44 protein-coding genes (2 of these 44 only partly in view) are annotated in these 57,671 nt (G+C 48.5%); 13 read left to right on the top strand and 31 right to left on the bottom strand.

The window, feature by feature from the left end:
- The 4 genes from amt to ACZ5PW_RS08705 form a co-directional block, all read right to left on the bottom strand.
- Positions 1 to 2,727, bottom strand: the 5' portion of a protein-coding gene (gene amt, locus ACZ5PW_RS08720; protein WP_464559943.1) for an ammonium transporter. Its footprint begins 645 nt before the window's first position; the window shows 2,727 of its 3,372 coding nt (coding positions 1-2,727); its start codon is at positions 2,725 to 2,727; its stop codon lies beyond the left edge, outside the window.
- A gap of 443 nt (positions 2,728 to 3,170) precedes the next feature.
- Positions 3,171 to 4,292, bottom strand: a complete 1,122-nt coding sequence (locus tag ACZ5PW_RS08715; protein WP_464559941.1) for an AI-2E family transporter — start codon at positions 4,290 to 4,292, stop codon at positions 3,171 to 3,173.
- A gap of 37 nt (positions 4,293 to 4,329) precedes the next feature.
- Entirely contained in the window at positions 4,330 to 5,421 is a 1,092-nt protein-coding gene (locus tag ACZ5PW_RS08710) for an FUSC family protein (RefSeq protein WP_464559939.1), read from the bottom strand.
- Positions 5,408 to 6,517, bottom strand: a complete 1,110-nt coding sequence (locus tag ACZ5PW_RS08705; RefSeq protein WP_464559937.1) for an aromatic acid exporter family protein — start codon at positions 6,515 to 6,517, stop codon at positions 5,408 to 5,410. Before ACZ5PW_RS08705 ends, ACZ5PW_RS08710 begins: the two co-directional genes overlap by 14 nt.
- Before the next feature lie 181 nt (positions 6,518 to 6,698).
- On the opposite strand from ACZ5PW_RS08705, the gene ACZ5PW_RS08700 reads away from it, so the two are divergent.
- The gene (locus ACZ5PW_RS08700) at positions 6,699 to 8,249 is read left to right on the top strand and encodes a methyl-accepting chemotaxis protein (RefSeq protein WP_464559935.1); all 1,551 of its coding nucleotides are present in this window, start codon (positions 6,699 to 6,701) and stop codon (positions 8,247 to 8,249) included.
- Between the two features lie 277 nt (positions 8,250 to 8,526).
- Here ACZ5PW_RS08700 and ACZ5PW_RS08695 read toward each other — a convergent pair whose 3' ends face one another.
- The 4 genes from ACZ5PW_RS08695 to ACZ5PW_RS08680 form a co-directional block, all read right to left on the bottom strand.
- A complete protein-coding gene (locus ACZ5PW_RS08695) occupies positions 8,527 to 9,048 on the bottom strand; it encodes a type 1 glutamine amidotransferase domain-containing protein (RefSeq protein ID WP_464559933.1) in 522 nt (173 codons plus the stop codon).
- Positions 9,049 to 9,236: 188 nt separating this feature from the next.
- Positions 9,237 to 10,001 (bottom strand): amino acid ABC transporter ATP-binding protein, encoded by a 765-nt coding sequence (locus tag ACZ5PW_RS08690; protein WP_464559931.1) that lies wholly within the window; start codon positions 9,999 to 10,001, stop codon positions 9,237 to 9,239.
- Positions 10,002 to 11,036 carry an amino acid ABC transporter permease gene (locus ACZ5PW_RS08685; RefSeq protein WP_464559929.1) on the bottom strand — a complete coding sequence of 345 codons (1,035 nt, stop codon included), beginning with the start codon at positions 11,034 to 11,036 and terminating at the stop codon, positions 10,002 to 10,004. It abuts the gene before it with no gap.
- Positions 11,037 to 11,039: 3 nt separating this feature from the next.
- Entirely contained in the window at positions 11,040 to 11,831 is a 792-nt protein-coding gene (locus ACZ5PW_RS08680) for an amino acid ABC transporter substrate-binding protein (protein WP_464559927.1), read from the bottom strand.
- Positions 11,832 to 12,176: 345 nt separating this feature from the next.
- Between ACZ5PW_RS08680 and ACZ5PW_RS08675 the strand changes: the two genes are divergently transcribed.
- Both ACZ5PW_RS08675 and ACZ5PW_RS08670 read left to right on the top strand, forming a co-directional pair.
- Positions 12,177 to 12,599 (top strand): Hsp20/alpha crystallin family protein, encoded by a 423-nt coding sequence (locus ACZ5PW_RS08675; RefSeq protein WP_464559925.1) that lies wholly within the window; start codon positions 12,177 to 12,179, stop codon positions 12,597 to 12,599.
- A 19-nt stretch (positions 12,600 to 12,618) separates the two neighbouring features.
- Positions 12,619 to 15,111 (top strand): Lon protease family protein, encoded by a 2,493-nt coding sequence (locus tag ACZ5PW_RS08670; protein WP_464559923.1) that lies wholly within the window; start codon positions 12,619 to 12,621, stop codon positions 15,109 to 15,111.
- Between the two features lie 245 nt (positions 15,112 to 15,356).
- Here ACZ5PW_RS08670 and ACZ5PW_RS08665 read toward each other — a convergent pair whose 3' ends face one another.
- From ACZ5PW_RS08665 to ACZ5PW_RS08655, 3 genes are all read right to left on the bottom strand, one after another.
- A complete protein-coding gene (locus tag ACZ5PW_RS08665; RefSeq protein ID WP_464559921.1) occupies positions 15,357 to 17,522 on the bottom strand; it encodes a methyl-accepting chemotaxis protein in 2,166 nt (721 codons plus the stop codon).
- Between the two features lie 323 nt (positions 17,523 to 17,845).
- Positions 17,846 to 18,952, bottom strand: a complete 1,107-nt coding sequence (locus ACZ5PW_RS08660) for an acyltransferase family protein (protein ID WP_464559919.1) — start codon at positions 18,950 to 18,952, stop codon at positions 17,846 to 17,848.
- Between the two features lie 168 nt (positions 18,953 to 19,120).
- Positions 19,121 to 21,286: a methyl-accepting chemotaxis protein gene (locus ACZ5PW_RS08655; protein WP_464559917.1), complete on the bottom strand. Its 2,166-nt coding sequence runs from the start codon at positions 21,284 to 21,286 to the stop codon at positions 19,121 to 19,123.
- A gap of 225 nt (positions 21,287 to 21,511) precedes the next feature.
- Between ACZ5PW_RS08655 and ACZ5PW_RS08650 the strand changes: the two genes are divergently transcribed.
- The gene (locus ACZ5PW_RS08650; RefSeq protein WP_464559915.1) at positions 21,512 to 22,231 is read left to right on the top strand and encodes a phosphorylase family protein; all 720 of its coding nucleotides are present in this window, start codon (positions 21,512 to 21,514) and stop codon (positions 22,229 to 22,231) included.
- Between the two features lie 92 nt (positions 22,232 to 22,323).
- Here the strand turns inward: ACZ5PW_RS08650 and hpnH are convergent, their stop codons facing one another.
- The 5 genes from hpnH to ACZ5PW_RS08625 form a co-directional block, all read right to left on the bottom strand.
- On the bottom strand, positions 22,324 to 23,337 hold the full coding sequence (gene hpnH / locus ACZ5PW_RS08645) for an adenosyl-hopene transferase HpnH (protein ID WP_464559913.1): 1,014 nt from the start codon (positions 23,335 to 23,337) through the stop codon (positions 22,324 to 22,326).
- Between the two features lie 35 nt (positions 23,338 to 23,372).
- The gene (locus ACZ5PW_RS08640) at positions 23,373 to 24,086 is read right to left on the bottom strand and encodes a tetratricopeptide repeat protein (protein ID WP_464559911.1); all 714 of its coding nucleotides are present in this window, start codon (positions 24,084 to 24,086) and stop codon (positions 23,373 to 23,375) included.
- Entirely contained in the window at positions 24,086 to 24,868 is a 783-nt protein-coding gene (locus tag ACZ5PW_RS08635) for a PhnD/SsuA/transferrin family substrate-binding protein (protein ID WP_464559909.1), read from the bottom strand. The genes ACZ5PW_RS08640 and ACZ5PW_RS08635 overlap by 1 nt, the downstream gene beginning before the upstream one ends.
- Before the next feature lie 3 nt (positions 24,869 to 24,871).
- Positions 24,872 to 27,562 (bottom strand): MMPL family transporter, encoded by a 2,691-nt coding sequence (locus ACZ5PW_RS08630; protein WP_464559907.1) that lies wholly within the window; start codon positions 27,560 to 27,562, stop codon positions 24,872 to 24,874.
- Positions 27,563 to 27,757: 195 nt separating this feature from the next.
- Positions 27,758 to 29,140, bottom strand: coding sequence for an aspartate aminotransferase family protein (locus ACZ5PW_RS08625; RefSeq protein ID WP_464559905.1), 1,383 nt, complete (start codon positions 29,138 to 29,140; stop codon positions 27,758 to 27,760).
- Between the two features lie 208 nt (positions 29,141 to 29,348).
- Here ACZ5PW_RS08625 and ispH point away from each other — a divergent pair, with 208 nt between their 5' ends.
- Positions 29,349 to 30,197, top strand: coding sequence for a 4-hydroxy-3-methylbut-2-enyl diphosphate reductase (gene ispH, locus ACZ5PW_RS08620; protein ID WP_464559903.1), 849 nt, complete (start codon positions 29,349 to 29,351; stop codon positions 30,195 to 30,197).
- 301 nt (positions 30,198 to 30,498) lie between these two features.
- Here ispH and ACZ5PW_RS08615 read toward each other — a convergent pair whose 3' ends face one another.
- From ACZ5PW_RS08615 to ACZ5PW_RS08605, 3 genes are read right to left on the bottom strand one after another with little or no spacing between them, the layout of a single operon-like run.
- A complete protein-coding gene (locus ACZ5PW_RS08615; protein ID WP_464559901.1) occupies positions 30,499 to 33,582 on the bottom strand; it encodes an efflux RND transporter permease subunit in 3,084 nt (1,027 codons plus the stop codon).
- Complete coding sequence (locus tag ACZ5PW_RS08610; protein WP_464559899.1) at positions 33,579 to 34,658, bottom strand: efflux RND transporter periplasmic adaptor subunit; 1,080 nt, start codon at positions 34,656 to 34,658, stop codon at positions 33,579 to 33,581. The genes ACZ5PW_RS08615 and ACZ5PW_RS08610 overlap by 4 nt, the downstream gene beginning before the upstream one ends.
- A 4-nt stretch (positions 34,659 to 34,662) precedes the next feature.
- Positions 34,663 to 35,337, bottom strand: a complete 675-nt coding sequence (locus tag ACZ5PW_RS08605; protein ID WP_464559897.1) for a CerR family C-terminal domain-containing protein — start codon at positions 35,335 to 35,337, stop codon at positions 34,663 to 34,665.
- A gap of 423 nt (positions 35,338 to 35,760) precedes the next feature.
- Between ACZ5PW_RS08605 and ACZ5PW_RS08600 the strand changes: the two genes are divergently transcribed.
- Positions 35,761 to 36,294, top strand: coding sequence for a cysteine hydrolase family protein (locus ACZ5PW_RS08600; RefSeq protein ID WP_464559895.1), 534 nt, complete (start codon positions 35,761 to 35,763; stop codon positions 36,292 to 36,294).
- A 138-nt stretch (positions 36,295 to 36,432) separates the two neighbouring features.
- Here the strand turns inward: ACZ5PW_RS08600 and ACZ5PW_RS08595 are convergent, their stop codons facing one another.
- Both ACZ5PW_RS08595 and ACZ5PW_RS08590 read right to left on the bottom strand, forming a co-directional pair.
- Positions 36,433 to 38,598: a RelA/SpoT family protein gene (locus ACZ5PW_RS08595; RefSeq protein WP_464559893.1), complete on the bottom strand. Its 2,166-nt coding sequence runs from the start codon at positions 38,596 to 38,598 to the stop codon at positions 36,433 to 36,435.
- A gap of 3 nt (positions 38,599 to 38,601) precedes the next feature.
- A complete protein-coding gene (locus ACZ5PW_RS08590; RefSeq protein WP_464559891.1) occupies positions 38,602 to 40,266 on the bottom strand; it encodes a peptide-binding protein in 1,665 nt (554 codons plus the stop codon).
- A gap of 237 nt (positions 40,267 to 40,503) precedes the next feature.
- Between ACZ5PW_RS08590 and ACZ5PW_RS08585 the strand changes: the two genes are divergently transcribed.
- The 5 genes from ACZ5PW_RS08585 to ACZ5PW_RS08565 all read left to right on the top strand — a co-directional run bounded on the left by ACZ5PW_RS08585 (position 40,504) and on the right by ACZ5PW_RS08565 (position 46,521).
- Positions 40,504 to 43,713 (top strand): DEAD/DEAH box helicase, encoded by a 3,210-nt coding sequence (locus ACZ5PW_RS08585; RefSeq protein ID WP_464559889.1) that lies wholly within the window; start codon positions 40,504 to 40,506, stop codon positions 43,711 to 43,713.
- Positions 43,714 to 43,805: 92 nt separating this feature from the next.
- Complete coding sequence (locus tag ACZ5PW_RS08580) at positions 43,806 to 44,465, top strand: PilZ domain-containing protein (RefSeq protein ID WP_464559887.1); 660 nt, start codon at positions 43,806 to 43,808, stop codon at positions 44,463 to 44,465.
- A gap of 378 nt (positions 44,466 to 44,843) precedes the next feature.
- Positions 44,844 to 45,158, top strand: a complete 315-nt coding sequence (locus tag ACZ5PW_RS08575; RefSeq protein ID WP_464559885.1) for a hypothetical protein — start codon at positions 44,844 to 44,846, stop codon at positions 45,156 to 45,158.
- Positions 45,159 to 45,291: 133 nt separating this feature from the next.
- Positions 45,292 to 45,948 carry a PilZ domain-containing protein gene (locus ACZ5PW_RS08570; RefSeq protein WP_464559883.1) on the top strand — a complete coding sequence of 219 codons (657 nt, stop codon included), beginning with the start codon at positions 45,292 to 45,294 and terminating at the stop codon, positions 45,946 to 45,948.
- Between the two features lie 198 nt (positions 45,949 to 46,146).
- Complete coding sequence (locus ACZ5PW_RS08565) at positions 46,147 to 46,521, top strand: hypothetical protein (RefSeq protein WP_464559881.1); 375 nt, start codon at positions 46,147 to 46,149, stop codon at positions 46,519 to 46,521.
- Between the two features lie 145 nt (positions 46,522 to 46,666).
- Here ACZ5PW_RS08565 and ACZ5PW_RS08560 read toward each other — a convergent pair whose 3' ends face one another.
- From ACZ5PW_RS08560 to ACZ5PW_RS08525, 8 genes are all read right to left on the bottom strand, one after another.
- The gene (locus tag ACZ5PW_RS08560; protein ID WP_464559879.1) at positions 46,667 to 47,230 is read right to left on the bottom strand and encodes a single-stranded DNA-binding protein; all 564 of its coding nucleotides are present in this window, start codon (positions 47,228 to 47,230) and stop codon (positions 46,667 to 46,669) included.
- Between the two features lie 13 nt (positions 47,231 to 47,243).
- Positions 47,244 to 47,597 (bottom strand): hypothetical protein, encoded by a 354-nt coding sequence (locus ACZ5PW_RS08555; RefSeq protein ID WP_464559877.1) that lies wholly within the window; start codon positions 47,595 to 47,597, stop codon positions 47,244 to 47,246.
- Positions 47,598 to 47,642: 45 nt separating this feature from the next.
- The gene (locus tag ACZ5PW_RS08550) at positions 47,643 to 48,293 is read right to left on the bottom strand and encodes a biotin attachment protein (protein ID WP_464559875.1); all 651 of its coding nucleotides are present in this window, start codon (positions 48,291 to 48,293) and stop codon (positions 47,643 to 47,645) included.
- A gap of 243 nt (positions 48,294 to 48,536) precedes the next feature.
- Positions 48,537 to 50,789 (bottom strand): carboxyl transferase domain-containing protein, encoded by a 2,253-nt coding sequence (locus ACZ5PW_RS08545; protein ID WP_464559873.1) that lies wholly within the window; start codon positions 50,787 to 50,789, stop codon positions 48,537 to 48,539.
- Position 50,790: 1 nt separating this feature from the next.
- Positions 50,791 to 52,209, bottom strand: coding sequence for an ATP-binding protein (locus ACZ5PW_RS08540; protein WP_464559871.1), 1,419 nt, complete (start codon positions 52,207 to 52,209; stop codon positions 50,791 to 50,793).
- A 20-nt stretch (positions 52,210 to 52,229) separates the two neighbouring features.
- Positions 52,230 to 52,601 carry a PilZ domain-containing protein gene (locus tag ACZ5PW_RS08535; RefSeq protein ID WP_464559869.1) on the bottom strand — a complete coding sequence of 124 codons (372 nt, stop codon included), beginning with the start codon at positions 52,599 to 52,601 and terminating at the stop codon, positions 52,230 to 52,232.
- A 47-nt stretch (positions 52,602 to 52,648) separates the two neighbouring features.
- The gene (locus ACZ5PW_RS08530; protein ID WP_464559867.1) at positions 52,649 to 53,398 is read right to left on the bottom strand and encodes an OmpA/MotB family protein; all 750 of its coding nucleotides are present in this window, start codon (positions 53,396 to 53,398) and stop codon (positions 52,649 to 52,651) included.
- Positions 53,399 to 53,401: 3 nt separating this feature from the next.
- A complete protein-coding gene (locus ACZ5PW_RS08525; protein WP_464559865.1) occupies positions 53,402 to 54,154 on the bottom strand; it encodes a motility protein A in 753 nt (250 codons plus the stop codon).
- 106 nt (positions 54,155 to 54,260) lie between these two features.
- On the opposite strand from ACZ5PW_RS08525, the gene ACZ5PW_RS08520 reads away from it, so the two are divergent.
- The gene (locus ACZ5PW_RS08520; protein WP_464559863.1) at positions 54,261 to 55,088 is read left to right on the top strand and encodes a purine-nucleoside phosphorylase; all 828 of its coding nucleotides are present in this window, start codon (positions 54,261 to 54,263) and stop codon (positions 55,086 to 55,088) included.
- Between the two features lie 170 nt (positions 55,089 to 55,258).
- The gene (locus tag ACZ5PW_RS08515; protein WP_464559861.1) at positions 55,259 to 55,930 is read left to right on the top strand and encodes a hypothetical protein; all 672 of its coding nucleotides are present in this window, start codon (positions 55,259 to 55,261) and stop codon (positions 55,928 to 55,930) included.
- A gap of 22 nt (positions 55,931 to 55,952) precedes the next feature.
- On the opposite strand, the gene ACZ5PW_RS08510 is transcribed toward ACZ5PW_RS08515, so the two are convergent.
- Together ACZ5PW_RS08510 and ACZ5PW_RS08505 are read right to left on the bottom strand one after the other, a co-directional pair.
- The gene (locus ACZ5PW_RS08510) at positions 55,953 to 56,222 is read right to left on the bottom strand and encodes a helix-turn-helix domain-containing protein (protein ID WP_464559859.1); all 270 of its coding nucleotides are present in this window, start codon (positions 56,220 to 56,222) and stop codon (positions 55,953 to 55,955) included.
- Positions 56,223 to 56,361: 139 nt separating this feature from the next.
- On the bottom strand, positions 56,362 to 57,671 hold the 3' portion of the coding sequence (locus tag ACZ5PW_RS08505) for an AsmA family protein (RefSeq protein ID WP_464559856.1). The gene runs 895 nt beyond the window's last position; the window shows 1,310 of its 2,205 coding nt (coding positions 896-2,205); its start codon lies beyond the right edge, outside the window; the stop codon is at positions 56,362 to 56,364.

The following is a 57,671-nucleotide window of genomic DNA, read 5'->3' as shown; positions in this document are numbered from 1 at the left end:
ACCTCGTTCAGGATCATCCCAGCGCAACAAAGCTTCAAAACCCTTAAGACGGCCGTTAACTGCATCAAGAATAGGCTGATAATACAAACTCAACTGCTCATTTTTGATTGCCTCCCTGAGGTCATTTTCCAGCTCAACCTCAGCGACCAGTTGAGCATGCATTTTCTGATTGAACACCTTGAACTTTCCGCGCCCGGCTTCCTTGGCACGGTACATGGCGATATCAGCATCTCGCATTATTGAAGCGGCATCATCACTGTCTGAACTTTTGAGCACAATCCCTATACTTGCGCTGGAGGTGATTTTGGTACTGGCAAGACTAAAAGGAACCTGAAGCGAATCCTGAATCCGCTTGGCAATCTTGATGACCTCCCTGAATGATCCGTACTCCTCGACAATAATACCGAATTCATCTCCCCCCAGGCGGGCGACAGTATCTACTTCCCGGATGCATGAGCTTAACCGGTCGGCAATAACTACCAGAAAATCATCGCCGGCCTGATGCCCTAACGAATCATTAATCCACTTGAACCTATCAAGATCAAGCATCATGGTTGCGAATCTGTATTCGTCCCTTCTCTTTGATCTTTTCAAGGCCCGATTGAGGCGTTCCGAAAAAAGCACCCTGTTGGGCAATCCGGTAAGGGCATCGTGAAAAGCCTGATGGGAAAGCTGTTCCTCAAACTCCTTGCGCTCGGTAATGTCCGTATAAATGTAGTAAATCCCGGAGACATCGTCATCAACATAGACAGGATAGCCCAGCACGGAAACAGGAATAAGGCGTCCATCACTATGTTTTCTGACCCCCTCACTGTCTACCGCGCGTCCGGAAAGAACCGTTTCGTTGAACTGTTTTGCTTCAGCCTGAAGCTCTTCCGGAACGACGACATTTCGATTTAAACGTCCCAGAACATCATTCCTGTCAACACCGAAAAGCTGCTCAAAAGCTCGATTCACATTTACAATCACCCCTTTTCGGTCCACCTGGGAAATCGCCTGAGGTGAGCTTTCAAACAACTGCCTGAAATAAGCCTGCTGAACCTGAATCTTTCGCTCCGCTTCCTTCCGTTCCGTGGTATCCCTCAGGATAGCCATATAAAAGGGCATGTCATGAGCGGGCGTGATTACAGCTTCCATGGGAAAGCATCCGCCCTCAATTCTGGACCCTAGAATTTCCACCGGCTGAGAACAGAAAAGTTCCTCGACATGAACATCATCCGAGCGGATCAAGTCTGTGAAACGGAATTCTTCAAGAGCCCCCCCGTATGGCAAAGCAAACATCTCCATTGCTCTGGGGTTTGCCTGCATAAGAGAGAGGGAATCCCTTGCAAAGGTCAATATTCCATCTGTTGCACAATCAATTACCGCCTCGGTCTTGGACACACTTTCTTCAAGGGCATCCATCACCTGATTGTAACAGGTGGCAATACGCCCCACCTCGGTAAAAGGCTCAACAGGAATCCTGAGCGAAATATCCCGCTTGCTGGCCTGCTTCTCCATTGCTTCAAACAGGGTAAGAAGGTCGGTTCTGGCTCCATGCTCGGATATGTTCAAACCTACTTCTTCATCCTCTTCATCAACACGCAAAGGATATATCCTATTCATTCCCTTCAGGAGAAAATAAGGAATGAGAAAGGCCACGGCAAAAGCCGCCCCGACTCCTGTCAGCTGGACCAGAAACTGTGAAAACCGACTCAGCCCGTTTCCTATCAGTTCAGGATCACCGAAAAACGCAACAGCCAGAGTCCCCCATATACCGCATACAAGATGCACGGGCACTGCTCCGACTGCATCATCTATCCGATAACGTTCCAGAGTCTTTTCAGCCCATATGCATAATGGTCCTGCCACTGCACCGATAATGACCGCATCACTGCCGCTGACCACATGGCAGTTTGCCGTGATGGCAACAAGCCCTCCAAGAGATCCGTTAATTATGTAGTTCACACGGGGGATACGGCAGTCAAGCCAGCCTAGGAGCAGACATACAACAGCACCGGCTACACCAGCGAGAAGAGTATTAGCAATAATCAGAGGAACCGAGCCGTCCATCGCGAGAGTCGATCCGCCATTGAAACCGAACCAGCCGAACCAGAGCAGCAGAGCCCCCAGCACGGACATTGGCAGATTGGAGGGATTCATTTCATGAGGCGTCCCATCCGGAGCAAAGCGCCCAGTACGGGGTCCAACCACCAGCAGGGCGGCAAGAGCCACCCATCCGCCAACCGAATGGACAACTGTTGAACCTGCAAAATCCACAAACCCTTTTTCTCCAAGCCATCCTTTCAATGCCCCGGTTTCCAGTCCATTCCAGGCCCAATTGCCGAAAACCGGATAAATGAAGACCGCCAGCAGCCCGGCAACTATCAAATAAGAGCTGAAAGGCATCCGTTCAGCCACAGCACCCGAAAAAATAGTAGTGGCAGTGCCGCAGAACATGGCCTGAAAAAGAAAAAAAGATGCCATAAAAGGTGAAACATTCAAGTCATAAAAAAAGGAATCTGTGCCGACCAGCCCGGCGAACTCGGCTCCGAACATTATTCCGTAGCCGGCAATCCAGAACCCGCAGGCGGAAAAAACAAAATCAGCCAGATTCTTGGCTGCCACATTTATGGAATTTTTGGAACGAGTGAGTCCTGATTCCAGACACATAAAACCGGGCTGCATCAAAAAAACCAGAGCAGCGCATATCAAAATCCACAAGATATCCAACATAGACCGTTCCATAGTCAAAACCCCTTTCTCAGATCAGAACTCACAGCCATTCAAAAACGCTTTACCGAAAGCGGAAAATTAATGAAAAACATCCGACACCAAGAGGTCGTCTTTAACCATAATGAAATATAATTGACCTCAAAAGCTATTTTCAGGCACGATAAATACTTTTTTGTAAACACACAACCTTATTAAGCTGAATAAAATTCATTAATCTACAAAAATGTACCTTCAATCCATCCTGTTATGATTTATTTTTGAATAAAACATAATATGCAAATGGGGCTAAATGGTCCGGTGCCAGACAAAAAAACATCGAAGCCCGCGTATTCCAGAATACGCGGGCTTCGATGTTTTAAAACCAACTGACTCAAATTGTGTTTCAATGCACAACTGTAAACTGTAACCAGTCCTGCGTTGCGGCGATAGTGAAGTATTCTATTTAAAGCTACGAGCTAAGAGAGTTCGGACTCTTCTGTCAGCTCTCCCTGCTCAACCATGAACTGCCTGTAAAGGGCCAGAGCCATGCAACTCAAAGGCAGGGCCATGACCAGCCCAAGAAAACCAAGCAGTTTGCCCCACACAGAAAGGGAAAGTAAAATCATCCACGGAGAAAGCCCGAGGCTCTCCCCCTGAAGCCGGGGAACCAGAACAGCGTCCTGCAGCACCTGCACTACGGCGAATACTATTCCCACTCCCCCAAGTGCCCACCAGAGGTTGCCGCCCGTAGCCAGAGCACTGAGGGCTGCCAGAACAAACGCGGGAACAAGCCCTGCAATCTGCAGATAGGGAACCATATTCAAAAGTCCGATAAACATACCCAGCAGAATTGCCAAAGGAAGATTTATGATCAGGAATCCGGTGGAGAACAAACAGCCGATAATCAGAGCTATCAAGGCCTGTGTCCGAAAATAACGGTTTGTTATATTTGTGAACTCGTCAACAAATTCGCTCACCCTACCACGGTAACTCAGGGGAATATGATTGCGCCAGCGTTGCAATTTATCATAATCCGTCAGCAGAAAAACCAGATAAAGGATTATGACAAATACTCCCGCGAAAGCAGTAAGGGTCTGAGCGGAACCGCTGACGATGCTCCAGATGCCGGGCAAAGCCTTCTGCGCTGAAGACTGGAGGATGTCGGTAACCCCGCTTTCGGTAAGAAAGGAGCGCACCTCATCCTCTTTGGCAAGTTCAAGAACTTTCTGCCAGATATCTTCTGGAATGTATTCCTTGGCCCTCTGGGCTACAGCGGAATCATTAACCAGTCGGGCAAACAACTGACCCAGATGCTTCAGTTCCGAACCTATGGCACGGACAGCCATCCAGAGTATTTTCGTTGCGGGAAGCATAATTGCCGCCAGGGTCAACAGGACTGCAGCGGTTCTGTTCTTAACGAACCTGCCGGTGAACCTCACCAGCGGATGCAACAGATAGGCAAGGGTCAGGGCCACGGCAAAAGGGACAAGCACATCACTCAACTCCCCCAGCAATTTTACCGTAATCCAGATTGACGCTGCCCCGAGCACCAGCCTCACCACACGGTCGAAAGTATAAGGATTGTTGTCACTTAGCATTATCAGTCTTCCATTGTCTGTTGAACAAGTTCATTTTTCACTCGCCCCGTCCGTAACGAAGTTCTCTCATCCTTCTGCCAGCACGGTCTATCTCACTTCCCAGAGCGTGTATATTCCAGATGAACGCGGAAATGTTGTTACGCCTTTCAAGCGGCACATCCTCAAAATCCCCTCTTATACGTGCATCACTCACCGCCCTCATGAAAGCATCAACGGCAACTTTAAAATCAGGCTCTTCGGGGCAGTCTTCAGGGGTAAGTGCATAGCACTCAAGCCATTTGTAATAATCAATAGTCTGAGTGAGAATATTTTTCATGCCTTCCGCTATGGGCTCCAGCGGGCCCCCGTGTGCATGGCGGATAATAGTCGCCATGCTTACCAGCAGACTGTGCATACGCCTGAAAGTCCGCAGAAGCCTGCTCAGATCGTTGCGCTGCCAGCCCTGCAGTCCGGGCTCTGCAGCGGCCTCGCGAAAAGACTCCGCACATTCATCAAGCATATTGGAAGCTTCTATTCGGGTCATGACAAGTTCGGCTTCGCTTATCTGACCGTATAAATAGGATTCAGAAAGTTTCCTGAAATGTATCGCCTGCAACTCTACGATCCTGCCCATTTTAGTTCGCAGATTCTTACGCGCAAGGTTGGGCCAGACTCCGAATGATGCGGCAATACCTATGGCCACACCTAGAACCGTATCAAGTATGCGCTCAAGTCCAAACTGCCAGCCGTCAGTGAAAATAACCCCCAGAAGCAGGATCACACCTGTGGTTAAACACCCCGAGAAGGCCGCGTAGTTGAATACACGAAGCAGGATCATCAGAAAAAATGAAAGTGCTATAAGCGAAACCAGAACAGTGATTCCAGGTTCCAGAAACAGAATACCTACGCCGACAGCAGCCCCTATGACAGTCCCCCATAACCTTTTCCAGCCCAGTCTGAGCGTCCCACCCACGGAAGGACGCATGACCACAATAACACTTATGGGCAGCCAGACCGCGTGCCGCAGCTCCAGGAAACGTGCAGCAACAACAGCGAAAGTAATCGCCGCGGCAGCCTTGACAGCATGGCGGAAGGTAACTGAATCATGGCGGAATTCGCGCCGGAGTATCGCAATTTTATCCGCGAACACTGCAGGCCCCTCCGGTACAGCATAACTTATTCATCTCCCCGAATTCTATAACCAGATTTTTCAAACCGTAGATAGCTCCCCATGCTTCCAGAAATTCGTTCTTCAATCCGGCATCCCGCTTATAGGCTCCGAGCTGCAGCAGTTCTCCCTCAAGCTCTGCTATTCCTTTTTCAATCTGTCTCAGGTCTACATCACCCCGTCCTGTGCTAAGTTTTGCAGCAAGGACATCAAAAGCTACGGAACTTCTTCCGGCGATATCACTGAACTTGAAACGCAGTTCGGTAAACACAGGGCTGTGATCGGCAAACTGCCTGCTGTTGGAAAGCCCCACTACAGCCTCGAACATCCGCACAAGCAATGCGTAAAGAGCCGAAGGGCCTTCATAGCTGCCCAGATCCTTGACCGGATCAACGTTCATGGCCTCCATAAACCTCCGATAACGGCGGACCGATTCCACGCAGCGTTCATGAATCTCAGCTATTTCTTTCTTATCCGCCCGGCTGCCTGAGGAAGAGGCAACTGCGCGAAAATAGTCCCCGATATCAGTCAGGGCGACAGCCCCCGCCCGGGTAAGAATCTGCTCAGGTTTTGTTGGAAGAATATGAAAAAGGATGAAATATGAAACAGCCGCCCCGAAGAGAAGCGCCCCGGACCGATGCAATCCGGAAGCAAAGGTATCAGGAGAGGTCATAGCCAGCATGTTGAGTATCAAAGTGCCAAGCCCGGCAGTGGCTGCGGCCAGTCCCAGAACCGGAACAAAGAAAACCGTGAAGGCCAGCGCAAAAAGATAAATCTCAAGCACCCCCGGATAATTACCCGCGACAGTGGATACAGGAACAAGCACCATTGCCAGTACGGTTATGGTCACTGCCACCATTTTTCTGCGGGCAAAAGTGCTCCCGGCCCGGAACAGCGCAATGGCTACGGCCCCGTAGGCACACCATTGCATAAAAGAGGTTCCGGCCCCAAAGAGCCATGCCAGCATAAGAGCCACTGTACATGCCGCAACTGATTTCAAGGCGTACTTGGTAATAAACAGTCCCGGATCCACCGGCCTGATAAAAATGCGGTAAAACTCAGATATCACTTTTTTCATTGCAGCCACACTAAAGCATGGACATTCAAACATCAACTGCATGTGTGCTTCATTCTGATATTTATATTCTTTTCCCGATGTGTCGATTCTCTATTGAATAAAAAACAAAACAGATTATACTTAAAATCGCTTATTTGTAGTAAGTTGACAAATAACAAAACTTAAAATTGAGGATCAGACTATGTTGAGCGACATGAAAATTCGGACAAAAACAATCCTGATCGCATTGGCCGGTCCAGCAGTAATCGCAATAATCATGGGCTCGCAACAAGTAGCGTCAATAAATACTGAAGCGAAAGAATCGATACTTAATAAAAGTAAAGCCATTGTCCAGATGGCCGAGGCTTCGCGTAACCAGATGAGCGAAAAGCTTAACGCTGGAATCGTAAAACCACTGGATGAAATCCCGGCCGACAAAGTTCTGGATGCTGTTCCGGTTATATCAGCCATTAAAATGGTCATGAGTAATGCCAAAGCCTCCGGCTATACTTTCAGGGTCCCCAAGGAATCCCCGCGAAACCCTGAAAACAGGCCCACTCCCCTCGAAAGTGACGTGCTAAAACAAATGAAAACCACCGGAGTGGAAGAAGTTACATTAATTGAAGATGACCAGATCAGATATTTCAAAGCCATAAGACTGACTGAAGAATGTCTGTACTGCCACGGCGATCCCGCCGGAAGCAGAGATGTTACCGGTGGCATCAAGGAAGGATGGAAAGCAGGAAACATACATGGCGCATTTGAAATTATCAGCTCCCTGCAGCCCGCCAAGGACCGAACTGTTTCTGCTATTATCAGCGTTTCAATGTGGACATTTGGAATCGTTGGACTGATAGCTTTCCTTGCTGTTCTTCTGGTCCGCAACACTGTGGCACAACCGCTCGAAGATGTAATTAAACAGACCAACGACATGGCTGGCGGCGACTTCACCCGCAGACTGACTGTAACCCGTAACGATGAGGTCGGACTGGTCAAGAAAACCCTGAATTCAATGATTGACAGTATTACCGGTGTCATCAGGACCGTCAGCAGTGTGACGGAATCGGTAAACACCGGAAGCAGAGAACTTTCGGATGCAGCTGAAAGCCTCGCCAACGGAGCGGCAAGTCAGGCTTCGAGCATTGAGGAAGTGGCTTCCACGATGGAAGAAATGACTTCAAGCATCCAGCATAACGCCAACAATTCAAGCAAAACGGAAGCGATCGCTCGTCAGGCTGCAGTTGATGCCGAGGAAAGCGGCAAAGCATTGTCACAGGCCCTTGAAGCTCTCACGAAAATCGCTGACAAGATTCTGGTTATTGATGACATAGCCCGCCAGACCAATCTGCTGGCATTGAACGCGGCCATAGAAGCGGCCCGTGCAGGCGAACACGGCAAGGGATTTGCTGTTGTGGCTTCTGAAGTTCGCAAACTGGCAGAAAGAAGTGGTGAAGCTGCAGTTGAGATTATCGCCATATCCGATTCCAGCTCCAAAGTAGCCAATCAGGCGGAAGAAAAACTGGCAGCATTGGTACCAGAGATTCAGAAGACAGCTGAATATGTACAGGAGATTGCAGCAGCAAGCCGTGAACAGGGCGAAGGCGCATCACAGGTGAACAAGGCACTGCAGGAACTGGACAACGTGATTCAGCAGAATGCTGCGGCAGCCGAGGAAATTGCGTCAACCACCAGAGAACTTTCGCATCAGGCCGATCAACTGGCCGATGCAACGGCTTTTTTTAAAATAAAGTAACGCTACCTTTTGAGGACTGATTAAATCAAAACAGACTTCTGGGAAATTGTTATCCGGTTTGTCATGTTTGAGTATTCTTCACCAAACATTGCGTATGAGATAATCTACTGAAACGCAGCCGGAAGATGACGTTAGAAATATTAAATTAAACAAGCACTGGAACATTTTTATTTCTAAATAAGTTTTGTTCCAGTGCTTTTCTTTTGTCCGCTGCACGGATTCACTTAAGCTTCCTGACGACTATTCTTTTGCCGGCAGAACGCACATTGAAACATAATCAGCCCGCTGCTAGCGCAATAATAGCCCGGCAGAAAGCAGGAAGATCGTCAGGCTTTCGAGATGAAACCTGATTACGGTCCACAACTACTTCTTCGTTCACCCAGCTTGCTCCGGCATTTTCCAGATCATCTTTAATACCGGGAGTGGATGTGCACTTAAAACCGTCCATTATCTTAGCTGAAATGGGAATCCAGCCACCGTGGCAGATATGGGCTACAACCTTGCCTGCCTCATGAATCATGCGGGTAAGCTCCAGAACCTTCGGGTCACGGCGGAGTTTGTCAGGCGCAAAACCGCCCGCAATGACCAGCAGATCAAAATCATCGGCATTCATATCCGCAATAGCGGCGGTTGAACGGAAAGGATATCCGTTTTTTCCGGTATAGACTTCACCGTATTCAGGGCCGGCAACAACAACTTCAGCCCCTTCCTCGATCAGACGGTAATAAGGATAAAGAAGCTCCATATCTTCAAAAACATTATCGATAAACATCAGAACACGCTGTCCGTCAAGTTTCATACAAGAACTCCTTGGCTTTAAATTCCAAATTTATTTTTTCATAACAGAACATCAGTTAACATAATGGCAGCATCAGCCACAAGGTTGCTGAACTGATTAATGAATAAAAGATATCATCAGGCCCTAATAAAAAGGGCCATTGCGGTTGTCGCAACGGCCCTTTCAAATCTTAATAACAGCGAAAGATTCTACAGCAGCTTGTCCATGAATTCCTTGATTCTAGGATGCTGAGTCTCGGCTGAGAAAAATTCCGCGGGAGCCCCTTTGGCTATGAAATCTCCACTTTCCATGAATATTACCGTATCGGCCACTTCACGCGCGAACCCCATATTGTGGGTAACGATGACCATGGTCATGCCATCTTCGGCCAGTGAACGGATAGTGTCGAACACTTCCCCGACCAGTTCAGGGTCAAGGGCGGACGTGGGTTCGTCAAAAAGCATCATCTTGGGCTTCATCGCCAGTGCACGCGCAATGGCCACACGCTGCTTCTGCCCTCCGGAGAGAGTCACGGGATACACTGTAGCCCGGTCGGAAAGTCCCACTTTTTCAAGCATCTGCAGAGCTACTTCCTCGGCTTCTTTCCTGCTCTTCTTAAGAACGGTAACCTGACCTTCCATTACATTATGCAGAACCGTCATGTGCGGAAACAGGTTGAACTGCTGAAAAACCATTCCGATCTCGGAACGAAGCGCGCACAGATTCTTCTGGGAATCCAGAACCGGATTACCTTCATTGTAGGTGTAGCCGCAGGGTTTTCCCTCAAATGCGATTTCACCGGAATCGATGGTTTCCAGAAAATTCATGGTTCTGAGCAGGGTGGACTTGCCAGATCCGCTGGGACCGACAATAACCACCTTCTCGCCCCGGTTGATCTTGAGGTCAATATTATTGACCGCAGTCAGACTGCCGAATTTTTTGACAACTTTTTTTAGTTCTAAAATAGTTTCCATTTAACGCCTCTCGTATACCCCGACCTTGTATTCGATCTTCTCGAAAACGAAAGTGAATACGGAGGTAAAAATAAGATAGATAGCCGCAGCCATAACCAGCACGGTCACGTTGAAATACGCGTTGAACATCTGGTCCGCTGCACGCATAAGCTCAACCATCGCGATAGTGGATACAAGTGCGGTATCCTTGATGAGCGCGATGAATTCGTTAGCTATGGGAGGTATGATCCGCTTGTATGTCTGGGGGATGATGACCCGGCGCATGGTCTGGCCGTAAGTCATTCCCAGAGCTTTTGCCGCCTCGGTCTGACCGTCATCAATTGATTCGATACCGGCCCTGATAATCTCGGCAAGATATGCGGAATAGTTTATTCCGAGACCTATAAGCGCAGCCGCCAGCGGAGAAAGCGTAATGCCGATCGCGGGCAGCCCGTAGTAAATAAAGAACAATTGCAGCAGAAGCGGAGTTCCCCGGAAAAACCAGATGATGAACCAGCTTATGAAAGTAAAAGGCTGCATACGGCTGATCTTGCCCAGAGCAATGAAAAGACCGCCGACAGGCGAAACAATCATGGTGAAAAAGACCAGAACAAGTGTCATGGTCGCGCCCTTGAGCAGATTCGGCATGAAGCGTTTACAGTCTTCAAGGGTCTTCTGCCATTCGGGCTTGGTTTCACGCTCAAGAGAGGCCAGAAAATTCTTTGCTTCCACATTATCCGGATAAACGGCGGTAACCTGCTCAGCGTACTCGCGGGCCTTCACCGGATCTTTCATGGAATAACTGATGCGCGCAAGCTGCATTCTGGAATAGACAAACTGTCCATCATCGCCTTCAGAACCGGGAGAGGGGACCTGTTTGAAAAGCGAAGTGGCCTGATCAATCTGACCAACAGCCAGAGCGTTACGGGCCTGCTTCAGCAGGGCATCGGCATCAACTTCGGCTGAACCTGCAGCCGGAAATAAGAGAAGTGCAAACAGCAGAAAGAGCGAGGCAAGCGCCCCGCTCTTTCCGAGTTTTTTATCTAGATTAATCATACCTTACCATTTAGCGGGGTTGGTGACATCTTCACCGAACCACTTGCGGGAGATTTTACCCATTGTTCCGTCAGCGATCATTTCATCGATGGTTTTCTGTACTGCTTCTCTCAGGGAGACTTCATCCTGGCGGAAAGCAACACCGAAAGCTTCGTTGGTGATGTAACCGGGCAGCGCAACATACTTGCCGGGGCGCTGAGCCATGGAGTAGCGGCCTGCGATGTTATCAACAACAACAGCGTTGAGGCGGCCTGCTTCAAGGTCAAGCAGAGCTTTAACGTTGGTGTCGTATTCACGGATCTGCTTGGCTGCGGGCTTCAGGGATTTTGCTGCTTCAAGAGCGGGGGAACCTTTCTGTACGCCGACAATCTTGCCACCGAGATCCTTGTGGGATTTGATAGCCTTGTTGCCCATGGCGATAACGGCAATCTGGCCGTCCATGATGTAAGGCTTGGTGAAGGCAACCGCTTTCTGGCGTTCGGGAGTAATGGTCATTCCGTTCCAGATGCAGTCAAATTTCTTGGCGTTGAGGGAGTGCACAACACCGGACCATGCGGTAGGCTGCCATACGATCTTGATTCCAAGGCGTTTACCAACTTCTTCAGCGGCATCAACATCGAATCCGACCAGAGTACCGTCATCCTGACGAAAGCCCATAGGGGCGAAAGTGTCGTCAAGACCGATAACGAGCTGTCCGGCTTTCTTTACTCTTTCAAAAGAACCGTCACCTGCCATAGCGGTGGTTGCGAATGCCAGCATCATTGCAACCATGAGAATTACTAATACCCTTTTCATGCGTCACTCCTAAAAATTTAATCATGCACTTTCAGATTTCCATCCCCGACAGGGAAAACACTTCCAGCCAGTCTTTTTGGAAACCCGAAGCGTTGAATCGAATAGCTCATGAAGCGCCAAGTTGCAAGACTGTAGCCGGGGTAAAACTGAACTTCTGCAAGCTTTTTTAGCAAATTTGTGAGGATCATTAACCGTTTTCCATCATCGCGCACATAAAAATTCCGGTATTATAAAATCCATCCAAAAGCACACAACTCTATTGCAAAGCGGTTGCTAACTAATTTCACCATGTGCTAACCTGTCGGTAATCAATACTCCCATATGCCATCAAAAAGGAGATAATAAATGCCTGATCTTACTTCATGGGGAAGCCGTGAACTGGACAAACTGAAATCCGACATGGACAAGCTGTTCAACAGCCTGTGCAGTGATTACGGGATCCCCTCCGTATGCGGAATCATTGACTGCACTCCGAGAACGCACATGCAGGAAATCAACGGATCACTCGAAGTCTCGACAACAATGCCCGGGTTTCATGCCGAAGACCTGGAAGTCAAAGTGACTGAAACAAGCATGACCATTTCCGGAGAGAAAAAAATGACTTTCGAGGGAGGGAGAAAAACCAGCCATTTCAAAAAGACCATTCCACTGCCCTGCCGGGTGGATCCGGATAACGTCAAAGCTACTTTCAAAGACGGCGTTCTGAAAATCGTACTGCTCAAATGCATTATCAAACCGCAGAAGATCATTTCCATCAACGCTGAATAACTGAACCACGGAGACTGACATGACTGATATCATCAAAGAGAGAGAACTTCCGACAGATAAACTCAGGTGGACCCTGAACCCTGAAGACCTTCCATTCGACACAACCGCCGACCTTGAACCCGGAGATGAAATAATCGGTCAATGCCGAGGAGTAGAGGCATTCCGGTTCGGAATGGGCATGCCTCTTAAAGGATATAATATTTTCGTTACCGGACCGGCTGGAACCGGAAAGCAGGCCACCGTCAAGAAAATGCTGAAGGATCTTTCCAAGTCCGACACCATCCCGGACGACCTTCTCTACGTCAACAACTTCAAGTCCAGCGAATCGCCCATCCTGATTCGCTTGCCCGCCGGAGAAGGAGCCGTATTCAAAAAAGATGTCCATGACTTTCTGGAAGGCATCAAACGTGAAGTTCCACAACTTTTCGAGAGCCAGGAATACATGGCCCGCAAAAATGAAATCATAGAAAAACACGAAAAGCAGACCCGCGAGTTTTTTCAGGGCATTGAGGATAAGGTTAAAGATTCCGGACTGGTTATCGTGAACATGCAGATGGGCCATTATCAGCGCCCTGATGTTGTACCCCTTGTGGATGGAGAACCTATCCGCATGATTCAGCTTGAAGAAAAAGTTGAAAAAGGACGCTTCCCCCGTGAAGAATTTGAAAGGCTTCAGGAGAAACAAAAGGAGCTCAAAGAGGAAGTGGACAACATTCTGGCCGAGGTCCGTAAGCTCCAGAAGGAAGTGAAGAAAAAAAGTGATGACGTGGACAAGCTAATGTTCATGAATCTCGCGCAGGACCTTATTGCACCTCTGCTGGAAAAATATACTACTGAGAAGCCGCAGAAATATTTTGATGAGATGCTCGAAAGCATGAGCGAAGACCTTGATTCACTGCGCATGATCGGCAAGAAGCCGCAGGCAGGGGAAGGAGGAATGATGTTCATGCCTCCGCAGGCGGACGTTATTCTTCACCCATATCAAGTCAATCAGCTGGTGGATAACTCCGAACAAACCAGCCCTCCTGTAATTTTCGAGGCCTACCCCACCTACCGGAACCTGTTCGGCTCCATTGAACGGGTGATGGACCGCAATGGCGGATGGCGCACGGACTTCACCAAAATCAAGGCTGGATCATTCATCAAGGCAAATGGCGGATATCTGGTAATAAACCTGATGGATGCCATAGTGGAGCCCGGTGTCTGGCCCACTCTGAAGCGGTCCCTCAAGACCGAGAAAATTGAAATCCAGACTTTCGACCCTTATTATTTCATATCCTCTACCGGACTCAAACCGGAACCGATTGATATGGATGTGAAGGTTGTTGTTCTGGGTGAGCCATACCTCTATCAGCTTCTGCGGCATTACGATCCTGACGTGCCCAAGATTTTCAAGGTCCGAGCGGACTTTGAAACTTCTATGGACCGGGATGAGGATGCAATCAACGCCGTATCCAAATTCATCAGCCGGATGGTTGAGAAAGACAAGCTCATGCCTTTTGAGCGCTCCGGTGTTGCCGCCATAATTGAACAGGCGGTCCGTATGGCCGGACGTCAGGAAAAGATCTCCACCGCCTTCCCCCTTCTGGCTGATCTTCTCGGAGAAGCCAGCCATTTCGCCGGACGCAACGGCTCTGAATCAGTAATGGCAAAACATGTGGAAGAAGCTATCCAGGCCCACCGCAAGCGTTCAAATCAGGCGGAAGAACGCCTTCAGGAAATGATTGACCGGGGGTCCATCTATGTTGACACCGATGGCGAAGTTGTCGGTCAGGTTAACGGTCTGGCTGTTTACTCTCTCGGAGACTATTCTTTCGGTAAGCCCTCCCGCATTACTGCTGTAACAGCCATGGGCAAGGGCGGCATTATCAATATCGAACGTGAATCTGAAATGTCCGGCCCTACACACAATAAAGGGATTTTCATCCTGTCCGGTTTCCTTCGCCGCCAGTTTGCGCAGGACAAACCGCTGTCGCTCACCGCAAGTATCGCCTTCGAGCAGTCCTACGGCGGAATAGACGGCGACTCAGCTTCTTCCACCGAGCTTTACGCCCTGCTTTCAAGTCTGTCCGAAATCCCCATCCGTCAGGGAATTGCTGTGACAGGTTCGGTAAACCAGAAAGGAGAAGTCCAGCCCATAGGCGGAGTTAACCAGAAAGTGGAAGGTTTCTACCTGTGCTGTAAACACGCGGGACTTACCGGGGAACAGGGAGTCATGATTCCCGAACCCAATGTAAAGGATCTCATGCTGCGCAAGGAAGTGCTTGATGCTGTCCGTGAAGGCAAGTTCCATATCTGGTCTGTGTCAAACATAGAACAGGGAATTGAAATTCTTACCGGAATCCCGGCAGGCAGCAAGGACGATAAAGGCAAGTACCCTGAAGGATCGGTCTACGGGAAAGTAGATGCCAGACTTGTTGAACTCGCCGAAGGACTGAAGAATTTCGGTTCCGGTGATGATGAAAAAGAGGACAAAAAGAAAAGCGGGAGTTCCTGTGGTTGCGGCAAATAGCCTGTCAAACACCTGCCTAAAACCAATAGTCAGGTTCGGACAGAACGCACAGGAAGACCGGTACATCCTGACAAGGGTACTAGGTTTCAAAGGCGGCATTAAGCAAGACAGAAACGATCACAAAAACAGGATTGATTAGAGAGATCATTAAAATCCCGGCAGTGTCTTTAAGAGATACTGCCGGGATTGTTTTTTCAGGTCTGATACTAATCAGCTGGCTGAATCCGAATTTCAGATAAGATCCATCACGAATTACGCAATTCCTCAATAAGGGTCGTCAGCTGTTCGCCTAGGCGCATCAGCTCTTCCACTGCAGCGGCTGATTCCCGCATGGCCTGAGCATTATCATTGGCGATGAGATTGACTTCCTCAATTCCCCGGTTGATCTGCTCGCTGGCAGAAGACTGCTGTTCGGAAGCTGTTGCAATGCTGCGGACCTGTCCGGCGGTGGTTTCAACTATCTCTACGATTTCATCAAGGCTGTCACCGGCCCTTCCCGCCAGTTCGGTACTTGAGCCTACCATCTCGGCAGCACTTCCCATCTGGTCAATATTCTTACGCGTTTCAGACTGTATTGAATTAACCGCCTGCCCCACTTCCTGCGTAGCCTGCATGGTCTTTTCCGCCAGCTTGCGGACTTCATCAGCAACCACTGCGAACCCGCGTCCGGCATCACCGGCCCGGGCCGCCTCAATTGCAGCATTGAGTGCTAACAGGTTTGTCTGATCCGCTATATCGGTAATTACAGTGATAACTTTTGAAATACCCTCGGCATGGCCGCCCAGCACATCTAGGCCGGACACCATTTCCTCGGCATGTCTATTTACTTCAGAAATAGACCTGACCACATCGGCTACAATCTTACCACCATCCTCAGCCTTGGTCTTTGCCATCTGGGCACTGTCAGCCGCATCACCGGCATTTCTAGCCACTTCCAATACAGTAGCGTTCATTTCTTCCATTGCCGTAGCTGCCTCGGAAGTGCGTTCCCGCTGACTTTCCGAGCCACGGCTGGATTCCTCAATCTGCGCGGTCAGTTCCTGAGTTGCACTGGACACCTGCGAAACAATTCCTGAAAGCCTTTCAGCCGCCTGAAGCATTCCTTCACGCTTAGCATTTTCCGCCTCGGAGCGGGCCTCATCAGCCTCTCTGAGAGCTATCTGGGCTTTCTCGGTCTGTTCTTTTGCCTCAGCGGCCATCTCTTCGGATCTGGATATATTTTCCACCAGTCCGGCAAGCATTTCACGCAGCGCAATGTTCAGATCAAGCAATTCTCCACCGAAAAGAGAATTATCAAGACGGACTTCCAGGTTACCGTCCGCGACTTCCTTGGCTGCCCCGGCCATGATGACTATAGGATTCGAAATGGACCGGGCAACAAAGAAAAGAGCGACCATGACAACGGCAAACGCCAACACACCGACAACAACTAGATAGGCGGCCAGACCGTGGGCTCCGGCAAGGACTTTGTCCATGGGAGCATTTACGGCGAGATACCAACGCTGATCAATCCCGGCAAATTCCACGGGAACATACTGCACCATTGACATCAGCCCGGTCGCCGCCGCCTTGCGGTATTCCAGATAGGGCTGCCCGGACCTGATTGCTTTTTTCAGGGCTGCTTCATCATCAAATGAAGCAACATCGTAAATATTATTATCCATTATTTTCTGATCAGGATGGTAAATAAATTCACCTTCCGGAGTCATTAACCATGCATACCCGGTTCCATAAGGGCGGATCTGAGCAACAACATCCATTATGTTTGTTATTGGCAGATCAATACAGACAACCCCCATAAACGATCCATTCACCAGAATCGGTGAACAGATGCTGACCATGGTCACGTCTTTACCGCCTACATTGTAGACATAAGGATCGGTAATAAATGTCCGGCGCAGCTCTTTTGGCTTCAGATAGTAATCACCGTCTCCGGGAACATCATATCCTACCAATGGATCGACTTTGATTGCCCCACCATCCCTGTACACATATGGAACAAATCTTCCACTGGCATCGTGGTCCGTTGTCCCGGCGTAAGTTTTATCCTGCCCGTCAAATGCATTCGGCTCCCAGCCTACACATACTCCGACATATTCCGGATTGCTCGTGATAAGACCTTTAAGCATGGCAATGACACTTTCACGACTTAAAATTTCATTCCGCTCCTTTAGCTCTGCAAAAACCTGAGCAAAACCCTCTGCCTGATTCTGCGCTTTACTTACATAAGCCAGAACTTTCTCGGCATTAGTACCGGCAAGCCCGAAGAGTTCTCTTTTAGTCACATTTTCAATAACATCGGAGCTTTTATAAGTCGCAACTATTTCTACACCTACCAAAGTCAAAAGCAGCAGCACAGCTACAGGCAATATTATTTTATATAGCATCTTCAGGTTCTTATACCAATTCATCCTTACCTCCATTCATTTCTAACTGAAAGGCGACTTGTAAACAGCTACTGACAAGCACCTTAATCCAAGAAACTGACAACTACGCCCAATAATACATTATAATTTAAATGACGTCCCAATAATAAAGTATTTTATATACAAAAAACGCCCGGTCTGATTCAGACCGGGCGTAACATTTCTAAAAAAGGATGATAATTCAGCCAAATTGATTGTCTTTTACAACAATAATACTTTCACCAAATACTTTGAAAAACTGACAGTTACACTATAGCTGATGGCATATCTATTTCTGAAAACAATATACCAGAAAAACTGTTAAAGAACTAAAGCACTGAGGAAACGCCCCTGATCTTCTTCAAAGCCGCTGTCAGCGTCCAGCAAAACAGTATTGATCCCCCCAGAAGAACCGGAGCCTTGATGAAGGGAGACACTTTGAGGGACAAAAGAAAATAGGCCCCGTAGTAAACCGCCAGGGAATGAAACAGATAAATCCCGTATGAACATGATGCAAACGACTTCCAGAACGGGCTGCCGCTGTTCAGATACTTTGAAAACGCGGCAATGGACGTCATCAGAACAGAAAAAGCGAACAGATTGAATCCCAGAGCATTTCCCGTCTTAATTGCAAATCCGGTTTCTCCCGGAGTCACTTTGAGTTTGAAATACAGATATAGCATCGCGGAAAGTACACTGAGAACCGCCCATGGAACAAGCTTGGGGTTGTAGCCCTGTCTTGAAAACCAATTGCGCTTCCAGGCCAGAATACCCAGCCAGAAATAAAGAAAGTAGACAGGAAGCCTCAGCGGCTGAAATACCAGTAAATAATAATCTGAAATCCAAGTATCAACCGGATAAAAAAGGTTCATCAGCAGGAAAACAGAAGAGGCCCCCCCCACGAACAATACCCAGAGGATGGGAGAAGGAACCTTGCTGCGTCTAGCTGGAGCCCGCAGGCTGGGAAAGTTTCGGTAACAGAAGGTAAGAACAATATAAAACAAGGCCAGAAGTCCCAGAAACCAGAATACGGATTGGCTGTACATGGACGACCAGAACTGCCCACCCCAGAAATCAAGATAATCAGGAGCCTTATCCCGGGACAGAAGAATCATATACATGGCAGGCGGAGCGAGAAAGAGCACCCCGAGTACCCAAGGTATGATGATACGCCTGAATTTTCCGGCCCAGAAGCCGGGTATACCGTGTTTCTGCAATGAAGAAAGGGCAAAATAACCGGCAATAAAAAACATTACAGGCATGATCGGCACATCAATAAGAATCACCCCATAAGTGAAAAACATACTCTGTTCCGGATCGATGACAAACCACCATGATGGAGCGAATTTCATATAACACAGGAAAACATGCAGGGTAACAACCATAGAAATGGTTACCGCCCGCAGGTTATCGATAAAGTACATTCTGTAATTCATTTTCTGATCCAAATTCAAATTTTACGTTTGAGCAATAATCAGATTAATATTTGTTCTGATTAGCTAAGTCAAACCTGAAATAAATGTCATTCCGGGACCGTATATAAAAAAAGGCCGATGGAAAATGTTCCCTCCGGCCTTTATTGTTAATCAGATCTGATAAAAAAACTACGAATCCCGCAATTCTTCGATCAATGCCGTTAATTGCTCTCCAAGCCTCATAAGCTCTTCGACAGCTGTGGAAGACTCACGCATGGCCTGAGCATTATCATTCGCGACGAGACTGACTTCCTCGATGCTGCGGTTAATCTGCTCACTGGCAGCGGACTGCTCCTCAGAGGCAGTTGCTATGCTCCGGACCTGTTCAGCGGTTTCCTCAACAATGCGGACAATGCCGTGCAGAGCCTCTCCAGCCTTACCTGCATATTCAGTACTCTGTTCCACTTCACCTGCAGCACGGGACATCCCCTCAATATTATTGCGGGTTCCCTTCTGAATTGAACTGATAAAATCAGAGACCTGCCCGGTTGCATCCATAGTTTTTTCCGCCAGCTTGCGAACTTCGTCGGCGACAACAGCAAATCCCCGCCCTGCTTCACCGGCACGAGCAGCTTCAATGGCCGCGTTAAGAGCCAGCAGGTTGGTCTGGTCGGCAATATCGGAAATAACGTTCATGATCTGGCCGATTCCTTCCGCCTGTTGACCAAGTTCAGCCAAGCCTTCTTCCATTTCAGCGGTCATTGAGTGGACACGGTTGATACGCTCAACCACATTATTCACCACGGCTACGCCTTTCTCAGCTTCACCCCGGGCGTCATCAGCAGAATCTGCAGCCTGGGCCGCGCTGCGGGCGACTTCCATGACACTCGCATTCATCTGTTCCATGGCGGTGGCTGATTCGGCGGTTCGCTCCCGCTGAGTTTCAGATCCCCGGCTGGACTCATCAATTTGGGCGGTTAGTTCCTGAGATGCGCTGGCAACCTGAGATACAATCCCCGAAAGCCTTTCTGCGGCATGGAGCATACCTTCACGCTTCGCGTTCTCGGCCTGCATCCGGGCTTCATCAGCTTCCCTAAGTGCCACCTGAGCCTTACGGGTCTGATCCTGGGCTTCTTCAGCCATTTTCTCGGATTTTGCTATATTCTCAACCAAAGCTGAGAGCATTTCCCGCAAAGAGAGAGTTAGATCGTAAAGCTCCCCGCCAAAACGGGACTCATCAAGGTGAACATCAAAATTTCCCCCTGCGACCTCTCTGGCGGTTCCGGTAATAATTCCGATAGGCCGAGAAATAGACCGGGCCACAAAAACAATCGCGATAAGTACCAGAAAAAAAGCAATACAACCTATGATAATCAGATCGTTGGTAAGAGAAGTTGCCCCGGAAAGGATCTTATCCATTGGGGCACTGACAGCCAGATACCAATACTGGCCCGAATCCTTGAACTTAACCGGGATATACCGGACCATGGACATTTTTCCGGTTGTGTAGGCTTTACGGACTTCCTGAAACTCACGACCTTCCCGTAGTGCTTTTCTCAATCCGCTTTCATCTTCAAAGGTTGCGGTATCAAAAATATTTTTACCGATACGTTCTTCATCAGGATGGTAAATGAAATTACCGTCAGGCATCATCAACCATGCATAACCGTCATCATAAGGCCTGATCTCGGAAACCAGTCTACTGATGTTGGTTATAGGCATATCGACACAAACAACTCCAAGAGGTCTGCCGGAAACCATGATCGGAACTCCGATGGTGGTCAGCATAAGCATTTCGCCGTCAACTTCGTAAGGATAGGGAGGAGTTATGTAGGGCCTGCGCCTCTCAATTGGCTTAAGGTAGTAGTCCCCGTCTCCGGGAATAAAATATTCGGCCAGCGGAACCACTTTGATAGTTCCCCCGGCTCTGAAGGCGTAGGGAATAAGCCTGCCGGTTTTATCATGCAATTCTGTTCCCGCAAATTCAGCATCCCGCCCGTCAAAAGCGTTTGCCTCCCAGCCGTTGCTGCCGCCGATAAAATTACTGTCTCCTTTAACCAGTCCTATGAGCATAGAAATTGCGGCCTTGCGGCTCAAGGGAATATCTTCCCTTCGAATTTCAGCAAAGGTGCTGGCCAACCCCTGAGCCTGCCCCTGAGCGTACGTCATATAGTTCAGGATTTTCCCGCTGTATTCTCCTGCCAACGCATCAAGTTCCTTGCGTGCCACGGATTCAATGGCGGCAGAACTCTTCGATGTAGAAAAATATTCTATGCTGACAAGAGTAAGGACCAAAAGAAGTCCTACAGGGATCAGGATTTTGTACATCATTTTCAGATTTTTATACCATTTCATCGAGCATAAACCTCATTAATATTTATTGTATAAGCCCACTCCTCACTTATAGAGTTATTTTTGTCAATTTCATTTTGCGAAACAGACACTTTTTTCCGTTTAATTAAATTGAACTTCACCTATAAATATTTGCGAAATAAACAGCTCTTCATTTTAAAAATGACAAAAACTTGTCCCGCCGCCCTATCTGATTTATCATTAGCATATAACAACAAAGGAACAAAAATGAATATACAGAAAATAGCTGTTGTTGCTGCCATGGAGCAGGAGGCAAAAGCCCTGTTTCCAACAGCAGCCAAAGATCGTTCAGGCAGGTTCACTGCACTCAGCGGTAAACTGGGCAACAATATAAATTTCAAATGTCTGATATGCGGAGTTGGTTACGAAAGAGCAGGCGAAGCGGCCCGGTTGCTATGTGAAGAACAACCGGACCTGCTGCTCAGCATCGGGGTTTCGGGAGGAATCGCACCGGGGCTGCCTGCCGGGACACTTGTCGCGGCAACAACAATTCATTCCGAAATTAAAGAAATTAATTCGTGGCATGAAACCGAACGGGACGCTGCCGCGCGCAGTGATCTTTTTCCCCATTGCGGAAAAATGCAGTGCGGACCTATTGTAACATCTCCTGAACCGGTTCTAACCCCGAAGCACAAACAGCTCCTGCATGACCGCACAGGAGCCATTGCCGTGGATATGGAATCAATCGCCGTGGCACAGGCTGCCGCCACCGGAGGAATCCCCTTCGCCTGCATCCGTGCTGTAAGCGATGACTCTGACCGGACTATTCCGGCTGAGGCTATGAAAGGAGTAGATGAAACTGGAAAGTCGCAACTTGGCCCGATAATGAAAGCCATACTGAAAAGACCGGCACTTGTACTGGAATTGATCCCCATGGGAATGGATTACTCAAAAGCACTGAAAGCTCTGGCAAAAACATTTTCATGAATCTGACAGACCACTAAAAAAAACAGCCCGCAGGATAATTCCGGCGGGCTGTTTTTTGATTGAAAAACAAAAGATGTTTCAGCAGCAGCCTGCTAATCCACATCAATTCCTTTCAGAGCGAGCATGAGCCCTTTAAGCGGACGTCTGACGGAATCGGATACCGCGGTCGGTTCGAAACCGCAATGAACCATGCAGTTCGCGCAACGGGGATCGTTACCCACTCCGAATTTATCCCAGTCAGTCTGTTCCATGAGTTCTTTGTAGGAAGAAACAAAACCGTCCTCAAGCAGATAACAGGGGCGCTGCCAGCCAAGGACCGAACGGGAGGGGTTACCCCACGGAGAACATTTGTAATCCTGGTTTCCGGCCAGAAAATCAAGATAAAAACTGCTGTGGCTGAAATCCCAGTTCCTGCCTTTACCCAGCTTGAAGATTTCGCGAAACAGTTTAACCGACTGCTCACGAGTAAGAAAACTGTCCTGATCCGCCGCAGCTTCGTAGCTGAACGCCGCCGAAAGAGTCATGCCGTCAATTTTGAGGTCCATGAGAAAATCAAAAAATTCAGCGGCGTTTTCAGCAGTCTGGCCGCCGAAAAGAGTGGTGTTGGTTACAACCCGGAATCCTTTGGATTTCAGCATCTTGATAACTGAAACACTGTTATCGAACACTCCGTCCTTGCAAACGATCTTGTCATGAATCTCTTTCTGTCCATCCAGATGCAGGTTGAAAGTCAGATAGGGACTGGGAGTAAACTCATGAATGCGTTCCGGCACGAGAAGGCCGTTGGTGCAGAGATAAACGAACTTTTTACGCTTGATCAGTTCTTCCACAATCTTCGGCATGTCTGGATGCAGCAGCGGTTCACCGCCGGGAATGGAAACAATGGGTGCTCCGCATTCTTCTACAGCCTCGATACACTCTTCAATGGAGAGGCGCTTGTTCATGATTTCCGGAGAATGCCCGATCTTACCGCACCCCTTACAACGCAGGTTGCACTGAAAGAGAGGCTCAAGCATCAGGACAAGCGGATAATGCTTGTTGCCCTTAATGGTCTGGGTGAGAATATATTTGCCAAGTCTAGCTACTTGAATTGCGGGAATTGCCAAGGGATCAACCTCTTTTCCGCCATTATTCAGGCGGGTTATTTTTTAGCGGAGCAGGCTTTTATCAAAGAAGCGACTGCTTCCGTTTTCAATAGTTTTTCGTGAAATTTTTTACTCTTCAGAGCCTTTTCGTACTGCGCACAGGCTTCTTCGGTTTCATCATCTTCAAGAAGTGCTGTTGCCAGCCCCAGCCTGTTCATAGCGAAATCAGGTGCTGTAGCTACAGCCTTTTCGTAATGCTCAAGAGCCTTATCGATATCGCCTACACTCACCGGTGGAGATGGGGCCTGAAGATAAAGATTACCAAGCATCCGGTCCGGTCCGCCGAAGTCAACCTGCGGATCAAGACTGGACGCCCGAAGTGCTTCTTGCTCCATGACAGGCACAAGGTCAAGTCCTCTGAGCGGAGCAAGCTGGGCCTCTTTAGCAACTAAATAAGCCAAAAGATAGTGTCCGAGGCCGGACTTGGGATTTTTCTGCAGGAATTTTTGAAGCGGGGCCTGACTGTCTTTGGCGAAACCGGTACTTTTGACCATCCCGCTTTCCAGAAGCCATGCCGAACAGGCAGCGGACTGCAGGATATCATTGCTGCCCGCTCCGGAAGATAAAATTTCAGCCTGCGCACGGGAACATGGCTTCCATAATACCACCCCGTCAGACTCATATTCATAAACAGGGAGATCGTTCCTCACACCTGCACAGCCGCAGCTTAAAGCCAGGACCAGAATTAGGAGCAGACGAAAGGCCGCCATTACTTCAGTTCTCCGTCAGCCGGATTGAAACCTTCGGTCTGCAACAGCTTGAGAATATCCTTTGCGGCAGGATCATCTGCCATATCGAGCAGCACTGATTGCAGCCGCAGTGAATCATCAGTGGTATCACCGAACCATACAACCGGACTGGTGGGCAGTTTCTGCGAGGTATAGACGACCTTGGTGTTGTCATAACGACCGGAACCTTCAATAACGGAATACTGAACCGCGTCAAGGCAGACTCCGGAAGCGCGCCCTTTATTCACCTTGCGCAGCATGCGCAACGCCCGGTGCGTGCCTTCCATCTCGAAAAAAGAATTCTTTTCACCGCCAAGCAGGATATCACGGGCTTCCGGAGTATAGAGCATTGAACCGTATACCTTACCCTTGATTTCATCCACGGAATCGGGACCGCCTGCCGGGACTATGAGCCGCCAGACATCTTTCTCAAGCCCCTGAGGCAGAGTGGCAGCCACCGGGACCATTTTAAACTTACCCTTGAAACTCTTGAAAAAAGTCAATCCGGTGATTCCCCATGCTGGAGTATTCTTGCTCAGATAAGCTGTAGATTCACTAAGATCATTGAAATAAACACCTTTTACCGGAACACCCATTTTCCCGCTCAGGTAGGAAGCGAGTTCATCCATTACCGGCTGAGCGTCAGCAGTGCTGCCGGGCTGTCCGGGCTGAATGACCGCAAAATCAAATCTTCCATCGGCAAAAGCCTTGGCCGCAAAAGCCAGAACCAGAACGCACGCTATAAGCAAAACTTTTCTGAACATGTTTTATCTTCCCTTGATCTTTTCAATCAGTCTGAAAACAGCCGGAAGCACGACCATGCATCCCACAAGGCAGGTTGCCGATCCGGTCACCATTATCCCGCCAAGGGAAGCCAGCCCCCGGTGATGCGCAAGCAGCAGCCCACCGAAACCGATCATGGTGGTGCAAAAGCTTAGACCTACAGCCACAGGTGTGCTCGTGTCATAGAGTCTTTCGCCGGGCGAAAGCTCCTTCCAGCGGGCCAGAAAATGAACCCCGCCGTCAACGCCGATGGCGATAAGCACTGGAATAGCAAAGAAGTTGGCTAAATTAAAGCTCAAACCGGTTAGCCCCATAACCTCAAGAAGCCAGAATATACCGGCCATTAAAGGCACAAGAGTCAGGAGAACATAACTGATCCTGAAAGAAGTAAGGAAAAGGATCAGGGAAACCATTATCAAAGTCAGTCCAGCCGCTTCCAGAAAAGTTTCCCGCATCAGTAAAGAAGATTCAAGCACAACCACTGGAACTCCGGTCACATGCGGGTCAATCCTGCGCAGGTCGGCAACAAATCCTTTCAGCTTTTCAAAATCCCAGACATTCTCCACCGGGGAAACCTTGACCATGAACATTCCGTCTTTACCGACAAACATGCTTCGCAATTGCGCGGGCAGATCATCGGGCCCCACCGAACGGACTTCAAGAATTTCCTTAAGCCACTTGAATGAATCCCCGAGTTCAGCTACCAGACGGCTCTGAAGCTCGGCAAGATTAACGGTAACTGACGGGTTACTCTCTATCAGGTCTATACAATTTTCAGCCTTTTCAATAATAGCTGAGACCTTATTCATCTCATCTTTGGCCCCGGCTGAAAACAGCTTTTCCTCCAGATCGAGAAGGGCTTCAATCAGGTTGGCCAGAGCAACCTGAATCTTGTAGGGTTCTAGAGTATAAAATTCATTTTTGTCGAAATCGATGCCATCGAGAATCCTTGCCTCGCCCCGGAGTATTTCCGCTTTTTCCTTCTGACCCTCCGGAAGGTAATCAAGGATGGATTCAATACGACCGATCGAAGGAACCTGTTTCAGCTCGGAAATGAGGGACCGCACACTTCCTAGGTCCGGTCTTGTCATAACCGCAAACCAGGTGGACTCATCGGAATCATTGATTAGAACGTGTTCGTACTCAACCGATTCTAGGCCCTCGGCCTGCAATTCCAGCAGATTGTAATTGAATCCGGCCTTTTTGATACCCGGGTAAGCAAGAGCAGTAAGCACAGCAGCAACAATAAGCACGGCAACCGGACGGGAAACAATCTTTTCCATGAAAGGCATGGTGACCATGCGCGGACGGGATGAAGGGAAAAGATTACGCCTTCCGGCAATGAGAAGCATGGACGGCAGTACAGTCAACATGGATATGAGACAGAAAATGATTCCGGTTCCCCCCACCAGTCCAAGCTCAGCAAGACCTACAAACTCCTGCCCGAGCACAGCGTAAAAAGCGCAGACGGAAGTTATTCCACCGAGCAATACTCCCGGCCCGGTGTGGACAAGAGCCTCCTCAACCGCATCGTCAGGAGTCATACCAGAACCGGTTGCCTCAACATAGCGCATGACAACATGGATGCCGAAGTCGACACCTATACCGACCAGCACCAGAGCGAAAACAATGGAAAGCAGGTTAAGACTGCCGAGAGTGACCAGCGTAAAGCCGAAAGTCCAGGCCATGGCGCAGAAAAGTGAAACCATGACCAGCATGGGCCGCAGCCAGCCATGCAGGATAATCATGAACATCAGCCCGACAAGAACCACGGAAATAATGGCCGCAATGGTCATATCCTGATCCGTGGTGTGCATTTCATCCGCTGAAAGAACAGGTCTTCCGGTCAGCCCAGCTTCTATTTCCGGAAATTCCTCGCGGGTCTGCTCCAGTGCCTGACGAACGAAAGTCAGGGAAGGACCGATAACATCCATGGCCCCGAAATCCTTCTTGGGCAGGATTCGCATGATCAGGAGCTTCCCGTTTCGGGTATAAAAATAATGGATGCCCGCCTTATCCAGCCCCAATACGGGAGCTCCAGCCAGTTCAGGATTGGAACCGTGCATCAGGGCGGATTCCATATCCCCCACAAAAGCATCAAGTGAATTCATCACCGGGCCGAACATTTCAGGATCTGCCGCACCTCCTCCGGATTTTCCTGAAAGCAGTCCGGCGGTCATATCCAGAAATCTGGTCAGCCCCGGTTCTTCGAACCATTCACGGCCCAGAGGTCCAAAATCACGGGCAAGGTTGACAAATTCCCTTAACTCGTCAGGGCTGGCGAACATCAACACTCCGGGGCCCATATCGCGGGCGGACATGGCGTAGTGAACCTCTTTGACCAGTTCGGGGTGTTTCTCAAGCTTTGCAGCCATGGAAGCGGCAAATGCGGCGGACTTTTCTTTACCTTCGTCAGTTCCGCCAGTCTTGATGACCACGAACATATATTCCTGATCCCCGAAATTTCTTATCTGCTCCAGATTGCGCTTCTGAAAAGGAAGCTCATGGGAAATCAGATTGTCCTGATCGCTGTCCAGCCTAAGCCACAAGGCGGAGGAAACACCGCATACCGCAGCCAGCAAAATAGCGCAGATAACAATCAGGGCTGGAGCCCTGCGCACCATATTCCAAATGGAGCGGATCAGCTTTACTTGAATTTTCTTGAAAACGTTCACTTAATTCATGCCCACGCAGACTGCCGCGGGTCTTTTCTAAAAATATAAGCAAAGAAGGCAAACCATAGCACAGTCTGCCTTCTGAAATAAACTGATTGATGAAGCCATTACGGCAGGCAATTCAAGGTAAGATCGCCTTTAAATCATGAAAGTCCGCTCAGACGGGAAACCCCATTCAGGGGAATGGTCCTAAATCTAGGAAGTTTTTGCGGTACGGATTCCCAGATCCTTCACTGTCTTCCAAGCCGAACCGGTAATCTTATGCGCTTCCTTGAGTACATCGTCCATGGCTTCAAGAAACTTGTCCACATCCTCGTCATTAATCATAAGCGGCGGAAGAATCTTTACTGTATCCAGACCGTGTCCGGCCACCTGACTGAGAATATTGTGTTTTTCCAGCAAGGGCATGGTTATCATCTGGCAGAACAGGTCATCATTCATCTTGTGCAGCAGCTTCCAACTGGCCTTGAGTCCCATTGATTTAGGCTCGCCGAACTGCATTCCGACCATTAGCCCTTTGCCGCGAACCTCCTTGAGCATTTCATACTTATCGACAAGTTTATTCATTCCTTCCAGAATGCGGTCTCCCATGCGGGCGGCGTTCTCAACCAGATTCTCCTGCTCAATGACTTCAATTGTAGCAAGTCCGGCAGCCATAGCCAGATCATTCTGGCCGAAAGTATTAGAATGAGCGAAACAGCGCTCCATACAATCAAAAATTTTTCCGTGAATCTCACGGGTGGTGATAATTGCCCCGACAGGAATAAAACCACCGGAGAGCGCCTTGGAAATAACCAGAAGATCCGGCTTAACATCCCAGTGTTCAACCGCGAATATCTTTCCGGTCCGGCCCATGCCGCACTGGACTTCGTCCGCTATCATGTAGACTCCGTAACGGTCGCAGAGTTCACGCACTCCCTGCATATACCCTTCTTCAGGAACAAAGACGCCTTTACCCTGAACGGTCTCAAAGATGAAAGCACCAACATCACCCGCGCGAAAAGCATCCTCAAGAGCTTTAAGATCATTGAAAGGCACAGGGACACAGTCCGGGAGAAGCGGCTCGTTACGGTCCCTGAACTCACGGTTGGCGTTTACGGAGAGTGAACCGAGGGTCAGGCCGTGAAAAGCATGGTGGCAGTGCACAACCTTGTGCTTTCCGCTGGCCTGCCGTGCAAACTTGAGAGCACCCTCAACCCCTTCTGTTCCGGAGTTGGTAAAAAACACGGCTTCAAGGTCACCGGGAGCGATTTCAGCAAGTTTTTCAGCAAGCATCCCTGAAAGAACACCGAGATCCATCTGCACAAGACTGGCGGTTTTGGCATCAATAGTTTCATGCAGCACCTGAGCTACATGAGGATGGTTCCTTCCTATATTATAGACTCCGAAACCGGAGAGGAAATCAAGGACCTCAACACCTTTGGCATCGGTAAGGTACGCGCCTTGAGCCGAAACGTAGTTACGGTTGTAACCGATTACTTCCAGAACCCGCACAAACTGGGGGTTAACATATTTGCGATGCAAATCATAAGCTTCAGCTATTTTTTCTTTATATTTCTTGATGATCTCAGAACTCATTAATCAGGCTCCAATATACTTTTTGAAGTAGAGTAGAATAGATTTTTTTGAGAAATACTCCCCTTCCCTGCTGTGGTCAATGGCTTATCAAAGGATACCCGAGCCTTCATTCACGCATTGCCAAAATTCCGGTTGGGCTGTACCTTGCCAAAAAAATTACAGACAATGAATGCGTTGAAACGCAAAGTATAATTCAGGAGGCCATAACATGGTTGAAGTTATCAGAGCGGAGACAGCAGGATTCTGCATGGGTGTTGACCTTGCACTGAACAAACTGGACTCTCTCATCGATAAGAACGAAAGCGTAAAAATATACATACTGGGCCCGATCATTCATAATCCCCAGGTTCTTGAAGATTATGAAAAGCAGGGTGTCATCACAGCAGAATCCACCGAAGACATTCCCGAAGGAGCTTATGTTGTAATCAGGGCCCATGGAATTCCCAAACAGGCGGAAGAAGACCTTCGCTCCCGTGGAGTTTATGTAATTGACGCAACCTGCCCCAAGGTTAAAAAAGCTCAACTGCTTATTAAGAAGAACACCGAAGACAACCGTATTCTTCTTCTTTACGGTGAAGACAGCCACCCCGAGGTCAAAGGCCTTCTGAGCTACGCCCCCTCAGGAACTCATCTTTTTGATTCACTTGAAGAACTGGATGCAATCGAGCTTGATCCTGACAAGAAATACTGTCTGGCGGCCCAGACCACTCAGGACCGCAAAATATACGAAGAGAGCATCAAATATCTTGAGAAAAAGAATATAGACTTCGTAACCCTGAACACCATCTGCGACGCAACCCGCCAGCGTCAGGAGGAAGCCATCACCCTTTCCGGTGAAGTTGACCACATGATTGTTGTGGGCGGACGCATCAGCGGAAACACCCGCCGTCTGGTTCAGGTGGTTGAAACAGCGGGAACCAAATGCACCCACGTGGAAGTTGAAAGCGAACTGCCCCTCGATGAACTAAAAGGACTGAAAAAAATCGGCCTGACTGCGGGGGCATCTACTCCCAAACGTCTGGTGGACAGCATTGAGCAGACTCTGGAAAGATTGTAGACAAGCTGAACAGAGTTTTTACACCACTGCCGCATACAATTATGAGCTTCAAGGCGCACTGAAAGTTTACTTTACAGCGCAGATGATTCTTGACTGTTAAAACATTACCGGAGGCCCGGCATAATAGTCTTGAATGGTACTTATTCGTAACATCTGAATTTAAACCTTATCAGCAGACCAACAAAATGAGCCCGTGATGTCTTTCGACATCACGGGCTTTATTGTCAGTAACTAGACCCATAGCCGGAAGCGGACCGGTAAGGATCAGGAATAACGGGGCACTACGTTTTTGAATAGCAGCCTAAAGATCACTTCCCTTTTCAATCACCTCCGGATTCCACTGGTATCCCTTGAAGTTCTGTCTGAAGAAAACAGAATAAAGAACCGGACAGAGAATCAGGGTCAGTACGGTGGCGAACATCAGGCCGGACATGATGCAGTTAGCCATGGGTCTCCACATTTCCCCGCCCTGCAGTGATAGCGGAACCATCCCGATGATCGTGGTAGTGGCAGTCATGATGATAGGCCTTGCACGCTCAAGTGAGGCCAGCACGATTGAATCATCAAGAGATATTCCCTTGTTCCGCTGGATTTCAATACGGTCAATCAACATGATAGCGTTATTCACGATAATCCCCAGCAGACTGATCATTCCAAGCATAGGCATGAATCCGAAGGGGGAATTGGTAAGAATCATCCCCGGAGTGATACCGCACATCATGGGCGGCAGAGTCAACAGAATGATCAGCGGACGCCTGAGGGAGTTGAACTGGAATACCAGTACAAGTACCAGAAGTCCCATTGCAAGAGGCATGTTGGCGTTGATGGCCTCCTGACTTTCAACGCTCTTTTCGAACTCTCCGCCGTATTCTACGGAATAGCCTACAGGCCAGTCGGTAGATTCCATCATAGCAGTGATGTCAGGACGTACCGCGTCCAGTGTCAGCATGGCAAAATAACCGTCATAAAGATCCGCTTTAACGGTCATTGTTCTGGTCTGATCCCTGCGGCGGATATCCGAAGGCTGCCAGACCAGCTTGGAGCTGGCGATCTGACTGAGAGGGACACTTTTCCGATCCTGAGCGGAGAAGATATTGAGGCTGTCCAGTTTGTCCAGACGGTCACGGAATTCCCCCTGGGTACGCAGCATGATGGGAATATTTGTATCCCCGTCGCGATAGGTTGAAGCCTGATATCCGCTCATGCTCGATTGCAGGCTCAATGCCACGTCAGAACTTGTTAGACCTGCCTGACGGGCCTTATCCTGATCAACTACCACTTCCATTTTCTTGGTCCACTGCCCCCAGTCATCCCATACACGGGAAACACCGGGAGTCTTCTCCAGAAGGGCGACCACCTTGTCCCGCAGGTGATAAAGGGTTTTCTGGTCCGGTCCGGAAATACGTATCTGAACCGGAGCACCGACAGGCGGACCGTTCATGAGTTTTTTGAGACTGAAATCGGCATCCGGGAAATTGGCGTTCAATGTCTGACGGGTCCGCTCGATGACTTCATCCGTTGCCGGAACACTTTTGGTGTTGACCACAAAAGTGGCAAGGTTGTCGTTCCGCTGTTCAAGGTTCAGGGGCAGATACCAGCGCGGACCGCCGTGGCCTATAAATGTTCCGATACTTTCCACACCTTCATCTGCGAGCAGCAATTGTTCGAGTTTGCCGACTTCTTCCGCTGTGGCGGTAATATCGGTTCCGAAAGGCTGCCAGAAATCAATTGTGAACTGCGCTCTTTCGTTGGGCGGGAAAAACATTTTGGGAACAAACTGAAATCCCCAGAAAGCGGCCATGCAACCGGCAAGCACCACTGCAAGAAATAAAGTCCGGTACTTGAGGCAGAAAAGCAGCATTCCCCGGTAGATACGGTACATGCGGCTGGAAAATGTCTGGATGACAAGTTTCGGCTTGAGCACGTAATAGCAGAGCATGGGAACCATAGACATGGAAAGAACCCACGAACAAAGCAGGGTCAGACTGACCACGATAAAAAGTGAAAAACAGTATTCACCCGTTGCATTCTCAGCCAGAGGAATCGGCAGAAAGGCGAATATCGTTGTCAGTGATGCAGCCAGAAGCGGCATCCACAATTCCGAAACCGAATTGACGACAGCCTTGAGCCTGTCCTCCCCGGCGGCAAGCCGGACTAATATTGCTTCGGAAACAACCACACCGTTATCAACAAGAATACCCAGAGAAATAATCAGCGAGGCAATTGAGATACGCTGCATTCCCACATCAAAAAGAGGCATCAGCGCGATGCAGCCCAGCATGGCCATGGGAACAAGTGACCCCGCGATAAGTCCGGTCCTGAATCCGGCGAAGACCAGAATTACAATAACAACAAAAACAAAGGATTCAAGAAGGTTGATCATGAAATCCGTTACTGCGGTATCAACATAATCCGGCTGGTAGACAAGGACATTGTATTCCATGCCGTGATAAAGATCCTTGGAAAGCTTGCTCAGCTTTTCGCTGACCAGCTTGCCCACTTCCATGATGTTGTTACCGTCAGCCATGGAAATAGCAAGAACAATGGCGGGTTCGCCGTTATAACGGGCCATTACTCCCGGAGGATCGGCAAAACCGTGGCTGACCTCGGTAACATCGGAAAGCTTTATGGATGTTTTCATGCCCTCAACCCTCAGGGACATGTCCGCAATATCTTTCACGGATTTGAATTCGCCTGTCGGCTCTATATAAATCCTTTCCGGGCCGACCTGTGCGGAACCGCTGGGACGTATGACATTTTGGTAGTTGATCATCTGCCCCAGAGCAAAAGGAGTTATTCCCGCAGCAGCCATACGCGAGTTCGAAAAATCCACAAAAATCCGTTCATCCTGAAGCCCCCAGCGGTCCACCTTGCCAACACTGGGGATATCGAGAAGTTCGTCACGGGTGTAGTCGGCAACGTCTTTTAATTCACGGTAAGTAAAGCCGTCTCCGGTAAGAGCTACAACAATACCGAACACATCGCCGAATTCATCGTTGACAACAGGCTCATACGCTTCATCAGGAAGATCTTTTTTTGCATCATCAACCTTGTTACGAAGCCTCTGCCATACAGGGTCCATGTTCTTCTGGCTGTCCTGAAACTCGACTTCTATTATGGACAGCCCGGTCATGGACTGGGATCTCACATTCTTGATTACATCTATTTCACGGATTTTCTCTTCAAGCTTGTCGGTTACCAGCTCTTCCACCCTCTGCGGTGATGCTCCGGGAAAAACAGTTGAAACGATTGCCGTACGGATAGTGAAATCAGGATCCTCGGATTTGGGGATACTGAAAAAGGTCGAGACCCCCGCGAAAGCAATAAGTACAAACAGGACCAGCGAGGTCCTGTTATTTTCTATGCACCATTTTGCAAGATTCACGACATGCCTCCGACATTCCTGACCTTCATACCATCCTTGAGAGAATGAACACCTCTGGTTACAACGGTATCACCATGCTCAAGTCCGCTGAGAATCAGTACACCCTTGGCTGAAACTGGGCCGACCTCAACATCCCTGCGCTTTACTACCGATCCATCCTTCACGACCCATACATGCTTGCTTCCATCGGGATTTCCCACAATTGCGGAAGGCGCGACAAACACATTTGATGCTACAGAGCGGTTGGCGAAGCACACATTTCCGGACATGCCGCTGCGAATCAGCTGGTCCGAATTATCGAGATAGACCTTGACCGGGAAGGAAGCACCCTGATTAGTCCCGATACCGACCTCCATAATCACGCCGTCCATGACTTTTCCGGGAAGGGCATCAAAAGTCACCTGAACCTTCTCTCCTTCCTCCACTTCAGAAATAAGTGTGTCGGGCAGGGAGATGGACATTTTCATCTGCTTTCCGGCATTGAATTCAACAACAGTCTGACCGGACTGGACATTCTGGTGGATATTGACCTCAACACCGCCAACCCAACCGTCAAAAGGGGCCTTCAGCACCGTATAGCGCAACCTCTTGCGTGCGATATCCAACTGCTTGGCGGAAGCGTTGAGCTGAGCCTGAAATGACTTGAAATCCGCCACTGCCTGATCCAGCTCGGATTTTGAAATAACCTTGCGCTCGTAAAGCGTCCTGATCCTTTTGACATCTGCCTTGGCGCGAACATAGTTCGCCCGGATCTGCTCCAGATTAGACTCACTCTGGCGTACTTCCAACTCATAATCAGCGGGATCAAGACGGGCTATGACCTCCCCGGACTTGAACTTGCGCCCGATCTGGTCACCGGGGAAAGAAACTATCTTTCCCCCCACACGGAAGGACAGATCAGAACGCAGAGCATCTTCAGCAGTACCGGAAAAGACCCACTGCCTGCTTGAAGATGCTTCACCGACCTGCATAGTCTTTACCGGACGCAGCACTTCCTGGGACGGAGCTGGCTTTTCCTTGCATCCGGTAAGAGCCGCAGCAAATATTAACGTTGTTAAAACTATTATCTTTTTCATTTGTCTATACCTCCTGACAACAGACAAAGGCCACAGCCCTTCTGGCCAGAATTTCAGTGATTTGTTCAAGACGTTCCGGGGTAATTTTATCCCAGCCCATTCTGTCGTTGAATGCTTTGGGATGGATGAACTTCAAAACAATCCCGATCAGTGAAAGACCTGTGAGAAGTACTTCCATGTGGCTCGAATCTTCTGGCATAACAGCCCGTAGCAGGGCCTCCATTGAATTCCAACTTGGATCAAAAAATTCCTTTTCCAGAATACCGTAAGACTCACTCGGTGCGGCCAGTTCCCTGTGAATGATCATGGTTCCCCAGACCGAAGAGGGGTTACCGGTCATACCGGTCATCATTTCCGTAAAATACCAGGAAACAAGGTCCTTTTTAGAAACTTCTCCGGCCCGGCAGCGTTCCACCTGCTCTCTGACCGCATCAATTCCGGGCATTACCTCATCCCGGACAGATACGATCTTCCACAGAATAGCTTCGTAAAGCCCCTGTTTGCCCCCGAAATGATACCCTACGGTAGCAAGGTTGACTTCCGCCTTGGAAGCAAGGTTGCGCATACTTACTCCGTTGAACCCGTTCATGCCGAAAAGCTGCATGCCGACTTCTATTAGTCTCTCGCGGGTTTCCTCGCCTCTGGCCTTGTTCGTTTTACCTTTGGGATTAACTGTCATATCTGAAAAACCTCTTGTACCGGATATTTCATCTCATATGATGAATTTTGATGCGCTGAGCGCTTGGACGTATAGCTTGATTCCTTAAATCCGAGGAAGCACTGTCCCTTGGAAAAAACTTTCTGCTTTGGGCTGAAACGACAAACAACAACCGGTTTGCGGATATAACAGTTGGCTGCCTGCGAAAGGGTAAGCAGAGATGATGGAATTTAATTTCTCGTTGAAAGAAAACTAAACACCGTTCACCACAATGTCAAACGTTTGTTTAAAAGAAATGTTTTAAACTTACGTTCGTCAGCATACAAGAGTGTCAATATATATGAATTCACCCCCTGCAAATGCAGGCAGAGCTTTATTTATCTATCAGAAAGGATTACAAATTGCTTATTGGATAAAACAGTTTCAAGAAAGGCGGTAAAGAGTATGAAAGCACTGCTGGTCATTGATATGCAACAGGCACTGTTTGGAAAAAATCCCCGCTATGACGCCCGTGGAGTCACTCAACGGATCAATTCACTGATAGGTCAAGCCAGAAAAAAGAATATTCCTATTCTTTTCGTCCGGCACAGCGGCTGTGATGATGACGGACTGAAACCGGGTTCTGAAGGATGGAAGATTGTGAACGAGCTGGATTACCGCGAGTCAGACATCGCAGTAGATAAAAAATGCTGTGACTCTTTCGCCGCAACAGATCTTGCCGACAGGCTCACCGAACTGCATGCCGATGAACTGATCATAACCGGATGCTGCACAGATTTCTGCATCGATACCACTGTCAGACAGGCTTCCAGCCTTGGATACAAAGTTCTTGTTCCCTCGGATGCCCACACGACCGCGGACAAACCATATCTGGACGCAAAAATTATAATAGAGCATCATAATTTCGTATGGTCGGAATTCTACAGCCCCGCTCCGGTAAAGGTTTTAAGCACCGATAAAATTCTGGAAATGATGTAAGATTTATTGCAGCCGAGTTGTAAGGAAAACTTAAATACAAAATCAGCAGAACGCTGAAAATATACATAAAGCCGAAAAAAAATACTCCCGCGGAAAATGAATTCCGCGGGAGTATGTATTTTCATGTCCTGCCGAAAGCTAGCTGAGCCTTATGGCTTCAAGCACACCTTCGATGGTTTTGACCTTGTTGAGTGAACGGTGCAGATGGCCGAGGTCAGTGACCTCAACTGTGAATTCAAGAATGGAACTTCCATCCAGATCTGACTTAAAGTTACCGGAATCTATATTCACGTCCATTTCAGTCAGAATCGTACTGATTTCCGCCAGCATACCTTTACGGTTTCTGCAACGAACCCTGATCTGGGCCGGATGGGACGCTTCTTCCTGACCGCCTACCCATGAAACGTTCAGCAGGCGTTCCGCTTCAAGGCTTTTGATATTGGGACAGGTGGCCGAATGGATGACCACTCCCCTGCCACGACTGATATAACCGATGATAGGCTCGCCGGGCAGAGGCGTACAGCAACCCGCGAAACGGATAAGGACATTGTCCACACCTTCGATATCAATGGAGCTTGCGGCACCCTTGCTGGCTTCTTCCCCGTTACTGTGCTGAGCATCCTGCTTCGGCTCTTCGGGAATACCCTCTTCCTCGTTCAGAACAGCGTAAAGGCGGCGCAGCACTTTCTTGGGAGTAAGGCGTGAATAGCCGATGTTGGAAAGCAGGTCGTCCACACTTCCACAGGAAAATTCATCAGCCAGCATTACAAAATAGCCGTCCTTCATGGCCTTGGCTATGTTGATATTCATGCGGCGGCCTTCTTTTTCCAGCATTTCCTTGGCGAGAATGATGGAACGGGTCCGCTCTTCAGTTCGGATGTAATGCTTGATCCGTGTCCGGGCCTTGGCTGTTTTGACAAATTTCAGCCAGTCACGGCTGGGCTTGCGTTTCTTGTCGGTGAGCACTTCAATGGTATCACCGTTTTTAAGGGAAGTATTCAGCGGAACAAGCCTGCCGTTTACCTTGGCTCCGGCACAGTGGTTGCCGACTTCCGTATGAATTGAATAAGCGAAATCAACCGGGGTGGCTCCGTCGGGAAGTTCTTTGATCTCCCCCGCAGGGGTGAAGACATAAACTTCGTCATTGAAAAGATCAAAACGCAGAGAGGCCATGAATTCACGGGGATCTTCAAGCTCACGCTGCCAGTCCATAATCTGACGCAACCATGAAAACCTTTCAGCGTCACGGTTCTGCTTGGCGGCGCTGGAACCGGATTCCTTATACTGCCAGTGCGCTGCAACACCGTATTCCGCAACCTTCTGCATCTCTTCGGTACGTATCTGGATTTCAATACGCTCCCCTTCCGGGCCGATTACCGTAGTATGCAGACTCTGGTACATGTTGGCCTTCGGGATGGAGATATAATCCTTGAAACGTCCCGAAACCGGTTTCCACATGGCATGAACCAGACCAAGTATTGAATAACAGTCCTTTACCGAGTCGGTAATGACCCGGAATGCGATAATATCATGCACCTCATCAAGCTGCAGGTTCTGCCGCTCCATTTTCTTATGGATGCTGTATATGTGCTTGGTCCTGCCGTACACATTTCCGGGAATCCCGTTATCCTTGAGAATATCCCCCAGCAGGCCGACAACCTTGTTCACATACTCTTTACCAATAGTCGTATGGCGGGCCAGACCGTCCTTGATATCCTTATAGCGGTCGGGCTTGAGATAATAGAAACAGAGATCCTCAAGCTCTCTTTTAACCATGTACAGCCCCAGCCTGTTGGCAAGGGGAGAATAGATGTCCATGGTTTCCTGAGCGATAAGTATCTGCTTGTAATTCTTCTGGAAATCAAGAGTGCTCATATTATGCAGGCGGTCTGCCAGCTTGACCATGAGAACACGGATATCCTCGGCCATGGCCAGAATCATCTTTCGGATATTCTCGGCCTTGGCGATCGCCTTGGACTCGAAGTCCATCATGCTGATCTTGGTCACCCCGTCAACAATATCGGCTACTTCCTCACCGAAAAGATCAGCAATCTCATCAATGGTGGCATCGGTATCCTCAACAGTGTCATGCAGAAGCCCGGCCGCGACCGTAGGCTCGTCCAGACGCATGTCCGCGAGGATCTTGGCAACATGCAGGGGATGGGCAAGGTAAGGCTCACCGGATAGGCGCACCTGTCCCTCATGGGCTCTTGCGGAAAAGACGTATGCCCTCTGGATCAGAGCCAGATCGGGATCATCGATATAGGAACTGACGATGTCAGTGATTTCGTTAATGCGTATCATATTCTACTGCTGTAATGTTAATTTCTTCTGCAGTGCTTTGGGAATCCACCATTCATTGGAGTTGTGGTCAATTCCGGCAGGGGCGATTTCGAGTCCCTTGATGCGGTTATTGAAAATGGGCAGGGCCATGGGAACGTACAGGAAGCAATAAGGCTGCTCCTCATGCATTATCTCCTGTATCCGGTCATAAAAAACCTTACGTTCTTTCTGATCCAATGTAGATCGCCCTTTTTCAAGTAGTTCGTCCACTTCGCTGTTTTTGTATCTTATAAAATTAAGTCCGCCGACCACGGCTTTGGAGGAGTGCCAGACAGAATAAATATCCGGGTCCTGCAGAATGTTCCAACCAAGAATAGTGGCATCAAAACGGCCTTTGTCAATAAACTCCTTGATAAAAGCCGCCCATTCCACAGTTCTGATCTTCACATCAATCCCAACCCCTTTTAGACGGTTCTGAATAATTGTTGCAGCCTTAATACGCAAGGTATTTCCCTGATTGGTGATAATCGTGAATGAAAAAGGCCTGCCGTCACGGTCAATCACACCGTCACCGTCCGAATCAGTCCAGCCGGCCTCATCCAGCATTTTTTTAGCTTTATCAAGATGATATCCATAAGGCTTGAGCTTGTCATTGAACACCCATGTGCCCGGCTTGTAAGGGCCGATGGCAGGATAGCCGAGTCCCAGCAGAACCCCCTTGACTATCTCCTCTTTATCAATTGCGTAGTTGATTGCCTGGCGAACCTTCACGTCTTTGAAAAAAGGACTTTCCATATTGAAGCCGAGATAGGCATAAGAAAAAGAGAGGTATTTGAATTTCTGGAAATCACGCTCCCATTCGCCGCCTTTGGTCTGGAAAAGGTACTGCTGCGGAGTCAGCCCCATATCATCTAGAGAACGGCTTTTCAGCTCCAGAAACTGTGTGGACTGATCCGGAATGACCCTGTAAACACGCTCGTCTATATATGGTCGTCCTTCAAAGTAGTCTTCATTGGCCTCAAGTACAACTCTGCGGCCCGGAACCCATTCCTTAAGTTTGTATGGACCCGCTCCTACTGGATTGCGTCTGTAACTTGTAGTATTTAGATCTTCGTTTTCGAGAATATGTTTCGGGAGAATATGGTGTGCCCATGTGATAAGTGAACGGGCAAAAACCTTGTCATAAAGAACCTCAAAGGTGAATTTACCCGTACGTTTGAACTCCTTGATATTGAGGTAGTCTCCGGCATAGGCAGTTGGAGTCTCGGGGTCGATCATCATTTTGTAAGTGAATTCAACGTCCTCTGCAGTGAGAGGAGTTCCATCTGTCCAGCGGATGTCTTCCCTCAACTTAAAACGGAACAGCTTACCATCTTCAAGGACTTCGTATGATTCCGCTGCTTCAGGCACCAGTTCAATATTTTTGTTATACTTAAGCGGAGCCACATAAAGCTTGTCTTGAATAGCCGCACTTCCTGAATCAGTCGACAACATAGGGATCAGACACATGGGCTCTGCAAGGGTCGGCTCGGTATAACGGCCTCCGTAGACCGGTTCGCTATCTTCGACCACAGGAGCCCCTGAAGTCTTGCCTGTTTTATTCTCACCCATAGAATCCGATTGCTCACCGCATCCGCTGAGCATGGCGAAAAATACGAAAATAATGAAAAGTATAGCTGATCTATTCATGTTTTCCTTGTTTTTATGCATAAAAATCTTCCATTAAGCCAACTACATTGATACTGTAATCAGTATGGACTAATGTGAAAGAAAAGCCAAGCTAAGTGCCGTGACAGATTGACCGCAAGAACATTTTACTTTACGGAAACTACGTAACTGTCACAAGTAAGAACAATTATCAATATAATAGCAAGCCTCTTATATAAAATAACATACTGAAGTTATTGTTCGGGGGAACGTGTAAGTATGTCTCAAAATGAAGAAAATGTAGTTAAATCAATACTGAAGTCTTTCGTAGCCGATACCGTTCCGGAATATATTCTGGAAGGATCCCATTCGATTGTGTCCTCTGACGGAGTCCAGCGTCTGGATTTAAAAAAACGAGAAAGGTACTGGGATGTAGATGCCTCCATTCAGGGAGATGATTTCCAGATCTATTCATCTGAGCTCGGACTGAACCTCGCTGAGGAAAGCATAAATTTCTACTGCAATTGCCCGGAGTCCTTCTCCGGAGTCTGCAAGCATGTGGGTGCTGCCGCGATCAAGCTTCTGCAATCACTGGACACCGATGAAGACGAGCCTGAAAGCCAGAAACAGGTGGACTGGCGGCAGAACTTCAGATCTTTTTTTGCCACGGAACTTGAACCGGAAGCAGGTAAGCACTACATAATTTACCGCATGTTTCCCGAGCCTGAACGCCTTCAGGTCGCGTTCTTCCGTGCCCGTCAGAACAAGTCGGGGCTATCGCAGGTGCAGAACGAAATCGAGCTTCAGAATATTATCGATAAGCCGGAATGGAGCGAGACTTCGCCCAGTCTTCCGCATGTGGCTGAACAGATAGGTCACTATCTGGACTACCGCGGGCACAGGGTTGAAATACCCTCCGGCCTGCACGCATGGTTTTTCACAGCCATCAAGGACGAATATTACATGTTCCTGCGCGATACGGACATTCCCATCCGTATTGAAAGCAGGACCATGCAGCTCAAACTTTCCCCGGAACTTTCCGAGGATGGTCTGAGCTTTGACATCCTTCTGTCCGATGAAGGAAAACCGCCGTTTTCCATCATGGATGACGATGAAGTTTTCTTTTACGGCAGACTTCCACTTTGGGTTTACTGGAAACAGGGGTTCTATCCGGTCCAGACCACTCTCGCGCCGAAACTGGTGCAGGAGATGCGCATACAGAATCCGGTCATTCCGCCGGGTGATATTCCTGAATTTCTCGACCGTGTGTGGACGCAGATTCCTGTTTCCGACTTGCATGACCACGAGGAATTTCTGGAAAAAATGCAGCCTTTCTTTGTTCCGGCAACCTTCAATCCAAAGCTCTATCTGAATGAGGAAGGCTCCCTGCTGACCATCAGGGTCGATAACATGTACGAAACCGAACACGGTGAAGTGTCCATGGGAGATCCAAATCCGGACCTGCAGACCGGGAGCTACAAGGATGGAGAAAAGTCCTACCTTGTTCGCCGTGCTCAGGACGAAGAAGCCCAGCTTTTCGCTGAACTCCGCGATATGGGATTCCAGCCGCGGAGCAACGCTGTCTGGTTCATGGAACAGGAAGCGGCCATAACTTTCCTCTTGGACTACTATCCGCAACTGGTTGAAGCATACAGAATTTACGGTGAAAAGAACCTGACCCGCTACAAGGTCAGACTTACCACCCCGCAGATTGTTGCCGAAGTTGAAACAGACGAAGACAACAAGTGGTTCAACCTCGATATCAATGTCGAGTACGATGATCAGCGTGTACCCATTGATAAAATATGGGAAGCATGGAGTCAGGGCAAACGCTACGTTCAGCTCAAGGACGGATCATATACAAGCCTGCCTGAATCATGGCTCAAAAAACTCAGTCACAAGCTCAAGGCTCTCGGATACGATCCTGAACAGCCGCCCAGACAGCAGTTTGAGCAGTACGAGACACCTGTTCTCGACAAGATCATTGAAGATCTGCCCGATGCCAAGACTGACGAACATTTCGTAAAGCTCAGGGAAAAGATCCACAATTTTGATGAGATCAAGATGCTTGAACAGCCGAGTACCCTGAATGCGACCCTGCGGCCGTATCAGGTGCAGGGCCTCAGTTACATGAACTTCCTGCGGGACTACCACTTCGGCGGTATTCTCGCTGATGAAATGGGGCTTGGTAAAACTATCCAGACCCTGTCCTTCATCCTTTCCCTGCATGAACGCGGAATTACTGGCCCGAACCTTATCATCGTGCCTACTTCGGTTCTGCCCAACTGGGAACGTGAGGCACAGAAATTCTGTCCGCAGCTGCCTCTGCTTACAATCTATGGATCAAGACGTGAGGATCTTTTCAAACAGATTCCGGATTCAACCATTGTAATCACAACTTACGCCCTGCTGCGCCGTGATCTGGAAGAGCTACTTAAACACGAATACACATCCGTTATTCTTGATGAAGCCCAGAACATCAAGAACCCGAACACAATTACCGCTAAATCGGTGCGCAAACTCAAGAGTGATATGCGGCTGTGCCTCTCCGGTACTCCCATTGAGAACAACCTCTTCGAGCTGTGGTCACTTTTTGAATTCCTCATGCCGGGATTCCTCAGTTCACAGCATGCTTTCCAGCGTGGAATAGTCAAACCCATCAAGGACGGTGATGAGGAAACTCTCAACTATCTGCGCACAAGGGTTAAGCCTTTCATTCTGAGACGTACAAAATCCGAAGTGGCAAAAGACCTGCCGCCCAAGATTGAGACAGTCCATTACTGCGACCTCATCGAGGAACAGCGTGATCTCTACAATGCCCTTGCAAAACGCCTTAAGGATCAGGTTCTCAGGGACGTTGATGAAAAAGGCATGGCCAAGAGCCAGATGTCCATACTCGATGCGCTGCTCAAGCTCCGCCAGATCTGCTGCCACCCGAGACTGCTCAAGCTGGATATGCCAGGACTCTCCACCAACCTGCCTTCAGGTAAATTCGATGCTTTCAAAGACCTCGTCTTTGACATCGTGGAAGGCGGACACAAGGTGCTGGTCTTCTCCCAGTTCGTGCAGATGCTGCATGTTATCCGCTCCTGGCTCACTATCAAGGACATTCCATTCGCCTATCTCGACGGTTCCAGTAAGGACCGCTTCGAACAGGTGGACCGGTTCAACGACAGCCCGGATATTCCCATCTTCCTCATTTCACTGAAAGCGGGTGGAACCGGTCTGAACCTGACCTCCGCTGACTACGTCATCCATTACGATCCGTGGTGGAACCCTGCGGTTGAAAATCAGGCTACTGACCGAACCCACCGTATCGGCCAGAAACGTCAGGTCTTTGCGTACAAGATGATCTGCCAGAACACTGTCGAGGAAAAGATACTTGGCCTGCAGGAAATGAAAAAAGATGTTGCGGATGCGATCATTCCCGGACAGTCGGCGCTTAAATCACTTACCCGTGATGATCTCGAAATGTTGTTTGAAATTTAACCTTGCCGTAACAACTAAATAATCAGCCGTGATTAATTATGCCCGGAATCTCAAAAAGAGATTCCGGGCTTTAATTTTCAGGAGGAAAAACTATGCCCTGCGGCAACAAGATTCCAGTTCTGGCATTCACGGAAAGTCATGTTCCATATATGAACTTGGACATGCATTCAGACCTTAGCATCAAATTCTGCACTGAGATCGACCATTTTTTAGAGCAGGCGCTCAGCTCTGATTTTTCCGGGGTTATCCTCGAAATGAAGAAAGTAATGTCCACCCCCGCCAGGGACAGGGATAAAATTTTTTCCCTGGCCGCAGATAAGCCCCTGCTGAGAACCAGAGCCAAAAGCAGCAAGGCAGTTCTAGTTGATGACCCTGTCAGGTTCAGAGCAGACTGCAGGAAGAATGAAAAAGGACAAATCCGCGTTCATGAAAGGGCAAACGTGGAACTCCAGATTCAGGTAAGCCACGAGGATGACCATGTAATGGCAGAAGAATTTCTTGCCGTGGTAATAAACATTTCAAAGTCGGGTTGCTTTTTCAGAACTACGACAGACCTCTCGGCTAACCATTTTGTTCACCTTAGGTTTCACGATATTTCAAATAAACTGCCCATCTGCGGGGCAATCCGTTGGCAAACAACTCCAAAAAACGGAATTTACGGATTTGGTGTTCATTTCATCAGTATCAAAAAAGATCAGCTGTCAGAACTCGAAAAGAGCCACATCATCCCGAACCTTCCCTCCTGTAAGTGAGATCTCTTTTCACTTTAAAAAGCCTGCCTCAGAACAGGCCATAATGCAGATGAAGAACCAACAGCATCCTAAGGCGACACCCCCCTTTTCAGCCACATAAACCATCGTAAATATTAAGCTTACCAAACGAGGGAATCATGCTCATACTTGCCCGTTCCATAATTTAATACTACTGATTTGAGAGGCTTTATCAATATGTGATAATTTCTGTTGTTCAATTAGCTCTCATCAAGATTTTTTCTAAGTATATTCCCGGAATCCACGCATTGAATCTTCGGGAATTTTATGTTGACAAATCGCTTCACATTTTATAATTGAAAATGAAATTCAATTTCAAAAAAAACCAAACATCAGCAAACAGCCACCAAGGAGGCGTATATGTTTATTGATGAATCAGTATGCGGATGCGGCGGAGAAGTAAAACTAAATGATCGTCAGGCAAGCCGGGTCTCCCTGTTCGAAGTGGTATTCACAGAAAAAGCCTTGATCCTGATTGGAATGGGAATAAAAAAACTTGCTGCCAAACACGGACTGCCTGAAGGCATAATCAAGCAACACATGAAGGGGACTCTTTTTACCGCTCCCCCTTCCGAAAATTTATACTTCCTTTTTCACGTTCCTGAAATCGATGCAGACATGCACATAACAATCCCTCCCTGCCATTTCGAATTTATCGGACCAAGAAACGAATAAACTCAACTTCAACAATATTTCGCGGGACATACTCCCCACTTTTCCGCTGCTTTCAACACCCGGAAAAGGTCCATGTCCGGGATTTAAAACTCCCGGGCATGGACGTCCCGTGACATAACTTCCGAGAATAACAATGAACCAGAACAGATCAAACACCACAGAAAATAAGAGCATAATCGTTTATACCGACAATCCTGATTCTTACCTCAGTGAAAACATGTTTCGCCATATGGCCGTGGAATTCTGTTCCAGCCCGGAGGAATTCTGTTGTTCAATGTTGAGGCGGAACTACTCCGGCCAGATTCTGGATATGCGCAAAGTCATGGAAACGCCGTGCTGCGCCCGAAACAGAATTCTCTCTTTCACTGCGAGCACACCGACAATGCGCACCATGGTGAAAGCAAAAGAACCTGTCTATCTGGACAGCAGGGATAAATTCCTGTGCGACTGCCTTGAAAAAGGGAATTTCCCTGATGGAACATCCTGCCCGACGACCGTGAGCATTCCTGCTGAAATAAGTCTGGACCATGACCCGGCCATGGTGGAGAACTTTGAGGGAACAATTCACGATATAACTGAATACGGATGCACATTTCATACACAGACAGATTTGAGCGGCAATGACTTCCTATACCTGAAAATCAGAACACTTGTTAACTCTCTTCCTGTTTATGCAGGTGTCTGCAGCGAACAGGGAAGCTGCCTGCATTCATGCGGATATCGGGTAAGGTTTCTGGATATAAAGGAAGATCAGAGGCAGGAGATCAAACGCAGATATCTAGAGTCCTAACTCAATAATAGACAGCAGCAATTCGGGGATCCTCTCCCAGATAGACAGGGAGCTTGCCGCTGTGGCATACTGGATTTCGAAATGAAAAAAAAATTTTCAGTATCCACTCACTTTACTGCTGTTTTGCTGCTTTTTTTCTTATCCCTTTTGACGGGGTGTGCTCTCTTTACCGGTTCGTTGCAGCAGTCGCAGGATTATATGAGGGAACAGAAATATGAAGAGGCAGTGGAGAGACTTGATGAAGTTATCGAGTCCGACGCTTCGGAGGAAGAGAAAGCGCACGCTTTCCTGCTAAGAAGCGAAGCATACACAGCACTTAAAGAATACCGTTACGCTTACCGCGACCTGCAGGTAGCCTGGAAACTTTCCTGCCACCTTTACCAGACCCTTCCCCTCAGGCAGAAAAATGCCACGCTATCTAAGGATTCATTCAATACAACAACAGCCTGCATAGAAAAAATTCCACTTCTTCTGGATGAACTGAAACCCTACACCAGCGATTTCGGTGCGATAATGGCAACCCAGGAAGCGTCATCAATATTCAAGAAAATGTTCCCGAACCTGCCCCGCTGAGACTGTAAAAAACAGCTCTGTTACTTCCCGTTAAATACATTCAGAATTGTACCCACACAAGAGGGAGCGACAATTCTCAGCCCAAAAAAAGGGTGCTCTGAGCACCCTTTTAAAATTCAATGATCTTGTAATCCGGAAATAGAACTTAGAACGGAACCTCGTCCATCCCACTTGCTTCAGACGGGAAAGCAGGACCGAGATCTTCATCATCGGGATACCCACCACCCTGCTGTTGCTGGGGCTGCTGGTTGTTATACTGCTGGCCCTGCTGGGGAGGCTGCTGATAGCCGCCCTGTTGCTGATTATTATACTGCTGGCCCTGACCCTGCTGGTATCCACCCTGCTGCTGACCCTGATAACCGCCGGCATCCTGTCTGCTGTCGAGACCCTGAATGTTGTTGGCTACGATCTGAGTAGTATAACGGTCCTGACCGTTCTGGTCCTGCCACTTACGGGTTTCCAGTTTACCTTCAACCATGACCAGACGGCCCTTGGCAAGGTACTTTCCTACAAACTCAGCAGTCTGGCGCCATGCAACAACTCGGTGCCACTCTGTCTTATCGACTTTCTGACCGGTATTGCGGTCTTTGTAGCCTTCATCAGTAGCAACGGAGAGGTTGGCAAAGGCCTGACCGGATGTGGTATACGAAAGCTTCGGATCCTGTCCGAGACGTCCAATCAATATTACTTTATTCATGCTTCCTGCCATCTACGGCCCCCATTTATCTGTATTTTCTTTTGGCTGCGATTTTCTCCGCAACACTTAATTCTTCTTCAAGGTCATAACTGATTGTGTTTGCCTCAGAAGCCTTCCAGTTGCCCAGTGCTTTTTCCAGACGCATCTTAAGGTCATACGCCCTGCGAATGGAATCAGCCATAGCCTCGGCTTTTTCTTCCGGTATCATGCCCAGTTCAAGCCTGTCTTTCAAGTCGTCAACAAGCTCAAGGAGCCCATGAAAGCGCCCCTCTACTTTAGGTTCTTCCCATGCGGTCTTAACCAGATGAGGCCAGTTTTTTTCAACTTCAGCCTCGTCATAAGTCTGGGCCATCACCCTGATCTGGAGCACATTTCCCATACGAAAAATCCTTTGTTAATACGGATAATGGTGAAGCGCAAACTTTTAGTCCCGCTCTTCCCACTCACTCTGAACCCTGTTCACAACTTCCTGAATCTGCTTGAGCTGGTCAGCAGGGCAGACACCTATAAGAGGCTGGGCCGCATCAACATTATCACCGTTATGAAAATATACGGAATAGATAAGCCCTTCGGGACCACTGTAGTTGAGAGGGGTTTCACGCTTCATTCTGGAAACAATGAAAAGATCCATGCCGTCGGTAACTTTGACAGAACGCTCACCGGAACCTTTGATCTTGCCGTCCACCTCAGGGGTGAAATAATACTTGGCCTTCTCGGGAGCGTTGAACAGGAAAAGGGCCTTTTTCAAAATAAGCTCTATGACCTCTTCCTTGGAAAGAAAATGGCGTATCTTGATCAGAACTTCTCCGGCTTCAACAAACTGTCCTTCCAGATCCTGTCTGATGGAGACAATCTCTCCTTTCTCAGGAGCAGTTATACTTTTGGAATTGCGTTCACGGTTGAGCTTGGCGAGTACAGTTCCCGGCTTTTCTTTCCATTCCCCGGACGGACCGCTAACTTTATCGCCGACCTTGAGTCCCGCAAATTCTACAGTTCCGGTATGTGGAACTGAAATTTCAATCTCCTCATAGGGAGAGGCTTTGATTTCTTCAAGCAACTCTTTGATATTAAGCATTATATTATCCTCAATTTATTTCTGATTGATGCAACGCACACTAATGCGGCTATCCGATATATTCTTTAATATTGAAGCCTATCCGCAAAAGGCGGACAAAAATACGGCTTCGGGAAATTTGCAGACAATAACCGCAAAGTCAACAGAATCATGAAGTCCCTAGCACAGAAAACAAATTAAGATAACCACATACATAAACGAAGGTAAAAGTATTTTATAAGTCTCTTCGTTTACAGATAAAAACTATCTATAATAAAGGTTTCTGCCGCCCATTGTCATAAGCGCCTGCTGAATATTCTTTCCCATTTCCCGACGATCCCATATCCCCTGTATGTGACCTCTGGACAAGGCGTTCCAGGCGTTGTGATAGTCCGGAGAAACTGAAATACCTGTGGTTTCTGCAATGACTCTTGGCCCGGCAAAGCCGATACGGGAAGACCGGACACCGAACTGGTAAGGTGAACAGCCCAGAAAACTGGCCACTGATCCGCCATAAGAATTCGTATCGTAAATAACCAGGTACAACCCCCCGGCATCAACGTACCTCTTTAGAGCCATTGTGCAGCGCGGCATCTGCAGCACTCCGTGAGTACCTTCCTGAATGCGTATTCCGGCAGTACCGTGAGCGTAAAGAATTAGCGGAAGCTGCTTACGCTGGGCCCTCTCGGCGGCACGAATTATTTTTTCGCCTTCTGCGGCTCCGACTGTTCCGCCCCTGAAAGGAGCCGCAAGACAGACAATCACAACATTGATATCATCCATTCGGGTTTCAAAGGTGATACAGGCTGAACGAAGTCCTGTTTTCTTACGAGCTTCGTCAATTTTAAGGTCGAAACCTTCGTAGTCAAGCGGATTGGCAGCCTCGATACCGGAGTTGAACTCGAACCCTTCCGCATAGTTGAAAACATTGTATAGATACCATTGATATTCCATGGGGAAGTGATGTCCGCAATGGCTGCATACCCCGGCGAAATCTCCGAAAAGATCCGGCCCCCATAGATCAAGACAGCCCTCTTTTGCAGTATTTGGACAGGTATAGGTGCGGTCATCACGCACTTTGGTGCTGTTGTATCTCCAGCGTCCCGCTTCAAAACAGGGCCCCTGCCCCAGATCGGAAAGACAGAAAAGCTTTTCGCGGACTTCAGGAGAAATCTGCGCCTGTCCCTGCCCGTTATTCTTTCCTTTGCTGAGCAGCCGGGCAGTGCGTTCCTTGACAAGATGGGCCTCAGCCTGAATCTCTTCCATTCCGAGCTTTGCGGCTTTAATTCCCCGACCGACAAAATTATATACCACCCACGACTTAGTAGTCCAGGCGGCTCCCTGTAACGCAGACCCGGCGCGAAGAATTATGGACCGGTTGTCCATATAGGCATTTTTAGACAGCTGCCGAAATTTATCGTAGCGCTTTTCTACCAGTCTTGCTCTGGCCCTTGGTGTGAGCCCCCAGCGCATGAAAACATCTTCGCCCTCGCTGGCCCGGCCCTGTTTGAGAGCCATTGCCCTGAAAAGCTTGAATCCTTTGACGGCAATACAGGCTTCATTGGTGGCCCTGATCACTTCATTCCTGAGATTCCGGAAAAAATCATAGCTGGCCGGCTTGGCTCCGAGAGCGGGCTCCTCGACAATTCTGTCTATATAGCCCAGCGCAAGATTATCCTCGGCGGTAATGCAGAGCTTGCGGGCACAATTCTCAATCAAAGTATTGCTGACCCTTTTTCCTGTGTCTAGATTGGCCTCAATGGCGGCAGCTCCTTCTGGAGAAATCACGGAATAGTAACCGTGGGAAAGCATCAATCTGCGATCTGCCAATCCGATCGCCTCTGCCCCTCCTGATCCGCCTTCGGAGATGACTGAAATAATCGGCACATCAATGCATGACATCTCGTAAATATTTTTGGCTATCTGCTGCGCCGCACCGGGGTAGTCCTCTATCGGATAGGAACCGGGAGTAAAAATATAGGTATGGATGGGAATCCCCTCTGCCTGTGCCACTTTCATGTAGTGCAGAGCCTTTGCGTTACCCCAGGGCTTGGCAGAACCGCCGTTGCGGTACTCCTGTCCGTGCCCCTTTTCCTGCCCGATAACCATGACCGACTGGTTGACTACTTTTTTGCCAACACGTCTTGTTATGTAAGCCTGTGCAATGACCATTGAAGGATCAATGCTGAACTCGCCCAGTCCGCCGAGCTCAGTATAATTGTCATAGACATTTTCCAGAATGTCGGTCAGGCAGATCCGGTGCGGATGGCGCACTATGCGAACCCGGTCCATGGGGGTCAGCTCTTTTTCGAGCTTTGATTCGAGGAATGAAAAAAGATCTTCCAGACGTGAAAGCCGCCGCAGAGAATCCGCCCGTGACAACTCGCCGCGCAACTGGCGAAACTCCCCGAGTTCAGTGCTGAGCATGGTTATATTGGCATTTTCGTTATTACCGAAAATGTCCCGAATATAGTTCAGCCTTTCGGCAAGAGCTTCTATGCGTTTATCGACGTTCATCTTAAAATTCCAGAAGATCTGATGTATTTTCAATGAGGTAGGAAATATTAGACTTCAGTTTTCCACCATGTCGGTCAGATCCGTCCAGTACCAGCCCCTCCAGAAAACGTACCCCCCGTTCCCGTACCTGCTCAAGAGAATCTCCCCGGATAATGGCCAGAGCAAGATTGGGATCAAATTCAGTCGGGATCTCGTACTCTCTGTCTGTGGGGACCTGGGTATGCACTTTCAGCCATGCTTCTTCTTTCCAGTTGAAATCGGTAATTGTCCCGATCCACGGAACAAAATCTTCTTCGGGACTCTCCGCAATAATGCGGTATTCAATCGATGCGCCGGATAATGATATGTCCTGCTGTGAATATTCCATATCCTCGCCGAGTCCCAGACGTACCTGCTCACGAATAATATCCACGTCATCATTGCCCTTGATGGCGGCAATGGCGGACGAGACTCCGTTTTCAACCTGAATACGGGTGTTTACCTCCATAAGAAAAGGCTCTCCCCTTGGGGTAACTATCCATTCCCATGTTCCTACACTGTCATATTTGACTTCACGGGCCATGGAAAGCGAATGTTCTGTTATGGACTCAAGCAGATTTCCGGCATTGAAAATGTAATGGATTTCATTCGGAGCGAAACCCGGTGCGACCTCAATACGTTTCTGATTTCCGGTGCTCTGCACGGAACAGTTACGGGTTCCGAAATGAACGTGTTTTCGCCCGCCTCGCTCCGACACAATCTGGACTTCGAGGTGATTGAATCCGTAGATACGCTGTTCGATCAGAACACCTTCATCATTAAATTGACGCTTAGCGTAATTTCTTATTCTTCTGTAAACGGAGCGGAATTCATCCGGGTCGTTGACTTCCTCAATGCCCATTCCACCACCGCCGGCGGAGGCCTTGACCATTATGGCTGGGGCCTGAAAACCCTGTTCGTGCTGAAATGAAAAAAGACTGTCCGCGAGCTCCGAAGCTTCCAGTTCATCATAAATAGGACTGTCGGACCCCGGAACAGTAGGAACTCCAAGCCCGCGAGCAAGGCGTTTGGTGTTGATCTTGTCACCAAGTTCCTGAATCACCCACCATGAGGGGCCTATGAAGATCAAAGGACTGTTTCGCTCGACAACCCTGCGGGCAAACCTGAAATCCTCGGAGAAGAAGCCATACCCGGGATGTATGGCCGTAGCATTGGACTGGTCCGCAACACTGAAAATTTCATTTGCATCACGGTATGAACTTATTTTGAAAAGCGCGTTTTCGCCGCCCCTTTCTCGCGCAAAACGGACATGCCCGCTTGCGCGATCCGCTTCGGTATAAACGCATACGAATTCATGTCCCAGTTCCAGACATGCTGAAGCAATACGGATCGCAATCTCGCCGCGGTTGGCAATCAAAATTTTATGATGTCCGCTAATCACGTTTACACCGCTTCCGCAAATCAGCCGTTTGCGCCTTTTTTCTTCCGCAACGCGATCATGCGTTTTTGAACTTCCAGCACCAGCTTATCAAGCCTTTCTTCCTGATACTTGTCCAGATCAACATAAGAACAACCCATGAGGCCCTTACCAATATCCCTTACAATCTTGATTGTAAGCCCGGCCAACAGAACTTTTTTGCCCAGAACAAAATCCACGGTAAATTCGTCATCCACCTTGAATTTCACTTCTCCGGCGGAAAAGGCCAGACCGTTAACGCTGAAATCCTTTACCGGAAACGGCGCGGAATGACCGGAAACTTTTACAACAAGCCCCGGGATACTGGTACGAAAGGCCCCTCTGGCCATATTTTTACTGTCAAAAAAAATATCCATCTTCCTCTCCAGGATATGAACCGCGTTTCAATTGCTTTCAAGTGGAACTACGGCCCTGTCATTATCTTCTCCAAAACGAACTCCACCCGCCTGTTCCGTTCACGGTTACGGGGTGAATTGTTCGGTACAAGCGGGTCCATCTCGCCAAGGCCCGTTGCAGTCAACCTGTTGGGTTTTACCCCGAGCTTCATTAGATACCTTAAAACATTTACCGCCCGCAGTGAAGAAATCTCCCAGTTATCTTTCAATCTGCTGCCCTTTTTGACCTGCGAGTTATCGGTGTAACCTTTTATATTGATATACTGGTCGGGATGCTTAAGAAAAAAATCCCTCAGAGCCATAACCGCCTCTTTTCCTTTCTGGGTCAGCTCAACCTGACCTGATCTGAATAGAATATCTGAAGGAAGCTTGATTATGATTTTACCGTCCTCAAATTTGGCACTCATAATCCCTTCCACTCCCTTGGTGGTCTGCAGGTATTTCACGTTTTCAAAAACCCTGCGCTGGGCCTTGATAATCTGCCGCCGGGTCATGACCTGATTGAGAATTGCACCGGCCTCTTCCCGCTGGGTCTTGCTCGTGGCAACTTTATCCAGCTTGCCGCTTATGGCCTTGGTTACCGATTGGAAGGTCATATCAAATTTCTTGGCGTCAATTTCAGACATTGAATAAAGAAGGATGAAGAACACCAGCAGAAGCATGGACAGATCAGCAAAGGTCGTTATCCAGTCATTGGAATCGTCCTCTTCCTCCATTTCGTCAATCAGCAGTGAGGTCTTGAAAACATCATCATCCATGGCCTACTCTCCGGAACGGTCCCTTGGGGCCTGAAATGAAGAAAGCTTCTCATATACAAGCCGGGGGTTGTTATTTTCAAGAATTGATTTCGCACCCTCGAAGATAATTTCAAGATGCAACTGTTCCTGAAGAGTTCTGGCCTTGAGCTTGGCCCCTATCGGAATAAACAGGAGAGTAGCCAGCAGCGAACCGTAAAATGTGGTCAGAATGGCCACCGCCATGGCCGGTCCGATGGAAGCCGGGTCCTGCAGGTTTGAAAGCATCTGGACCAGACCGATCAAAGTACCGAGCATTCCGAAGGCAGGAGAAAGACCCGCAAGACGTTTATATACATCCTGTGCAATCTTATGCCTTCGTTTCATAGCTGAAATTTCGATGGATAGAGTGGCCCGAATCAATTCTGGGTCAGCATTGTCAGCAATCAACTGGCAGGATTTTCTCAAGACGACGTTCTCGGTCTGAACATTTTCAAGAGCAATAAGTCCTTCGCGGCGGCTTATTTCAGCGACTTTAACCATGATGTTTACAACATCATTGACCTTTACCTTTCTGGAAGAAAAAGCCTTGAAGCCTGCAATTATAGCCTGCAGAACCTCCTCAAAAGGAAAAGCAACGCAGATTGAAGCCAGAGTACCGCCTATGACAATCATCATGCCGGGCACGTTGACAAAAACATCAACCGCTCCGCCGATGAAGATTGCCCCCACCACAAGGGAGAGCCCCACAAGCATGCCTATTAATGTGGAAAAATCCATAGAATCCCGTTCTCTTTTCAGTTAGTAGTGAAACAGGTGGACGGACACAAGCACCCCGAAAATATACCGTCCTGTATTTCAACCTCAAAAACACGAGTTAAAGACTATGACCTCCCCCGAATCCATCTCTATTATTAACAGGCATATACTAGAAAAGATAGATAATTTTCAACCCGAAGCAACCGGAATAATTCTCGGCTCGGGGCTGGGAGAAGCCATCACCCGTCTGGATGGACGAATTGAAATACCATACAGTGAAATCCCCGGTTTGCCTAAGTCCACCGTCAAGGGACACGGCGGAAGTCTTATATACGGATTTATGAAGGAAAAACCAGTACTTGTTTTCAGCGGGAGATTCCATCTCTACGAAGGATACACCGCGGCACAGGCATGTACAACGATAAGGGTCATGGGGGAGCTTGGCATAAGCAGAGTTTTCATCACCAATGCGGCCGGAGCACTCAACCCGCAGTTCGATGCCGGAGACCTGATGCTTATAACCGACCACATCAACTTCAGCGGACACTCACCGCTTACCGGACCCAACCACGACAAATGGGGATTACGCTTCCCGGACATGAGCAGTGTATACTGTCCGGAACTTCGGAAGTCGGCACTGGAAGCTGCCCAAAAGGTATCAGTCAGGCTTGAACGTGGAATTTACGTTCAGGTTCCCGGCCCCAACCTGGAAACACCAGCCGAGACCCGAATGTTCAGGACGCTTGGGGCGGACGCGGTAGGAATGTCCACTGCCATTGAAGCCATTGCGGCGGTCCATATGGGAATGAAAGTAATGGGGATAGCCTGCCTTACCAATAAAAATCTGCCGGACTGCATGGCTGAAACCACCCACGAAGCAGTTATTGAGCAGGCGGCGAAATCCTCTGCGTCCATGTCTGCACTGATTCGTGAAATTATTTCCCGACAAGACTAATATACACGTCATTTTAATGGCCCTATTTGCCTGAATTGCTGGATTATTTCAATCTGCCACGGATTCAACATTCTGTATAAACAGACGTTTTTATCCGTGGCATTTTCATTGCTTACATTTTAACGACAGTAATCCCGGCAAAGCCGCCGCAACAACAACGGGGAACCGTGATGAATCCTAAAAGCATAATTTTTATACTTACAACTATCATAGCCTTTTCAATCAGCGCATGTTCAGGCTGGCAGGACCACTCTCTTGACTATCTGGGCAAAAGGCCGACAACCGGCCCCTTTTTCAAAGAAGACAACACTCCGATGGTAGAACTCAACTATGCCGCCGGGGAGAAGATCGCTGACCAGCTTGCGGAAAGACTGCCTCCGGGATCTCCCGTCACTGTGGCCATGTTCCGTATGCGCGGAAGTGAACTTAAGACAGATTTCGCCAAAGTGCTTACCGAGCAGGTTGCATCCAAAATAGCCCAGGAAGGGTTCGCTGTTGTTGCTGACAGTTCAAATTTCCCAATGACCGCGATTGATGAAGATCTGCCTGCCCCGGTCAAGTGCATTCTCGCCGGCGCCTACTCTGTCGGAACGGAGCAGATTTCCGTAACTGCAGCCGTAAGTGCAGTCAGCGATGGGGAAATAATGGGTTCTTACGACTGGACTGTTCCACTCAACTCCAAAACTCGTGCCCTGCTACCCATTGAGGAATCTCCATACATCGAGCCAATGGTCAATACTTCCGGGCCTCTCCAGAAAAAGGAAAACAGCTCCTTCGAATCCGGATATGCACCTGAAAACCGGCACTTTTCGCCCGGGTTCGAACAGGATATTATTGAATAAGAGACAGTTCCCCGTCTGTCATTCAATTCGCAACGCTGGAATAAAGCCTGCGCGCATGACGTTTGGAAATGCCCAGCCTCTGAGCTATCTCCTTAGTCCCGAGACCGCTCTCACGCAATTGTACCACCCTTGATGCCAGCGAAACATGTTTTGCATAACGAGTTGAAACATAGATACTTTCTCTGGAAAATTGGTTCATGACACTCATTGCTGCCTTTTCAGGGGACTTCATACCTTCACTTACATTCTCCATCTCCCTGAGTATCACATCATAAAGAACATTATCTCTCATCTGTCTCTCCATTTATAACTCTTAATAAAATTATCTTAAGATCTATAAAGGACATTCTCTGCCAGACAGTGTCGGAAAAACAAAAAAAGGCTGCCCCTTGAAAGGGAGCAGCCCATAATATCGTGATATAGCACAATGCTTAAAAGAGTTTCTTCAAAGTGTTACCTATTTCATCAACCGGGTTTTTCTTTTTCTGATCCTCGGTACCGGACTCCTGACCGGTTGTCTTCTTGCCGCTGAAGGTCTTTCCAATCCCTTCTATCACACTGCCGACTCCTTCAATAACATTCCCGACCAGATCGAAACCGGATTTTGCCAGAATAGTTGCGAACCTAGGCAGATCAACCATGATTGAAGGATCCGCGACATTTCCTTTTATGGTGATGGGAACCGTCAGACCGACAAGATCCTTCATACCTTTTCCGCCCTGCCCTTCAAGGGTTCCGACTATTTTAGCGTCAAGACCGTAATCAACCATCATATCATTAAGATTCAGCTGCCCGGCACCTCCGGCGCGCAGCAACGGGGATTTCATGACAAGGTCACGGTTAACCGCAACACCCTTGGTGATATTCGCGGTTGCGGAAACTTCGCCAAACTCGGTTCTCTTACTATCCCTCTTTCCAAAAACTCCCCCGGTCAGTACCGAGAAAGCGTCTCCGGCCAGATAAACAAGGTCAAATCCTGACACATAACCATCGAGAACCTTGAATCCGAGATTTCCATCAAGGTTTGCATACATGGTTTTCAGGTCGTTACCGACGGTTTTCAGGTCGGTATTGAAATTGACCTTTCCGGCAAAGCTGCTTTCGCCAGTCATATCCTTAGCCAGAGTCTCACCGTCGAGGCCGGTGAGTGAGGCTACAGCAGCCAGACGAGGAAGGCTGCCCCGGACATCAATCACGGCACTGGAGGTAAAGGCTCCGCCCGCAGTATTAAAAGATGCGGGTTTAACTGTCAGAATACCGTCTTTGGCCCGAGCTTTAACAACTATGTCATTAAGCTTTGCTTTTGAAGCTATGAGCTGTTTGATCGTCAAATCTGCCTTCAAGGTCAGTTTACGAAGCATTTCTACAGGGATCAGCCCCTGTTCCCCGGCTCCGCTTTTTTTCTTATCAGCTTTTTCAGCGGGCTTTTGAGTCGCTTCCTTCTCTCCTTTAGGAGGGAGATATCTATCCGAGTCGATTTTATCGATATCGAACTGAGCGACTATGTCGGGCCTTTCCGGATTTGCAAAAGAGAAGAGCCCTTTTATAGTTGTCTCATCCAGATTTATAAGCAGGTTCTTAATCTGAGCTGAACTTTTGTTCCCGGAAAAACTGAAATTCATTCCCACAGAAGTAAGAGCCTTACTGTCCGCGGTTTTCATTTCCATTGCCATCTGCTGAAGACTGTCCTTAAGATTAAAGGAAGGCACGTTGATCTCACCCGTGAATTTCAGATTATCCC

This window comes from Maridesulfovibrio salinus, from assembly GCF_055394525.1.
This window is presented reverse-complemented; position numbering and strand designations above follow the sequence as displayed.

Coding starts and splice junctions, on each gene's coding strand:
- ACZ5PW_RS08610 (WP_464559899.1), bottom strand. CDS start 34,658: ATGAAAAAGATAATAGTTTTAACAACGTTAATATTTGCTGCGGCTCTT.
- ACZ5PW_RS08565 (WP_464559881.1), top strand. CDS start 46,147: ATGAGGGAACAGAAATATGAAGAGGCAGTGGAGAGACTTGATGAAGTT.
- ACZ5PW_RS08555 (WP_464559877.1), bottom strand. CDS start 47,597: ATGGGAAATGTGCTCCAGATCAGGGTGATGGCCCAGACTTATGACGAG.
- ACZ5PW_RS08570 (WP_464559883.1), top strand. CDS start 45,292: ATGAACCAGAACAGATCAAACACCACAGAAAATAAGAGCATAATCGTT.
- ispH (WP_464559903.1), top strand. CDS start 29,349: ATGGTTGAAGTTATCAGAGCGGAGACAGCAGGATTCTGCATGGGTGTT.
- ACZ5PW_RS08705 (WP_464559937.1), bottom strand. CDS start 6,517: ATGAAAAAAGTGATATCTGAGTTTTACCGCATTTTTATCAGGCCGGTG.
- ACZ5PW_RS08550 (WP_464559875.1), bottom strand. CDS start 48,293: ATGCTTAATATCAAAGAGTTGCTTGAAGAAATCAAAGCCTCTCCCTAT.
- ACZ5PW_RS08700 (WP_464559935.1), top strand. CDS start 6,699: ATGTTGAGCGACATGAAAATTCGGACAAAAACAATCCTGATCGCATTG.
- ACZ5PW_RS08585 (WP_464559889.1), top strand. CDS start 40,504: ATGTCTCAAAATGAAGAAAATGTAGTTAAATCAATACTGAAGTCTTTC.
- ACZ5PW_RS08575 (WP_464559885.1), top strand. CDS start 44,844: ATGTTTATTGATGAATCAGTATGCGGATGCGGCGGAGAAGTAAAACTA.
- ACZ5PW_RS08680 (WP_464559927.1), bottom strand. CDS start 11,831: ATGAAAAGGGTATTAGTAATTCTCATGGTTGCAATGATGCTGGCATTC.
- ACZ5PW_RS08690 (WP_464559931.1), bottom strand. CDS start 10,001: ATGGAAACTATTTTAGAACTAAAAAAAGTTGTCAAAAAATTCGGCAGT.
- ACZ5PW_RS08530 (WP_464559867.1), bottom strand. CDS start 53,398: ATGGATGATGATGTTTTCAAGACCTCACTGCTGATTGACGAAATGGAG.
- ACZ5PW_RS08515 (WP_464559861.1), top strand. CDS start 55,259: ATGAATCCTAAAAGCATAATTTTTATACTTACAACTATCATAGCCTTT.
- ACZ5PW_RS08665 (WP_464559921.1), bottom strand. CDS start 17,522: ATGAATTGGTATAAGAACCTGAAGATGCTATATAAAATAATATTGCCT.
- ACZ5PW_RS08545 (WP_464559873.1), bottom strand. CDS start 50,789: ATGAACGTCGATAAACGCATAGAAGCTCTTGCCGAAAGGCTGAACTAT.
- ACZ5PW_RS08520 (WP_464559863.1), top strand. CDS start 54,261: ATGACCTCCCCCGAATCCATCTCTATTATTAACAGGCATATACTAGAA.
- ACZ5PW_RS08715 (WP_464559941.1), bottom strand. CDS start 4,292: ATGCTAAGTGACAACAATCCTTATACTTTCGACCGTGTGGTGAGGCTG.
- ACZ5PW_RS08525 (WP_464559865.1), bottom strand. CDS start 54,154: ATGGATTTTTCCACATTAATAGGCATGCTTGTGGGGCTCTCCCTTGTG.
- ACZ5PW_RS08595 (WP_464559893.1), bottom strand. CDS start 38,598: ATGATACGCATTAACGAAATCACTGACATCGTCAGTTCCTATATCGAT.
- ACZ5PW_RS08560 (WP_464559879.1), bottom strand. CDS start 47,230: ATGGCAGGAAGCATGAATAAAGTAATATTGATTGGACGTCTCGGACAG.
- ACZ5PW_RS08695 (WP_464559933.1), bottom strand. CDS start 9,048: ATGAAACTTGACGGACAGCGTGTTCTGATGTTTATCGATAATGTTTTT.
- ACZ5PW_RS08535 (WP_464559869.1), bottom strand. CDS start 52,601: ATGGATATTTTTTTTGACAGTAAAAATATGGCCAGAGGGGCCTTTCGT.
- ACZ5PW_RS08675 (WP_464559925.1), top strand. CDS start 12,177: ATGCCTGATCTTACTTCATGGGGAAGCCGTGAACTGGACAAACTGAAA.
- ACZ5PW_RS08600 (WP_464559895.1), top strand. CDS start 35,761: ATGAAAGCACTGCTGGTCATTGATATGCAACAGGCACTGTTTGGAAAA.
- ACZ5PW_RS08660 (WP_464559919.1), bottom strand. CDS start 18,952: ATGAATTACAGAATGTACTTTATCGATAACCTGCGGGCGGTAACCATT.
- ACZ5PW_RS08625 (WP_464559905.1), bottom strand. CDS start 29,140: ATGAGTTCTGAGATCATCAAGAAATATAAAGAAAAAATAGCTGAAGCT.
- ACZ5PW_RS08510 (WP_464559859.1), bottom strand. CDS start 56,222: ATGAGAGATAATGTTCTTTATGATGTGATACTCAGGGAGATGGAGAAT.
- ACZ5PW_RS08635 (WP_464559909.1), bottom strand. CDS start 24,868: ATGTTCAGAAAAGTTTTGCTTATAGCGTGCGTTCTGGTTCTGGCTTTT.
- ACZ5PW_RS08685 (WP_464559929.1), bottom strand. CDS start 11,036: ATGATTAATCTAGATAAAAAACTCGGAAAGAGCGGGGCGCTTGCCTCG.
- ACZ5PW_RS08605 (WP_464559897.1), bottom strand. CDS start 35,337: ATGACAGTTAATCCCAAAGGTAAAACGAACAAGGCCAGAGGCGAGGAA.
- ACZ5PW_RS08640 (WP_464559911.1), bottom strand. CDS start 24,086: ATGGCGGCCTTTCGTCTGCTCCTAATTCTGGTCCTGGCTTTAAGCTGC.
- ACZ5PW_RS08580 (WP_464559887.1), top strand. CDS start 43,806: ATGCCCTGCGGCAACAAGATTCCAGTTCTGGCATTCACGGAAAGTCAT.
- ACZ5PW_RS08650 (WP_464559915.1), top strand. CDS start 21,512: ATGAATATACAGAAAATAGCTGTTGTTGCTGCCATGGAGCAGGAGGCA.
- ACZ5PW_RS08655 (WP_464559917.1), bottom strand. CDS start 21,286: ATGAAATGGTATAAAAATCTGAAAATGATGTACAAAATCCTGATCCCT.
- ACZ5PW_RS08590 (WP_464559891.1), bottom strand. CDS start 40,266: ATGAATAGATCAGCTATACTTTTCATTATTTTCGTATTTTTCGCCATG.
- ACZ5PW_RS08670 (WP_464559923.1), top strand. CDS start 12,619: ATGACTGATATCATCAAAGAGAGAGAACTTCCGACAGATAAACTCAGG.